Source organism: Paenibacillus harenae DSM 16969 (assembly GCF_000422465.1).
Lineage (GTDB): Bacteria > Bacillota > Bacilli > Paenibacillales > Paenibacillaceae > Pristimantibacillus > Pristimantibacillus harenae.
In genome coordinates, this window is sequence record NZ_KE383846.1 from 173,014 (window position 1) to 230,684 (window position 57,671).

Sequence of the window (57,671 nt, forward strand, 5' to 3'; positions counted from 1 at the left end):
TTCTCTTTCAATAGCACGGCTTTATTGCGCGGCAGTCGCGCAAATCAACCAAATATAGCATCCAGCATCGGCTTTGTATGGCCGCCCGGATACAATAGATACAGCAGCACGTACACCGTTACTCCCGTAACGGCGGTACAAAACCAAACGAGGGAGGTGACTCTTCCCCATTTGCGGTGCTTGGCGAATTTTTTGCGGTAGCCCAGCGTAAGCGTCGTTATGCCGAATACGGCCCCAACCGTCGCTAACGTAATATGGAACAGAAGAAAGGAAAGATAAAACGGCTTGAGGCTATCCGGCCCGCCCCATTCCGTATTGCCCGAGACCAGCGTTCTCGAGGAATAGATGATAAAGAACAGGATCGCGGTAATTGCCGCCCAGAACATCGTTCTCTGATGGGCCTCCAATCTTCTTTTGACCGCAAGCCTCCAACCGAATGCCACCAGTACCGCGCTAATGACGATCAAGGCCGTACTGATCGTCGGCATAATCGTATAAGTATCCAATGCTACCCCACCTAATCATAAAAATAGGAATACTAGACCGTTCCCGTATTCGGGTTTGTATTCGGCAATTCGTCTTCCGTATGTTCTTTCTTGAACCACTGCTTGAAAATATAGGCCAGAATGATGCCGTACATGAGCTCCTGCACGAGCTTCATGATGATCCCGCCAAGCTGCTGATCCTCTACGACGTCCATCAAATTAAAAAATTGCGGACCGTTGAAGCTTTGAAGCAGGCGGCTTGGATCGCCGGATATGCAGTACCCCATCGCGGTTACCCATACGTTCGGGTCGCTATAAGTCCCGTACATCGATTTACTTGCAAAGATGATCAACGCGCATGCTGGAGTCAGAAGAATACCGTTCGCGAATACATAGGCCATCCTCTTCAGGTCGGTCAGCTTATTCCACTCCGGAACCGGGCATGCGATTTGCCACCACATCATGAATGAAGTAATGAGAAGTACAAAATAATAAAGACGATGCACGGTGAAGTGCGTCATCACGTAGTCATGAACAAGCGGTACATGATAAATAGAGAACAGCATATTAAACAATACGATCGTAATAATAGGATGCATCAGCAACCTGAATTTCTTCCAGTAGGCTGCCGAGAACATTTTACGCCAGACGAATCCGGGTACGCCAAGCAGAACCATCGGCGGTACGATCAAATACGAGATCGACATATTCACCATATGGAAAGTAAACATGAGATGACCTAATAGATTCAGAGGCCCTCCATGCGCCATATACAACAAAACGGCAGCTGAAACGAACAGCACCTTCTGCAGCGCTGTAGCTGCCGGTGCCGCGGGAGCGTGCTTCTCCCGCCATGGACCAATTAAATAGAAATAGAGAATGACGATCGCAGCCATTCCGAATAAGAACATCGGGGTCCACAATTCTTCGAAGCGAAAATATTGTAAGCCAAGCATCGTGGAAGCTCCTTTCAATAAAGCCTGCCTTTATTTTGCAAAAGAGGAGGGACCCAAGCCTTCGGGACCCTCCTCCAGTACGACAACAACGGTATTACCACCAAGCCCAATATTCAGCCATAATCACGCAAGTCGAAGCAATGAATACGCCGGTCAAAATTCCAATAATCGCAAAAGTATGACCGCGATCCTTCATATGCATCCAGAACGCCATTTGCACGAACACCTGGAGAATCGCTAATCCGATCAAAATAATGTAAATAAAGTCTTTGTTTATTTCTCCGCTGATTACGGTCGCAAAGGCGATGAACGTAAGCAGGATGGAGAAGATAAAGGCGATAATATGCTTCTTCGGTCCTTCGACCTTATGACGCTTGGCGTTTTCCTCTGTGGCTGTATGATTGCTTGCCATCGATTAAACCACCTTTCCCATCAAATAAACGACGGTGAAAATGAATACCCATACGACATCGATAAAGTGCCAATACATACCGGCAACATATACCTTTGGCGCCGTAACGACGGTGAGGCCTTTTTTCATCAGCTGAGCAATGATGAGCGAGATCCACAGAATACCGAAGGCAACGTGCGCGCCGTGGAAGCCGACGAGCGTATAGAATGAGGTGCTGAATGCGCTCGTTGTAAAGCCGTGGCCTTCATGCACATAGTGGTAGAACTCGTAAATCTCGAGGCCAAGGAAGCCTAAGCCTAGTACAACAGTAACAATCAGCCAGCCGATCAAGGCTTTCACGCGATGCGTGTGCAGTGCATATACCGCAAACACGCTGGTCAAGCTCGATGTTAACAAAAGTGCTGTAGCAAGCGCAACCAGCGGCAGCGAGAACAGCTCGTGCGCCGGCGGTCCGTCAAGCACTTGATGGCGAAGAGCCAGGAACGCGGAGAACAACGTTCCGAACAATACGGTCTCGCCGCCAAGGAATAACCAGAAGCCTAATACTTTATTGCGTCCCTCGAGGGTCGCCTTTTCGGGCTCATGAGGCAATTGCCCATCTGCATGCGAATGCGCACTCATGCTTTCCCCCCCTTATCTCTGAGGATTTCCTCTTCTTCGATGTGGAAACCGTGGTCATCGTACACAGAACGCAGGAACATGCACAAGAACAGGATGAGCAAGCCTGCAATACCTATTGCGTAACCTAATTTGAATCCGTCGAATAGATTGCCCCAATCCTGGGCGTACATAAATCCGATACCAGCAATGAACAAGCCAAGTCCCATAAAGAACGGCAGGATCGAAGGCGACGGCATATGAATCGGACCGATTGGTTCAGCAGGCGTCATACCGCTGTGACCTTCCATTTTTTCTTTCCAATAAGCGTCATAACCGCGTACAAGCGGAGTTTGAGCAAAGTTATATTCCGGCGGCGGCGATGGAATCGTCCATTCCAGCGTACGTCCGTCTTCCCAAGGATCTCCAGATGCGTTCTTCGGCTTGAATGAAGTTGTAACGATATTCAATAAGAAGAAAATCGTACCGAAGCCCATAAGAACCGCGCCGATTGTACTGATCATATTCATTTCATTAAAGCCCAGACCGTCCAGGTACGTCCAAATCCGGCGCGGCATGCCAAGCAAGCCAAGGAAATGCTGAATGAAGAATGTTAAATGGAAGCCGATAAAGAATGTCCAGAACGTAAGTTTGCCAAGCGTTTCGTTAAGCACACGGCCGAACATTTTTGGCCACCAGTAATGTAGGCCTGCGAAAATACCAAGAATCAAGCCGCCGACGATGACGTAGTGAAAGTGAGCGACGACGAAATAGGAATCGTGATATTGGAAGTCGGCAGGAGCCGCCGCCAGCATAACGCCCGTTACGCCGCCCATTACGAAAGTCGGGATGAAGCCGACCGCGAACAGGTTGGCCGTCGTGAATTTGATCGAGCCGCCCCACATCGTGAACAGCCAGTTAAAGATCTTAATACCTGTCGGTACCGCAATCAGCATCGTTGCGATCGAGAACAGCGCGTTCGCAACCGGTCCAAGACCTGTCGTGAACATGTGATGCGCCCAAACCATGAAGCCCAGGAAGCCGATCAGGATTGTAGCGAATACCATGGAGCTGTAACCGAACAGACGCTTGCGCGAGAACGTGCTTATTACCTCGGAAATAACACCGAAGGCCGGCAGGATAAGGATATAAACCTCAGGATGCCCGAAAATCCAGAAAATATGCTCCCACAGCACCGCGTTGCCGCCGCCTGAAGGATCAAAGAAGTTGCCATCGAATAGTCTGTCGAACATAAGTGCCGCAAGGCCAACCGCAAGCGCAGGGAATGCGAACAGGATAAGCGCCGAAGTAATGAACGCCGTCCATGTGAACAAAGGCATGCGCATGAAGGTCATGCCGGGAGCACGCATGTTAATAATCGTAACGAGGAAGTTGATCCCCCCGATAAGTGTACCGATACCGGCAATTTGCAAGCCTAATACGTAGTAATCCACACCGTGGTCGCCGCTGTATGTAGTGCCTGCAAGAGGTGCATAAGCCGTCCAGCCCGCATCCGGAGCTCCGCCTGCGAACCAGCTGACGTTGAGCAGAATGCCGCCGAACAGGAATGTCCAGAAGCCCAGTGAGTTAACGAAAGGGAAAGCAACGTCGCGCGCGCCGATCTGCAGCGGGACAACCGCGTTCATAAGCGCGAACAGCATCGGCATCGCCGCAAGGAAGATCATCGTCGTGCCGTGCATCGTAAGCAATTCATTAAAGGTGTCGGCACTGACGAAGTCATTCATCGGCTTCCATAGCTGAATCCGAATCAATAGTGCTTCAAGTCCGCCGACCAGAAAGAAAAATCCGCCCGCGATCAAATATAATATTCCAATTTTCTTATGGTCAACCGTAGTCAGCCAGTCCTTTATACCGCTGTAACGTTTGACCTTATGCGTATGCGCATGAGCCAAAGTAGGTACCTCCTTCAATCACCGATAAATTATTGTTCGTAGTTGAGTTTCAGTTCAGATAAGTATTTCGCAATGCCGTCAAGCTCTTGTTCAGTCAGATCGATTTTCCCCATTTGGTTGCCCGGCTTCACATCATCCGGATTCTCGATCCAACGGTACAAGTTATCGTAAACAGAACCCTCGTTGTCGTATTTCGGATCATCGGTGTTGACAAGAATACCTCCGACAGATTCACGGCTGCCGATACCCGTCAGGTTAGGATAAGCAGGTCCGCCCATGTCGCCAACCGCGTGGCAGGAAAGACATTTGCTCTCGAATGCCGCAGCCACCGCCGGATCGCTCGGGAGCGCAACTGGCTCTTGGATCGCCGCTACCCAACGATCGAATGAAGACTCGTCCACTGATTTTACTTTAAAATCCATCAAACCGTGCGAAGGGCCGCAAAGTTCCGCGCATTTTCCCAGGTAAACGCCTTCTTTCGGCGCCGAGAAATACATCGCATTCACGTTCGCTCCAGGATTCGTATCGATTTTACCGGCAAGCGAAGGAATCCAGAACGAATGAAGCACGTCTGCCGATTTCGCCTTGACGGAAATCGTCTTGCCTGTTGGAATGATAAGCTCCTGCGCTGTCTTGATACCGTAATCCGGATATTCAAATTCCCACCAGTACTGGTGCGAAGTAACGATAACCTGTACGGCTTCCGGATCCTTGCTGTAATCTTTCGACAGGTTGAAGACCGATTGTACGGTAGGAACGCCTAGAATAATCAGCATGATGATCGGAATGACCGTCCAGATGATTTCCAGCTTATGATTTCCTTCTACCTGCTTCGGAATCGTTTTGTCTCCAGACCTTCTGCGGAAACGAATGATTACATAAATAGTAATTGCAAACACGACCACAATTACGATCAGCATAATTGAAATCGCCAGCTTCATCAGTCCGAATTGCTCTTCCGCTACAGGCCCCTGGGGATTCAGCGTCGACAAATCTTCCCGTCCGCATGCCGCTAGCACTAATACCATCATGGCCATTAGCGGTGCAAGCCGTTTTAAAAATTGCCACCGTTTCATTAATAATCAACCCCACTTTTGACGTTTTCGCAGCTGCCTGATTTCACGTGGCAAGCGGCGTGCTGCGTGTTTCACAGATGTTATTACAACTCCTGTAACATAAATCACTTTATTAAATATAAAGTTGAAGCCCCTATTTGTCAATGTTCCACAGAGAGTTCACAAATTGTTCTCAAAGCTGTCAAAATCGCACCGTTACAACGTTTTTCAGCTTGTTCAAGACCGGACTCGAACGGCCTTCGACAAGCTTCCCTCTCCCCTACATTGTTAACCAAAACCATGGTCAATTATGTATCCTGCGGGAAACGTATATTTCAAACCGCTCGGCAAAAACTAAAGCCATTATCGTATGAATGGGGGTCCGTTCTTTATGATTAAACGAATGGCCGCGCTGCTGTTGTCAGCCGTTGTTGTAACGGCGGCAGCCGGCTGCAACTATGAGGAGCTTGCTCAGAAAAGCGATACCGATTACGGAAGCCGGCGGGCAAATGATCCGAAGACGCTTAGCAGCAGGTCATACGGTCCATTGTCCAATAATCCGAATCAGCACGATAACTCCTTCTTTGAATACAGCTCCGCCATCTCCCGCAAGGTGTCCGATATGAACGGCATTTCCGCCGCGATCGTCATGTTGACGGATAAGAACGCCTACGTCGGGCTCATGCTGGATTGGTCAGCCGTTGGCACACGCGGTACGGGCGGGCGGACGGAGCAAGACAATACGGGTACGAACGAAGGGGTCTACAATCATGATAACGGCACTCCGTATTCCGGCAACAGCCGCGTGCTTGTGCATCCGTACAACTCTTATTTCTCCGTCAATGATATGAACAATATCTCCGCCGAACTGAAGCAGAGCGTCGCGCTTAAGGTGAGGAAGATGGCGCCGAACGTTCAGGAGGTACACATATCCGCCAATATGGAGCTCATGAATTACTTTAACGAATTCGCCAAAGAAGCGTGGGGCGGCCGTTCGCTTATGCCATGGATCGATCAATTCAATACGGTGGTCAAATACCATTTTGCAGGCGGGAAGATCATGCCTGCGCCGATTACGCAGCCCGGCATTTACAGTCCATCCGAAGAGCAAATGGATCAATAAAAAATCCCTACTATTATATATAGCTAAAATGCAATCAATCGGAAATGCTTCTCGGTGTCCTTTTGAGACGCAACCGTGTCGCGGTGAAATATAAGCCGGATTATAAATGCTAAACTTATGTTTTCTTAAATTTCTAAAAGGTGAAGCAGCATTTCCGGCTGCCTCGCCTTTTTTGCGCGGAATCTTCAAATATATGAAATTTAAAGCAGTGAGTATATTTTCATTTTATTATCTTTCCTATATATACTATACTAACGGTAAGTGATGATATGAAGGAGGCAGTCCAATTGAATGCGCACAATTACATCCCGAAGAAACCTGCGGTTATTGATTGCAATATCGAAAAAACGTTAGACGTTATCGGCGGGAAATGGGCTTTCCTTGTATTGAGGGAGCTGTTCTGCGGCACAAAAAGATTCGGAGAGATCCAACGCCTTATCCCCGCAGTCAGTCCGCGGGCGTTAACAAGCACGCTTCGTCATCTTGAAGAGAAGGGCGTGCTTGAACGCAAAGTTTTCCCTACCGTGCCCGTTACGGTTGAATATACGCTTACGCCTAAGGGCGAGGACCTGCATCGTATCTTGAAAGAAATGAAGCTTTGGTCTGCCAGATGGACGTAGCCGTCATTTGAGCGATTGATCGGGCAGCGGTTTGATCCCGTTTTGAAAGCGGTCCAACGCCTCCTGATAGACTTGCCGGTCCTGTTCATTCCGCGCTAAGCTCCCCAACCGGTGCAGCTCCGCTTCAAAATGCTCGGTCAATAGGGCCACGCGGTCGCGCGGCCTTAATTGACTGCCGACATTCCGGCCTTGCTCATGAACGTTTTCCGCATAAAGCCTGCCATGACTGTCGATTTGCGCGAGCAGAACATCCTTTTTATTCATTTTCTTCCGCTTCAGCTCGCTTTCGAGCCAGCGCTTGTCGTACCCCGACTCACTCAGCGTTTCCTCTAAAAACTCACCGTCCATCATGACGGTTTTAGCCTCATGCTCATTCTCAAGCTCCCAACCGAGCGTTTCAGGCGTAAGCGGCTGATACTGCTTCTTTTTTAGCACATTAATTTCGCCGCTCGGCTCCATCACGGCGAATTCAACGTCAGCCACCCGGAAAACATCCTTTTTGCGAAGCAGCTCGAGCAGCTCGTCCAGCGTAATTCGTTCCTTATACAGCTGTTTCTTTAACAACCGCCCGTTCTGAATCAGAACAGTCCCCTTGCCGTCAACGAAATCGCGAATCTTTTTGCTTTTCATGGTAAGAAACTCCATACCGACAGACACGCTAACCCAAACGGCTAAAGAAATAATCCCCAAATACCATAAGTTATCGACATCAAGTGATACATAAGCCGCGATATTGCCAATCGAAATACCCGTAATATACTCGAATAAGGATAGCTGCGATATTTGTCGTTTGCCCAGCACCTTCGTAAACGCAAAGAGAATAAACAGCGACGCCACGGTGCGTATAACGATTTCAAGCCATGCTGGCATTTCCACTCCCCCTTTCCATTCCTATAGTGTCCAGATTGTGTAAAGTCATGCGTTTTTCATTTCTTTGTTGCAATTCTCGCGGGGATAGTGTATTATACAAAAGATATGATATATTTAACCTCAGAAAATCCCCCAGTAAGATTCAATGATTTCCTCGGATTTTGAGTTTTTTGCCGTTAATTCCCAATCATGTTTCGGTCTGTATTTTCTGATTCACACTGGCGCGGTCATCGGAGCCGTAAGGACGAGAGAGAGGTAGGGCTTTCGTTGTTTTAGGATGCAAGTTTCAGGCAACTTTTTACACATGTTATTAGCTGCTAACAAGGGGATTCCGTGCGGCCTTTCATTCGACAGGTCCGGTTAAATATACGATACCAATAAGGGCTGTCCCGTAAGCGCGTTATCGCGCTTGCAGGACAGCCCTGTCCAATTTTATTTATAGAACCGGTGACAATCCCGCATTTAATTGCCGGTATACCTCAAGCGGAAGCTTCGGTACTCGATTGAAGTCGAGCAGCCCGTTCTTCTCCTGCTCCACATCGGTAAGCTGCGTATAACAATAGCCCTGAAGTCCGCCTGCCGATAATATCGGACGCATGACGGCGATTAATCTGTTCAGGAAATCCTGGTCGTCGCTTGCAGAGGAATAACCCCAGCCAAGCCCGCTGTCGCGAATATAAGAGATGCCGCCGAATTCCGACATTTGAACCGGCTCCCCTTCATAGGCGAAGCCCGGCAATATAATTTTCCTGCCCTGCGGATCGCTCTTCACGGCCCGCTCCGGCGTCGTATACCTTCCGGCCAGTATTTCTTCGCGATACTCATAATCATGAACCGTGTAGATGTCGGATTTTACGTGTTCCCAGCCGTCATTCGAAATAACCGGCCGCGTAGCGTCCAGAGATTTCGTCAAATAGTAAAGCGTCGAGGCATGATGCTGCTGTCTTTTATCGATCAGAATATTCGGCGCCCCCCAGCTCTCATTCAGAGGAACCCACACCACGATGCACGGGTGGTTATAGTCGCGTTGAAGCGCCTCCTGCCACTCCTTCGTGACACGGCTTACATATTGCTCCGAGAACTGATAGGCGTTGGCCATTTCTCCCCATACGAGCAGCCCCAGCTTATCGCACCAGTACAGGTATCGCGGATCCTCGATTTTCTGATGTTTTCTCGCCCCGTTAAAGCCCATTTGTTTCGTAAGCTCGACGTCGCTCCGCAGCATCTCATCGCTGGGCGCAGTCAGGACGCCGCCAGGGAAATAACCCTGGTCCAAAATAAGCTTCATATAATAAGGGCGGTTATTCAGGCGTATTATGCCGTCTTCGATCGATATCTTTCTCATGCCGAAATAGCTGGTCACTTGATCAAGCACGGTCTCGCCGCTGCGGAGCGTGAACTCCACATCGTACAGGTTCGGCTTCTCCGGGGACCACCAACGGCCGAGTCCGTGATCATTGAAGTCGTGCAGTTTAATCGACACTTCTTCTTCCGCAGCGGTCACCCGGATACCATGCTCCGCAATCAGCTCGCCTTCGAACGTTATGCGAATATTTAAGCGAAGCTCCTCATATTGTGCTATTCCATGGAAAAACCCGCGTATATCGATTCTATTCGTATCAATGTCCGGCGTCATCCTTACGCGGCTCATATGCGCCGGGCTAACCGCTTCGATCCATACCGGCTGCCAAATACCAGTCGTCCTTGTATAAAAGACCTGCTCGGATCGCTCCTTCCAATACTGCTTTCCCCTAGGAAGCGTGACGTCCTTGCTGTAGTCTTGGGCGCGTACGACAATACGATTGGATTGGCCGGATTCGTTCAAGGCAGCCGTAATATCCGCCTGGAACGGCGTATGCCCGCCTTCATGACTCGCCGCAAGCCGGCCGTTCACCCATACTTTTGCCTCGTAATCAACGGCGCCGAAGTGTAAAATGATTCTTTTGCCGGTAAATCCGGCAGGAATGACGACGTCCTTCCGATACCATACGATATCGTGAAATTCTTTCTCGTGTATGCCGCTCAGCTCGCTCTGATAGCAGAACGGCACTTGAATGGCACGGTCAAATGTCTTGCCCTCGTACCATCTTCCGTCTTCTCCTTCGTCTTTGTCATCGTATGCAAATTGCCACTCGCCGTTTAGACTTAGCCATGATTGGCGTTCGAATTGCGGTCTAGGATATTCGCTTCTTAATGGATAAGCCATGTTCCCACTCCAGTCCTGTTTCTTCTGCTATTTGTATAGTTTAGTTAACGGCTTGACGGTCATTTGATGAAAGCTCATCATTGACCGTTCGGACTGAATGCCGACCTTGCCGTACAGAAACGGATTTGGATCGGTATAGTCGATTAACGCCGTTTGTTCATCATCCGCGAACACCCTAATGCGGCCGCCTTGTACGACAACCTTGATCGGATAATCGCGTCCCGCCTCCAGGTCCAGCGACTCGCTTGCAAGCAAGATAGAATCATAGTTCATCCGGCTCAGCGTCAACTGCGAGGCGGATAGTCCGACATAATACCCCATCGCCGCGTCTCTCACTTGATCGGGATGATAGGATTCATTCGTCTCGCGTATGAATAGGCCTCCCGTATCGTCTTCGTCATCGAGCCGTACGTTGACCGAGAACTGATAGTCGCTCCAGCGGTCATCGCCCGCGAACAGCCTGTCGTCATCAAAACCGCTGCCCGTGTAGCCGTCATCCCTTTGACTGAACATACCGAATTTCGCTTGAACCGCTTCCTCGTCTAAGAGGACCGATTCTCCCTCCGGCTTCAAAGCTTCGAACAGCTCAAAGGAAAGCAGCTCGGCTGCTCCATCCTTCAGCATCACCCTCAGCTCCTGAAAGCCGGCCGGAATGTCCAATGTTCCGACGCGAAGCTTTGCCCATTCCTGTTCGGCAAAGGCCGGATCGTCTGCTCGTATTGTCGTTTTCACGGCTTTGCCGCCGCCAATCGACCACTCCAGCACGACGTCCTCCTCCGGCTTCCGCAGCGTTAATCCGATCCCGTAAGCGGCATCCGTCCTGGCATTCACTTTATACTTCAACCAATCGCCGCTTGTGCGAAGAGCAACCGAATAGCTGCCGGCCTCCGTCCTGCCGATCGGCACGCCGTCTTCCGCACGATAGTCGCTGCCGCCTTCCGCAGGCTGCCTTATATGAAATCCGCGCTCGGCATCCTTCAAATAATGAACCGCTTCAACCGCGCCCGGCAATGGCTTATAAGCTTCAAAATCGCTGCTGCCGTCCGCATCGTTCGCGAAGGCCGTATACTCGAACACCGAACGCGCGCCGGTTGCCACGTAACCGATCCGTCCGCTTCTTGATGCGCCGGACACCTGCTCTTCCAGCTTCTTCATCCCGTCGAAAAAGACGAGAACGGATGATCCTCGCTGCTCGATGCGTATCGTATGCAGCTTCGAATAATCAAACTCGGCTGGAAGAACCGCTTCCGCCGCAGCCGTTTCCCCGCCTTCTGTTACAGCAATGAGCTCAAGCTTTCCCGAAGCCGGCAGCAGCCGGACTGCCGAATAATTCGATTCGTCAAGGTAGGCGAATACGGCGCTGACCGTGCTGTCCGCCGAAATCGAATCTTCGTAACGCAGATTATATTCCGCGATGAACGTCTCCGCTGTCGGCTCTGTGCTCAGGACCCTATCTTCGGATTGCTCCCACAGCTTCGAGTCGATAGGATCAGACAACCAGCCGTATACGGCCGGCATGACCGGCGCAGGCTGCCCATGCTCATGAGTCGGTCCTAATACAACAAGCTTCTCGCCATTGAAAGCAAGACGGTCAATATTGAGTTCCCGGACCGGCGGGCCTTCCGCGGAATGGCCGACCAAATTGTGATACGTGATATAGTAGGAATCCATATCCGGACCGAGCACCGTAGAGCTGTGGCCCAGACCCTTGAACTCTTCCTTTACGTTGATAATGACCGGATTATTAGCCGGAATCGCATAATCGCCGAACGGACCGTCCTTTGAAACCGCATAGTTGACGCGGTAGCCGCTGCTGAATACATGATTGCCCGTATACGTCATATAATAGAGGCCGTTTCGTTTCCAAATCATCGACCCTTCCGTCCAGTGACCGAGAAACGCATTCGTCGTTACCCCGATATCCATCGTAAATGGGTCGGGCATTTCATGCACGACAATCCCCTGAGTGCCGGCGTTCGTGAAGTACCATTTGCCGTCATCGTCAATAAATACGGAGCCGTCTATCGTATTGCCGAGATTCTCTGTTTTCACCGTGAACGGACCGGTCGGGCTGTCGCTCTGCAGCACATAATGCCCCTGTCCGGCAGGCGATGTATATAAATAGAAGCTTCCGTTCCAATAGAATACTTCCGGGGCATAAGCCCCCGTCGTAATCGGATCCTCCGTCACCAGCCCTTCATAGCTCCAATCAACCAGATTGTCCGAGCTCCACGCTTTAATGCCGGGGCGCCAATCCTTCGTACTGCAATATAAATAATATCTGCCGTTATGCCGCATGATGAAAGGATCGCCAATCCCGTAATCCTCCCATTCCTGCTCCAGCTTGAACGAATTCGTATACACCTTCGCATCCTCCTTCAGCAAGATAACCTCCTTCCCGGCAGGCTCCGTTTCACATGCGCTGACCGACAGCATAATCGATGCTGCCAGAAGAGCGGTAAATGCCCCATTCAGCCGCAGATACCCAAGTTTGCGCGCCCCCATCGCTTACCCCTTCAGTCCGCTGATCGCAAGCGACTCTATGAAATAACGCTGACAGAAGAAAAAGACGAGAATAACCGGAACCATCGAAATAATGGAAGCTGCCATAATAACCGGATAGTTCGACGAGCCCATATATTGCGACTGCATCGATGCGATCAGCACCTGGATCGTTTGTTTCTCCGGCGTATGCAAGTAAATAAGCGGCCCCATAAAATCATTCCATATGCCCATGAAGCTCAGCGCGGCTTGAGCGGCGATCGCCGGCTTCGCTACCGGCAGCGCAATCGTCCAGAAGGTGCGGAAGAAGCCGCTGCCGTCGAGCTTAGCCGCTTCGACCAGCTCCGTCGGCAGGCCGCCCGCAAGGTACTGCCGCAGGAAGAAGACGACAACGATATTGCCGAACAGTCCGGGCACGATAAGCGGCAGCAGGGAATCGACCCAATTAATGGCCGAGAACCCGATAAATTGCGGAATCATAACGACGGAATAAGGAATCATCATCGTCCCGAGCAGGCATAGGAAGATCGTATCCTTAAACGGAAAGTCGATTTTGGCGAATGCATAGGCTGCCATGGTCGATGTGAATAAGCCGATCGCAAGCACGAAGACGACGATGATCGTGCTGTTCATGAAACCGCTGAGCAGCGGCGAATCGTTCCAAGCCGTCACGTAATTTTTGAATGTGGCCGGGTCCGGTATCCATTTTGGCGGAATTTCGAATACGGTCCGTTGATTTTTCAAGGAAGTGGATATCGTCCATACGAACGGCGCCAGCATGATGATCGAGCCGATGCCCAGAATCAGCGACACCCACAGATTAGTTATTCGTTTCTGTTGCATTTGAAATCAAGCTCCCCTCGCTAACGGTAACGGCTAAGACTTAATCGTTATAAACCCAGCGCTTCGACAAGCGGAACTGGATCAGCGTAACGACGAAAATGATAAGGCCGAGAACCCACGCGATTGCGCTGGCATAGCCCATGCTAAAGTACTTGAACGCATTTTCGAAAATATAGAACACGACGGTTGCCGCGCTGTATTCCGGACCGCCGTCCCCTGCCAGCACGTAGATTTGGCTGAACGATTGGAATGCGCCGATCACGCCCATGACGATAACGAAGAAATGAATGTTCGTCAGCAGCGGAATCGTAATTAGCCACAGCTTCTGGAAAGCGTTCGCCCCGTCCACCTCGGCCGCCTCGTAATAAGTCGTCGAGATCGATTGAAGCCCCGCAAGATAAAGCACCATCGTGCCTCCGACGCCGCCCCAGATGCCCATCAGGATCATCGACGGTTTAATCCAGTCCGGGTTCCCCAGCCAATTCGGCCCTTGTATGCCGAACCAATTCCACAGCGATTGATTAAGCAGGCCGAAGTCCTGATTCAATATCCACTGCCACAGCAGCGACACCGCAATAATCGGAGAGATGACCGGCAAGTAATAGATCGTTCTTAGAAAAGAAATCCCTTTGAGCGGCCGGTTCATCATAATGGCCAGCAGAAGCGCAACGATCATGCCGACCGGAATGCCGAGCATCATGAACACCGTATTATAAAGCGATTTGTATACCTTCTCGTCCTGGAACACCTCGATATAATTGTCTAGTCCTACAAACTCCGGAGGAGAGACCAAATCCCAGGAAGTGAAGCTTAGCCAGACGGAGTAGATCAGCGGCGCAACGCCGAAGATGAGAAATCCGAGAGCGGGAGCCGCTACAAACAGATAGGCCCATGCGTATTCCTTGCGGATATAACTAGGTTTGCGTTTTTTCATGCGTACACATCCTCGCGCTAACGATTCGATAGATTAAATAGGTATTTGTTGCATTAGCAGAGAAGCAATTGAAGCTTCGGCTGTATTCCCTCGCCCCTTCCGCAGCCGTCATCTAACCTTCGTATGCTTGGCCGGTATTTTGCACATCGCGATTGACGCCTCCTCTAGTTAAGTGTAAATGAAACCATTACTGTAAGCGCTTTACCTAATAGAAATATTATAAATTATATTGTTATATGTTTATATATTAAATACAGTATAAAAAAACACCATCATGCTCGACTAAGCATCATGGTGTTTTAAATTTTCGCTTATTGTTCCAACGCTCATTTCTTCGTGAACTGAACCGGAATGACGATACGCTGCGGTTCATATTCTCCTTCCAGTTGCGCATGCAGCAGCTCGACGGTCACCTTGCATATTTCATCCTCATTTTGCTGTAAATACGAAACATCCTGGAAATCAGGCCTGTCGAAGCAGACAAGCTCCATCTCATCCGGCACCGATTTTTTCAGCTTCTTCGCCGCGTAATACGTATAATTCGTCAGCTCAACATTGACGATGAAGGCGGCCGTGACGCCCGGACGCTCGCTCATAAAGGCTTCGATAATAGACTGGGCGCTGCCGCCCGATATATCCTCGATTTTCAGAAAGCACCAGAGGTCCTTATTGATTGGAAGCTTTCTGGCCAAATACGCTTTCTCGAAGCCGATGAGCCGCTCCTCCGTAGCCGTGTTCGTAATTTCCGGCGTAATAAGCGCAATCCGCTCATGGCCGCGGTCGAGCAAGTGGGCGATCGCCTCCTCCGTTCCGTTCACATTATCCGAGCTGACGCTGTACGTGCGGATTTCCTTCAGGAAACGGTCGATCAGCACATGCGGGAACTTATCGAGCGACAGCCGCAAAATACTTTCGTTATACCGCTCCTTCTCCGTCGGGAAAATAATGAGGCCCCTTACGCCGGAGGCCACCATCGATTCGATCGCCGCGCTTTCCTCCGTCTGCGATTCCCTCGTAATCCGAACCTGCAGGCTGTAGCCGCTTGCCGTTACGTATTTCTCCACCGAATCGAGTATTTTTTGGTCGACCTTCGTTTTCATGCAGGGCAGGATCAGACCGATCACGCCTCTTCCTCCGAGCGGCACCCCGGCCTCGTGACCGCTCTCGTTCAACTGCCGGACGAACGTCCCTTTCCCTTGGATGCGCACGAGCACTCCCTCATCCGCCAGGCCGATTAACGCATTTTTGCTCGTAATCTGGCTGACCCGGTAGTGCTCAGCCAATTCTTTCTCCGATGGGACGCGGTCTCCCGGGCGAAGCTTGCCAGCTTTGATTTGTCCCAAAATATCGACTTGAATTTGTTTGTACAAGGGATGATTTTTCATGCTGCCTCCCTATTCATATATTAATATATATAAATATACTAAATTAATTCCATTCTGTCAGCAACAATTGTTGGGGCACGTTGGTCGCAGTACGCATCTATGAACCGGAGCGCTTATCGATGGTTTGAAGGGCCAAGAAACTATTTGAAGTTTACCGACTAACTAAGGGTTACTAGGCGTGCGCATATGGATAGGGATGGATGGAGGTGGATGGATGGAGAGGTGGATGGGTGGATGGGGGTGTATCTCTAATTAATGAGGTTGTATCTCTAATTAATGAGCCAAAGCTCATTATTTAGTAGGATCCGGGCTGTTTTTTTCGATTTAGTGAGGCAAACCTCATTCCCCATGAAGGCAGCCTCATGGCGAGTGAGGATTGCCCCACTGTTTCATCCGGGCCCTAAGAGAGACGGCAAACAGAGTGAGGTTTGCCTCACAAATCAGTGAGGTTGCCTCACTGTTTCATGCGTGCTCAAAGATTGGCATAAATAGAGTGAGGTTGGCTCACTAATACGGCCTTTTAGGGGAGCCAGCTCCTATTCGCAATTCTTAACCAAAAAAAACGCGCCGAAAGGCGGATAACCTTCCGGCGCAGCTTTCACTTTACGTTTTACACGCTTTACGCTTTATGTTTTGCGCTTTACGCTTTACGCTTTACCCTTTACCCTTTACGTTTTGCGCTTTACGTTTTCGCTTTACGCTTTACTCTTTACGTTTTGCGCTTTACGTTTTGCGCTTTACGTTTTGCGTTTTACTGCGCTTCACGTTTTACGCGGTTACGCTGCAAGCATTATTTGTTGCCTTTGTCGTAAAGCTCTTGCAGCTTCGGCTGCATTTCCTTCGCCCAATCCGCAGCCGTCATCTTGCCGTCGTATACTTTGCCGGCCTCCTGCCACATCGTGTCGATCCACTTCGTATCTTTCGAGCCGAAGTCAATCGTCGGATGTCCGTAGCCCTCAATGATGTCCAGAAACACCTGACGGTTGGCCGGCGCTTTGTCGTACTCGACGAATTCGCCCTTAGCCATGTCGATCAGATTCGGCACCGCCTGGCCCAGCTCGTAGTTCTGCTTCTGCCCTTCCTGGTCCAGCGCCAAATAAGCCGCTAAATTAAACGCTTCCTGCGCATGCTTCGACTTGCTCGATATCGCGTAGCCCATCGATCCGACCCACGTTCCCGCCTTGCCGGTCGCAGGGTTCACCGGCCATGCCGCAATGTCCCACTCGAACGGCAAATCCCAGAAGCCCGGCTGATCCCACGGCCCCATCGGGAACATGCCCACCTTGCCGGCTACGAACCTGGAATATGCGTTCATCGCTTTCTCGTCCTCCGGCGACGGCGTTACGTTATGCTTCAGGCGCAAATCCGCCACCCATTGCATCGCGCTCGCGAATTCCGGCGTATCGATCGTGATCGTGCCGGTCTTGTAATCGATGAAGTCGCCTCCGCTCGCCCATACCGCGCCTTCTACAGAGAAGTTCGCTCCGCCGTACACGTCGATTTTGCCGTCGCTGTTCTCGTCCTTCGTCAGCTTCTTCGCCGCTTCCAGCCAATCATCCCATGTCCAGCCGCCAACCTCGGCCGGCGGCAGCTCCACGCCCGCTTCCTCGAACATCGTTTTGTTGTACGCCATCGCCCACGGACCTACATCCTTCGGCAGGCCGTACAGATCGCCGGCTCCGACCATCGTTCCGTCGAAACGGTAGCGATCCAGCGCCTGCTTCCATACGTTATCTTCCTGGAACAGCTCCGTCGTCTCCAGGAACGGCTGCAGGCTTTGAATCGTGCCCGCCTCCGCGAATTTAAAAAACTGCGGACCCGACACGTAGAACACGTCCGGCGTTTTGCCCGATGCGACGAGCGTCGACAGCTTCTGGTTGTACTCCGCCGGCGGCACGCTCGTATATTCCACCTTTACGTTCGGATACTTCGATTCGTATGACTTAATCAGCTTCGTGAAGATATCCTTCTCCTGCGGACTGCCGTGGCCCATGAACGAGATCTTCACCTGTTCCTGTGGATCGTTCGCCGCTTTGTCCGGATTATTCGCCGCATTTCCGTTTGTTTCGGCATTCGTTCCGCCGCCGCCCGAGGAGCATGCGGACAACAGCATGCTGACGCACAGGATAAGCGCGAACGCTAATCGTAGTGGCATTTTTTTCATCATTCGTTTAGACGCCTCCCTTTTTTTGATTAACTCCGGATTACTTTAAATCCGATTCATGCAAGCGCTTCCTTTGTTGCTTCCTCATTCTATGATATATTGTTATACATTAAAATACTATATTTAGTATAAAATTATCATCGGCCAACAATCACCCTTAATCCCTTTGAACATTACTCGATGCCGTAAGCCGCTATATTTCTTAATTTATGAGCAATTCATCCCATTTTCCGCATCTGATATCCGCCGTAAGACTTCTATACTAATCTTAGTATATTTTTAAATACTAACATCTTCTAATCATTCGACGCCCAACGAGTCATAACAGTACCTCGTATAAAGCTTAATAACGAGCCGAACATCTTATAATCTCCATGACGATTCGATTTACAAGAAAGGAAGAACAAAATCACAGCATACGGAATGGCTTAAAAAGGGGCTCTGCCACGTTACGCGTGAATTTTTGCCGATGAGATTCGTTAGATTCAGAAACGAACAACTTTATCGGACATAAGTACTCTGCGATACGTTAGCGTTGACCACAACTGAAATATGTCGTAGTACTCGTCCCTTAACCTTGGGAACAAAAAAAAGGGCCTGCTCTCGCAGACCCTTACGGTTTACCGGTTATCGCCTATGCCGCGCTTCAAAACAACGTCTTACGGCTAAACCCGGTTAATAACTTCACGATTCGCTCCTTAATCTGCAGCGTTATCTACTCGGCTTCCATCAAGATCTGTCCTGGCCGCCTTGACCCTGAAGGTAGCACCCGTATCCGTCATCTCATACAGTTTGCACCTGGATTCGGGCATCCGGAAAGGGGAATGCAGGATGAGCATCCAATTTCCTTCGAACGTCTGAAACAGCATGCCATGACCGCTGTCGTCGAACACGAGCGGCTCCAGCTGCTCCCACGGCCCTTCCAGTCTTCCGGATACCGAACGGGCGATCGTCTGCACGTAGCTGCCTTCTTCGTAGGTCGACCATAGCATGACCAGCCGGTTTCCGCTCGTCCGGTATAATTGGCAGCCGTCCGTCACATACGTGGACCTTGCGCTGTCTGGCGAATGTTCCCCGTTGTCCCATGGAGCCTCGGATCCGCTGAACAAATGAACCGGCTCCGAGGCCCGGTCGCTGAGATCTTCCTTCAAACGGACGGCTTCCATTGTACCGTCGGCCGTCTGGATCCATTCATGGCAATACACCATCCAAGGCGTTCCCTCATCGTCGATATGCAAAGTACCGTCGAGCGTCATCAGATGCTCGGGCGGAATCGGCGCATCCTGCTTCACCAATTCGAACGGCCCGTCAAGAGAGTCCGAAACGGCAATGGCAGTTCCGCGCCAATGAAGCCGGTAGCCGCTGCCATGCGCCTCTCCTTCGAGCGGTCTATCGTTATTATGGAGCGTTACGAATAAGTAGTATCGCCCGCCATAGGCATGCACTTCCGGTGCCCAAGCGCCATGCTGCGGATTCGCCCAAACGCCTTCCGGAATGCGGAAGACGACATACGGTCCGTCCCAATCCTCCAGATTCCGGCTTCTGTATGCGAGCACGCCGTAATAGTCCATCCCGTGAAGCTTCGGACTTCCGCCGGTATACAAATAATAAGTGCCGGTGGCTTTGTCGGCAACGACGTACGGATCGTGGGCCGGTATGTCGGCCAGCTTGTATCCGGCGCCCGGATTGGCAATATCGGAGGCGGCATTATAAACGTTCATGGAATCAATCCCTTCGCATTATGAATCAATCGGCTTGAATCGTTACGGCGGCAGCTTCAAACCCTTCCGCTCTCACGGTAACCCGGATCTCCCCTTCCGCGCGGCCCGCTTGAACAAGGGCCAGCGCCAATCCATGAAACGTGCGGCGGGAGCCGGATTTATAACAAGTATGATCCGCGGGGTCCCCGTTGTCGGTCCCGATCAGAGCGCCTGCTCCTTCGACTTCGAAGCTTAACGGGATATCGGCCGTCGGCACCGTTCGCCCTGCCGCATCGACGATGCGGACCGTAAGGTGGCAGACATCCCGGCCGTCCCCCGCGAGCCGCTCCCGGTCGGCCCCGATTTCAATTGCGGCAGGCTCGCCCGTCGTTTCCACGACCGTCTCCACAGCCGCCTGGCCGTCACGCGTATAGCCGATCAGCTTCATTACGCCGGGCTCATAGGGAACATCCCAGACAAGATGCAAATCCGAAGTGGTCACATGAATATATTTCTCCGCGAAGTGAGCCCATTCCTTGCTCATGCCCTGGCGGGGAAATTCATAAGCCTTGATCCCGAACGATTTGCCGTTCACGAACAGCTCGGCCATCGCGCAGTTCGTATAACAAAGCACCGGAATGACGTCGCCTTCCTTCCCCCGCCAATTCCAATGCGGGAACAAATGCGCCATCGGCTTCGCCGTCCATTGGCTTTGGTAGAAGTAATAGCCGTCCTTCGGAAATCCGCAGGTGTCGATGACGCCGAAGCTGGCGTTTTTGTGCGGCCACCTCGTTTCCCCGATATAATCGATGCCCGTCCACATGAAATCCCCCGCCACATACCGGTGCATGCGCGTAAACTTCCACAGCTGCTCGGCCGCAATCATCCGTGTCGGGTACGGCCCCTGCCACCTGTTCGCCTGCTGCCGCTCCAGCGAATAATCCCCCCTGATGCCGCCGATGCCCGGATTCTCGCTGCCGAGCATGATCCGGTCCGGGAACCGGTGGCGGTCGTCCGCGTAATACGTTTCCGTCCGCTCCCGCCAACGGGCTACGTAGTTGTAACCGACCACGTCCAGCTCATCAAGGAACGATTGGTAAGCGGGAATCGGTTCCGCTTCAATATTATCGCAGGCAACCGTAACCGGCCTCGTCGGATCCTCCTTACGGCAGATCTCCGCCAACCGGCGCGCAGCCTGCCACCCGTCCTTCTGACGCTGCTCCGGAATTTCATTGCCGATGCTCCAAATAACGATAGAGGGATGGTTGCGGTCGCGCCGCAGCATCATCGTCAGATCATGCTCGGACCATTGATCGAAATATTCAAAGTAGCCGTGCACATCCCTCTGCCCGTTTTTGAACTTCGTCAGCTTCCACTCATCGAAAGCTTCGTCCATGACCAGGAAGCCCATCCGGTCGCATAAGTCCAGCAGCTCCGGCGCCGGCGGATTATGGCTCATCCGGATGCCGTTGACCCCCATTTCCTTCAGCAGCTCCAGACGCCTCTCCCATACCCGCTCGGGCACCGCCGCCCCGACCGCTCCGCCGTCATGATGCAGGCAAACGCCGTTTATTTTCACCCTTTCGCCGTTTAACAGGAAGCCTTCGTCTTTGTCGAAAACGGCTGTGCGAATGCCAAATGGCGTAACGGTTTCGTCGATGACGATGCCGCCCGATAATAAGCTGGTTCGCAGCGAATACAGCTGCGGCTGCTCCACCGACCAGAGAAACGGCGCCTCAACGCGAATCCGGTCCGTATGCGTCTGGCCGCCGTTTGCGGGGATGAGCACCTCAATCTCGGCGAACCCGGCCGTTGAGCCGTCCGGCGCAAGCACCTCCGACTTCAGCGTCAATCCGGCCGCTTCCGCTCCTCCGTCATTTTGCAGCTCCGTCCTTATTTCGAGCCGAGCATGATCCGGTTCGATATGCGGCGTCGTCACGTATACGCCCCATCGCGCGACATGCAGCGGGCTGCATGACTCAAGCCAGGTATGCCGGTAGATGCCCGATCCCGTGAACCAGCGCGAATTCGGCTGCCGGCTGTTGTCCACGCGCACGGCGATGCAATTGCTCCCCCCGAAGTTCGCATAGGGAGTCAGATCGAATTCAAAGCCGCCGTAGCCGAACGGGCTGCAGCCGAGCCGATGTCCGTTGACCCACGCCTCGCCGTTCATGTAAACGCCGTCGAATTGTACGGTCACTTTACGCCCCGACCATTGCGCTGGAATGTCAAAGGCTTTGCGGTACCAGCCGATGCCCGCTTCCACGTAGCCGCCGTCGCCGCCGGTCGCATGGCTCTCGTTAAAGACGCTCTCGACGCTCCAATCATGCGGGAGGTTCAACTCGCGCCAGCCACGGTCATCGAAGGACGGCTGCTCCGCCCCTTCGCATTCCCCTTTGTGAAACCGCCAATCCCAATCGAATGTTTCCCGTATCCGCACGCTCATCCCTTTGTTCCTCCCTATGCAAAAGTTAGATCAAAGGGCCTTCTCACAGTTAGAGAAGACCCCTTGCTTATAGTTGATTATTGTTTAGCCAAAAAAGCTTCAAGCTGGCTTTTCAACTCCGCTTCCACTTTGGCAAGGCCTGCCTTATCGGCTTGGGAACGCCATTCCTTGATCGTTCCTTCTACGTCGGCTACCATGCCGAGAGAAATCATCGCGCGGTATTTCGTCCTGAGCGTTGCCAGCGCGGCCATCTCATTCTTGACGTTGGATTCGTCGAACACGAACGTCTCCGTCTTCGGATGGACAACCTTTGTCTTCCAGATCGCGTCTAACTCCGCCTCGGCCGGAAAAGCTCCTTCCTTTGTTCTTTTAAACGCGGAATTGTTAAAGCCCCATTGCCCGTTGGCCCCGCCGCCGAAACGATCGTACTCCGGCCCTTCCTTCCAAAGCATGTCGTCAATCGGCTCCCAATGCTTGCCTTTGATGCCGAACTGAAGAATCTCGTAAGCCTCGCGGGTATTTTTGATGTAATCCAGCACCATAAAGGCACGTTCCTGGTTTTTGGAATTAGCCGGCACCGCCATGCCGTCCGCCGTGTATAAGCCCAGGCGCTTAATGCTGTTTGGAATGACGTCATACACCTCCGGCTTCCAATCCGGATGATCCGCCGTGACTTTGGCTGCCGAAGCCGATACCGTGCCCGCGTTCCAGATTAGCGTTGCTGAAGTGCCGTTCTCGAATGCGTCCCGCGGCTGCGTCTTGTTGGAGATTGCGTTTTTGGTCCAAAAGCCTTTATCCGCCCACTCCTTCATTTCCTTAGCGAACGCGATATAGGACGTCGAGTCGTATTTGTACTCGATTTTGTCGATCGTCAAGCTGTCGTGATCTTCCCATCGGTATTGATAATCCGGTCCGACATTGATCATATTGATTTCCTGCTCCTGCATGAGAATACGGAAGCTCTCGTTATCCTGGGAGGCGGCGTACGGGATAATGCCCGCGCCTTTCTCGTTCGCCGCGACCGCATCCAGATAAGCGCGCAAGTCATCCACCGAAGCAAGCGGCTCCAGGCCGTATTTCTCGCGCAGGTCCCCGCGGATCAGAACCGCCTGCTCCCCGTTGAAGGCTGCCGAGTTTTTCGGCACGAAATAAAGCTTCCCGTTGATTTTGCCCTGCTCGAAGGAAACCGGATCCTGCGACGCCTTGGTCAGAGGCATATACTTCGTCAAGAGATCGTCCGTCACTTCGACGAAAGCCCCTTTGGTCGCTTCCTGCGCGTACTTCGCCCAGTCCGACGTATAGATCAGATCAATAGGCTCGCCCGAGGACAAAATGAGTGAATACTTCTGCTCCCAATCGCTCCACGGCAAATATTCAATAGCTATCGTTGCGTTCAGCTCCTGCTTCAGCAGCTTGTTCAATTCCGCGAGCATCGCGTCCAGATCGGTCGGCGTATCGCCGAGCAGCACCATTTTCAGCTCGGTCTCCTTCAGCTCCGGGGCGCTGTCCTCTTTTTCTTGATTCGTGCCCGTGTCAGTTCCCGTGTTAGCTCCCGTATTCCCGTTATTCGTTTCATTGGCATTACCGCCGCTGCAAGCGGCAAGCATGACGGCAATCATCACGAATGCCAGCGTGAACAGACCTAACCTTCTCATCCCTCTCATGCAGAACCCTCCCTGGTTATAATGGCAAGCGTTATATATGGCAACCGGATAGCTCAAAACGTCTAGCGCCACGCACGAACCGTTAGCGGCTTGGCGTTTCGCGATGAAACCGGGGTCACCCTTTGACGGAGCCGATCGTTAAGCCTTTGACGAAATACCGCTGCACGAACGGGTAGAGGAAAATGATCGGTCCCGTAACGATGACCGTTAACGCCATTTTCATCGATTCCACCGGCAGTGTCGGCACCACGATACCGGCCTTGTCCATCACGCTGCGCAGCGCCTGCACGCTTCCGACCAGCTTGTAGAGGAAGTACTGGAGCGTGTACAGCCGCTCATCCGTAATGAACAACAAGCTTGCGAACCAGTCGTTCCAGTACATCAGGGCGGTGAACAGCCCGATCGTGGCGACCACCGGCTTGGATACCGGCAAAATAATCGATAGGAAAATCCGGAAGTCGCCTGCGCCGTCTATTTTGGCCGATTCGGTAATTTCAAAAGGAATACCCCTCATAAAGCCCTTCACGATCAAAATGTTCCATACCGAAATGAGCGAGGGGATAAACAGCGACCATAACGTGTTTTTGAGGCCCAAATACTGCACGCACAAAATATACCAGGGCACCAGACCGCCGTTAAACAGCGTCGTAAAGAACAAATAAAACGAAATTTTATTCCTCCACTTAAAATCCTTGCGCTGCAGCACGTAGCCGGTCATCGTGCAAATGAACACCGAGATGGCCGTGCCGAGCACCGTCACGAGAATCGTTACGCCGTAAGCGTTCACGATCGCCGTCGGATTTTGCAGCGAGAGCCTGTACCCTTCGAAGGATATATCCTGCGGGAACAGCGTGTATCCGTTGCGGATAATGAACGACTCGCTCGTCACGGAAGAGGAAATAACGAGAATGAACGGGATCAAACACAACAGGCTGAACAAAATGACCGCCGCGTAACCGAAAATATTAAACCATATCCGATCCAATGTCAGTTTCATGCCAATTCCCTCCTCGCCTCGGATGCCGTCTTAAAATAAGGCATAATCGTCCTGCACCTTCTTCACCAGCCAATTGGCAACCATGATCAGCGCAAAACACATGACCGACTGGTAGAAGCCTACGGCGGCCGCCATGCCGATCTCCGACGTCTGCGTCAGCGCGCGGTATACGAACGTATCGATAATATCGGTTTGGTCCCTCAGCATGCCGTTATCGCCGATCAATTGGTAGAACAGGCCGAAGTCGCCTCTGAAAATACCGCCGATCGCAAGCAGCGTAAGGATGACGACGGTCGGGATAATGCTCGGCAGCGTAATATGGCGGATTCTCTGGAAAATGTTCGCTCCGTCGATCTCTGCCGCTTCATACATTTCGGTATCAATCGATACGATGGCCGCCAAATAGATGACCATGCCGTAGCCGACGCCCTTCCATGCATTGAATAATACGAGAATCAACGGCCAATAGGACGGCGTATTGTAGATATCCAGCGGATCGGCTCCGAACGCCCCAAGCACGCTGTTCAGAGCGCCATGCTCGAAGTTGAACAGATTGTACGCGATCGATCCTACGATCACCCAGGATATAAAGTACGGCAGGAACATGAGCGACTGCGTTACTTTTTTGAAGTATTTCCCCGCCAGTTCGCTGAGGAAGATCGCCAATCCGATCTGCATGACCGTATTGACCGCAATAAACATCGCGTTATAGAGCAGCGTATTTTTGGTCACGATCCAGGCCTGACCGGATATGAACAAAAACTTGAAATTTTCGAACCCGACCCAAGGGCTTCCGAATATGCCTTCGGCGTAACGGAACTGCTTGAACGCCAGTATAATGCCCCCCATCGGAAGGTAAGCAAAAACAAAAACATGCAGCACGGCCGGAAGAACCATCAGAATCAACACTTTATTTTTAGTAAGCTCCCGCCAAAACCCGTTTCTCCGCTTATTAAGCGCTTCCAATTGTGCCATCCCGTATCCTCCCTTCGCAGGTATATATTTTCTGTAGATCAAGATTACCAAACCCGCCTGGACCGGGATACCGTAATGTTTTTTGATGTAGGGTAATATTTTATGGTGATTCGCTGGCCGCAAAAGAAAAGGAGCTGCTTCGGCCAAAACACGCTGATCTCATGAGATCAGATCTGCAAATTAGATCTAATCTATCCAAATGAGCAAAATAACCATAATTAGATCTAAAATTTAGATCTGTTGTCCCCCTAACCACTCATTCAGTCATTATCAAGCCGATCTCATGAGATCAGATCTACAAATTAGATCTAATCTGCCAAATGAGCAAAATAACCATAATTAGATCTAAAATTTAGATCTGTCGTTCAAACAACCTCTAACTTCGGCTAATAACACGCCGATCTACAAAACGAGCTCAAATGGCGCCGCTCCCGCCTTTACGCCGGAAATGCGATCAATACCCGCGTCCCTTCTCCCTCCGTGCTGCTGAATTCCAGACGGAACGAATCGCCGTAAACCAACCGCAGGCGTTCCCGGATATTGCGTATCGCGTAATGGCTGCCCCGTTCGCTGATCGGGCTTCCGCTGATAATGTTCCGCAGCCGGTCCTGCGGCATGCCTGCTCCGTTATCCTCGATGACAAGCATCGCCTCCCGCTGCTCGAGCCAGCCGCGAATCGTAATGACGCCGCCTTTTTCCGGCTTTTCGAGCAGACCGTGCAAAATCGCGTTCTCTACGAGCGGCTGCAGCGTTATTTTGGGAATCGTATGGCGAAGCAGCTCGGGATCGACCTCGATCCGCAGCTCTATCCCGTTGCGAAAACGTATATTTTGGATTTGGACATAAGAGGAGATGTGCCGAAGCTCATAATCAAGCGTCGAAATATCCCTCCCTTTGTTCAGGCTGAATTTATAGAAATTAGCCAGCGCCAGCGTGACGGAACGAATTTCCTGCACCTTGTTTTTCTGGCTGAGCCAGTTAATTAAATCGAGCGTGTTGTATAGAAAATGCGGATTGATCTGCGACTGCAGCGCTTTAAGCTCCGCACTCTTCAGATCCTGCCCCGTCTGGTACTGCTCCTGCACAAGCGATGCGATGCGTCTCAGCATGAAGTTGTAATTTTCGATCAGCTCGCCGATTTCGTCTTTATCCTTGTTAGGAATGATTGAATTTAAATCGCCGTCCTGCACCCGTTTCATTCGCATCACCAAGCGGGATACCCGCCTCGTAATCGAAACGGAAATATAATAGGCGCAAGCGTAAGCTACGGTGACAAGCAGCATCGCTTGGATGAAAAACTGCAGGCGAAGACGGTTCACCTCGCTCACGATCGAGCTCTCCGGTATAACCGTCGTCATACGCCAATCCGTGCCCGGAACCTCCTTCGCCATATAAAAAATCGGCTTGCCCGCAAGCGTCGCCCGAAGCAGGCCGTCATTCTCCGTTTCGGCCGTCAGACTGCCGGGCCATGCCTCGAATGCGGCCCCGGAGCCCGGCAAACGGGTAGAGCCCGCCACAAGCTCTCCTCTCCCGGTAAGCAGGAAGCTGTAGCTTTCCTTGACGGAGTTGGCGCTCGACAATATGCGCTCCAGATTGGACTGATGAACATCGACGAGCAGCAAGCCGATCATGTCAGGGTAATTAATATTGTTGACGATTTTCCGCGCGATCGTGACGAATGGCTTGTCCGTTCCACTCTGAAAATAACTGGAAGGCAGACCGACGGCCTTATCCTTGCTCGCCATCAAACGCTGATACCATTCCGTTGTCAGAGCCTGCTTCATGTTAAACAGGTTTCTTCCTTCTTCCGAATAGACGAGACCGTCCTGAACAAACAGCCTGACGTTCGAAATGTCCTCTTTGTCTTTGAACGAGCTCAGGTACCGGACCATATCGGACATGTCGGTCACCTGTTCCAGCAGCGGGTAATCGGATTTCGATTTGGACAAAACCTCATTCACGCGCTTGTCCGTCGCAATCAGATCGGAAGCGCTTATGATTTTGTAGAGCTTATAGGACAGATAGGAATGCGTCTGGTTAAAGCTTTGGACGGCCGAGTAGGTTGCTTTCTCATGCATCAGCTCGGATATTTTGCTGAACGAATACAGCGATACCGTCATTAACGGGATAATGATGAGCAGGGAATAGGAGAGCAGCAGCTTCCTTTTGAGCGACAGATTTTGCAGCAGCCGGATAATGGCGCGGTTAATCATATTGCTTCATTTCCCTGTATTCATTGGGCGTCAGGCCCGTCTGCTTCTTGAACAGCTTCGTGAAATAGTTGCTGTCGCCATAGCCTACTCTAGCCGCCACGTCCTTTACTTTGATCCGGTTGTCCTTCATCAGCTGTTTGGCCTTGTCCACGCGAATTTGGGCAATGTATTGATTAATGGTGGCATTCGTCTCTTCTTTGAAAATCACGCAAATATAAGACGGAGTCAAATACATGTGATCGGCGATCCGCTGCAAGGACAGCCCTTCATCGTCGAAGTTTTTCTCAATGTAAGCGACAATTTCGGCTACGGCTGGGTTTTTCTTCGCTTTAGCCGCTTGTGTATGCGCTTCCCATTCCTCCTGCGCGCTTATCCGTAATTTCCGCGGCCCGCCTCCTTCCGGCTCCTCCGCCGACAAGTTGGCGAGCGCGGAGCGGAAGGATTCCCTGACATGGCCGATTCCGCTTACCTTTATTCCAATGGAGATTTGAATAGAACCCGATCGGTTCAGCGTTTCGTGAAGTCTCGCAGACGTATCTGCCAGCATGGGCATGCTTTTTCCATCCAGGCAGCAATGGACAACGACGTATTCATCGTCCTTCACGGCGGCAATCGCCAAGTAGCCTTCGCGGTTCAATTGGCGGGCAGCCGCATGCATAACGGACCGAAACAGCAGGGCAGCACCGCCGTCTTCCTGCCCGCCGGGGAAGCCCGGCTTAAGAACCACTGTCGCGAAGTCCGCCTCAACCGGCAAATCGGCGTAAACGAGGCGGGCGCATTCCGCCAAGCTTTCGGAAGGAGCCGTCCGGCTGACCAGCTGGAGAGCGAGGTCATGCTTTAATACAGGCAGGCTCGTATGCAGCTGCTGCTTCATTTCGTCGAGCTTCCGCTCTTCATTGGATAGCCGGACCGTCTTCTCGATTGCGGCTTGCAGCTCGTTCAAATCGATCGGCTTCTCCACGTAAGCGGTTGCAGAAAGCTGAATGGCAGCCTTCATATATTCTTTATCCGTATAGCCGCTCATAAAAATAATATGGCATCTCGGGTATTTCTCGCGGACTTGACTCGCCAGCTCCGTACCGTTCATTCTTGGCATGCGAACGTCGGTCAGAAGAATGTCAGGCTTCATTTTGCCCGCAGCCTCCAGCGCATTTACGCCGTCATCAGCCTGATCCACTTGCTCGATGCCTATGCTCTTCCAGGGAATCCCCTCTATGATGCCTTCTCTCGTATACCATTCATCGTCGACAAGCAGCAGCCTCATTTCCCATCCCACCCCTTGCTCACTCATTCGTAAAAATATTATATGATGAATGTTCCTACTAATCTATATGAGTTGAGCGATTGATTTACATCAGCTGTTACCGCAGCGAGAGCAAATCATGCTTACGATCGCCGTTCCAGCCAAATGGTCTGAATAGGAAAACCAGCGAATCAGAATTATATCCTCTACTTCCAAGACGTCTGTTCTTCTATGATGAATGTAAGAAAGCATTTCAAATTTGATAGGCGGTGTATACATGATACGCGATAACCTATGCCAACTGACGAACGTTCGAGCCGCGTGCAAGGATGCGTCGATTCGCATGACCGGCTTCGCCGGGTGGCAGGCTGAAATTGAATTTGGCTTCGATGACGTCACGCCGGACGTGACTCTTCATTTCGGCCCTCTTGATTTGCAGGCCTACCAGGGTCTTACGATAGGGGTGGAAAACCTCGGCGCGAAGCCGCTCAAGCTTTACGCTATGCTGAATAACAATTTCTGGAATCATGGCTTTACGGCCGTGGCGCCGGGCGAAACCGGCCCGCTGACCGTCCTGTTTATCCGCCCCCGGCAATCGCGGGAAATGGACGGTTATTTCAAAGGGATGAACGGCTTGCCGGACGGCTCCATGGTGCTGTGGAATCCGATAGACCCGTCGGAGATTCATTCGCTTCGATTGTACGTCATGAAACCGCGGGAGAGTCAGGCCATTCGCATACACGGTATATCACCTTATCAATTGCTGCAGCCCCTTTCCAAAGAGCGGCTTGATAACGGCTACTTCCCGTTTATCGATGAATACGGACAGTTTATTCATAAGGACTGGCCCGGGAAATCGGAATCGGATGCCGATCTGATTCGCCGGCGGGAGCAAGAAGCTTTATCCTTGAAGACTCATCCCGGGGCTGAGGAGTGGAGCCGGTACGGAGGGTGGCTTGCCGGCCCGCGCCTGGATGCAACGGGGCATTTTCGGGTGGAGAAGGTAGACGGAAAATGGTGGTTTATCGATCCTGAGGGACATTTATTCTGGTCGCATGGCGTCTGCTGCGTCCGGTTCGATCAGAAGACGGCCATCGAAGGACGCGAGCATTATTTCCGGAGGATCCCCGAGATGCAGGATTTCCGCATGGAAAACCTGAGGCGGAAATACGGCGAGGATTGGAAGAACCGCTCGCGCTCGCTTGCCCATGCAAGGCTGCGGAGCTGGGGCCTCAACACGCTGGCGAATCATTCCCAGGAGGACATTTACGACATGCGGCAAACGCCTTACACCATATGGCTGGAAACAAGGTCATGGCTGAAGCGCAAATTCCCGGACGTCGGCAATCCGATTTGGCGGCAGCAGCTGCGTGACCGGCTTCATGAGCTTGGAGCGAAAGTAAACGACGACCCCTGGTGCCTGGGCGTATTTGTCGACAATGAAATTCACGGCTCGACGGATCCCGTGCTGTGGGAAACCTACTTTCAGCTCGTAAGCGCCGCCGTTAAAGAGGCGATGCCCTCGAAGCTGTACTTGGGCTGCAGGCTGGATCACCACCGCTATCCCCATGAAGGCGCGGAGGCCGATGCGATCGTGCGGCTGTCGGCCAAATACTGCGACGTGGTCAGCTTCAACTTTTATAAATATTCGTTGAAGGACTTTGTATGGCTGGACGGCGCGGAAGATAAGCCCGCGCTGATCGGTGAGTTCCATATCGGCGCCCCCGACCGCGGGCTTCCCCACACCGGCCTCAAGGGCGCCGTCGATCAGGAGCATCGCGCGGAAGCTTACAAGGAATACGTGTTAAGCAGTCTCGTCAATCCCCATCTCATCGGAACGCACTGGTTCCAGTACTCCGATCAGCTATATACCGGCCGTTTTGACGGTGAAAACTATCAGATCGGTTTCGTAGACATTTGCGACCGGCCCTACCCGGAGCTGGTTGACGCCTGCCGCTCCGTCGGATACGGCATGTATGCTTATCGGTATGGAGCAGGGGATTAAGCCGGATTACAAGGAAAAAAACGGGCAAAACCAGATTCGGTTTCTGGTTTTTGCTCGTTTTTTAATGTGTTGCGGCACGGGAACAAAATGGTTTGCCCCCTGCCTGGTGCGCTTCATCCTAGAGCGTGGAATCTTGATTTAATATACTGTATTTAGTATAAATTTATTGATCATCTACGGGCGGCTTGCTTATGCTGGTAATCCTTATTGACCAATCGCAGTAACTTTCTTGATATATGGGCACACGGTCACATTTTTCACCTCTATAAACGAAAATAAGTTTTCTATACTAACTTTAGTATATATTTAAATACTAACATCCGATATAATCCGTTTCGAAGCGCTTACATTATGATGGGAGGAGCTGATTTCGCGAACTGCCGCATATCGCCGATTCGACTAGTTTTCTATTTTATTTTTAAGGAGATGGTCAACCATGTACGTTCGGAATAAGGTGAAAATAACCGCATGCCCGCTCGTTCTCCTCATCATCTGCAGCTTCCTCCTGCCAGGCTTCAAGTTGTTCGCGGCGGCCGGCATGTCCTGGCCTTCCAATACGGCAACCGTCTTCGCCCCGTCAAACGGCGGCGTATGGTATCCGCGCCTGCTCAAATTAAGCAATAACGATATTCTCGCTTCGTTCGATACGAATGCCGGCGGCGGCAATACGCGGGTCATGGTGTCCCGCAGCAAGGACGGCGGTCACAGTTGGTCGCCTGCGGTCACAGCAGCCTCCGATGCAAGCGGCAATGTCGGCAACGGACAAATGCTCCAGCTCCCAAGCGGAGAGATTTGGTTGTCTTACCGGCTGGTCGTTCAATCCGGAAGCACCTACGCGACCTATCTCCGAACGAAGAAAAGCACTGACAACGGCTTCACCTGGTCCGATCTGGCGGGCGGGCAGATCGGCGCAACGACCGCCAATTCGTTCAAGGGCTTATGGGAGCCGCATCTCCAAATGCTCGGAAATACCGTCGCTGTCTATTACGCGGACGACAGCCCCGCCGCCGCAGGCACGACCGGCCAGCAGAAGCTGATCATGAAGACGTGGACAGGCAGCGGCTGGTCGCCGGAAATCATCGTAAGCGACGGCGTCGCCGCAGGTTCGCGGGACGGCATGCCGGTCGTCACGCAAATGGCGAACGGCAAATTCATGCTCGTATTCGAAGCGACCGACGTTGCCGGACATCCTTTTGTCATCAAATACAAAATTTCCGACGACGGCTACAATTGGAACGTCCCGCGGCAAACGCTGTATATCCCCTCCAAGACCGGCAAGAAGGCCGGGGCGCCTTTTGTCGTTAAGCTCGGCGACGGACGGCTGCTCGCCTCCTTCCAAACCGACAATGACAGCATCAACACGGGGGACGCCTACTCCTCCATGTACACGATGATCAGCGCGGACAACGGCGTTACGTGGCAGTTCCGCTCCAATATTTTTCCGGTCAGCAATACGACTAATTCCAACTGGAATGCGCTGCTCCCGGTCGACGATACCCACGTTCTCGCGGCAACAAGCGCCAATTACCCGAGCAGCGGCGTGTTCGTGCGTTTCGGCCATGCCGTTACGCCGTCCAATACGAACCTGGTCACGAACTCCGGCTTTGAGACGGCGAACGTCAGCGGCTGGACCACTTACGGCGACGACTTCCCGGCGCGCATTCTGGTCCACGGCACGAATGACGGGGTAGGCCTGCCTGCGGCGGAGGGCAATCATTTTATCGGTCTGGCCGGTACGAGCGGACCCGCCACCGCTTATGTCGGTCAATCGCTAAGCGGGCTGGACAGCGGCACTTACACGATGCGCGCCTATATGCGAAGCAGCGGCGGGCAAAATGCCTGCGTCATGGAAGTGAAGGATTACGGCGGCGCGATGCGGCAAACGGCATGCCCGGTTACCGGAGCCTGGACGCAGGTCACGATCCCGAATATCGCCGTAACGAACGGACAGGCGACGATCGGATTCTACGCGTCGAACAGCAGCGCGAGTCAGTGGGCGGATATCGACCGGGTCGAGTTTATACGAAGCGATCAATACAACGGCGTCGTATCCGGCGGCACGTACAAGCTCATAAATACGAACAGCGGCAAAGCGCTTGAGGTCGACGCATGGGGAACCGCGAACGGCTCGAACGTGCAAATTTGGACGGAAGGCGCGAGCCAAGCCAATCAGCTGTGGCAGGTAACGCATACGGGAGGCGGCGCATATAAGCTGATTAACGCACACAGCGGCAAGTCGCTGGAAGTAAGCGGGCTCGCCACGGCGAACGGCTCGAACGTGCAAATAGGGGACTATGCCAGCCAGCATTGGCGAATCGTCGATACCGGCAGCGGCTATATGAAGCTTATCGATACGAACAGCGGCAAAGCGCTCGACGTTGCGGGTTCGGGAACAAGCGACGGCACGAACGTGCATATATGGGACGACCTCGGCAACGGCGCCCAGCGTTGGAAGCTCGTGCGGGTCAGCTGATGATCCCGGATAACGCGTTTTTAGCCTAAGCATCACATTCGCACAGACTATCGCGCTTTGAGCATAAGTGTCACATTCGCATAGACTATCGTGCTTTGAGCATAAGTGTCACGTCCGCACAGACTAACATGCTTTGAGCATAAGCATCATGTCCGACCGACTAACGCGCTTTGAGCAAAAGTGTCACGTTCGCCCGGACTAACTGGAAAAGCTCCTTCTATTTCAGCGGGAGGTAACGATATTGAATATCTAACGGGATTTTCTCCCGCTAATTCAGCCTTATTGCTTCAAAAGGGCCTGTATCCGATAAATTAGCGGGAGGATTTCCTGTAATTAGCTAGTTTAACCCCCTGAGAGTCAATTTAGCGGGAGGAATTCCGGTAAGTTAGCGTGTTATCCCCTTGAGAGTCAATTAGCGAGAGGTTTTCCAGTAAATTAACTTGTTTAGCCTCCTGAGACTCAATTAGCGGAAGAATTCCGCTTAGTCTCGCGCAAACAAACTGCCCCATCCATGCAGCGAACGGCATGAACCAGCTATCAGGCTCGTCATTGAACCCCCATGCCCCAGCAGAAACGCCTGTCGGCGTCCTTGTCATAGGACGCCAAACGTTTCGCGAAGAAATCTAAGCGCATATAAGTGTAAAACCTATAAATACTTAGAATTCAAAACAAAAAGCGGTTCCGCTGCAGCACCCTGCAGAAGAACCGCTTTCTTGTTATACGCCCAGCTTCAGCTCGCGAATCTCGGCGGTAACGCCTTCCGGAACGCGGATGCTCACCTTCACCTGCTCCGGATAAGCGACATCGAGCTTCAAGGCCTCTCCGTTCTGATCCAGCTTCCACGAGACGTCGATCCGCCCGCCGCCCGGATGAGGAACGCAGCCCTTCGCCCACTTCAAATCGCATAGCTCCGGCGCAATTTCCACCTCCGTCCAGCCTGGCGTCAAAGCCCGTACGCCAAGCAGCTCCCGACCGAGGAAATAAGCCGGCGCGGAGGACCAGGCATGGCAATGACTGCGGGTCAGCAGATCCTCGTGCGCCCGGTTTTCGGAGAAATTCGGGTACATCTCCCAGCATGTCGTCGCGCCGTTGTCGATCATGACGCTGTAGTTGCGGCGGATATCGTCAACGATCTTCTGAATGCTCCCCGTCTCCGCCAGCGCTTCGTAGAAGAAGAAGGACATAAACGGACTGCCGATTTGCACGAAATGCGCCGGCGGCTGCTCCATGTATTGTACCATCCGCTCGTGGCGCTCCCCTTCCGCGACGCCGGTCAGGCTGGCCACCACCTGCGTCTGCATGCTGAGCACCTCGGAGCGCCTGCCGCCCGGATGAATGCAGTCGATATAAGCCTGCTTCCCTTCATCCCACAAATACGCATTGATTGCGTGCGCGAGCTTCTCAGCCTCTGCATCAAACCGCTCGGCGCCGGCCGTATCCCCTGCGAGTCTACCGAGCTCGGCAGCGGTGCGGAGCGTCTTGACGAGGAACATATTCTGATGCGCCACGATGCCGTCGTTCGGCTGGTCGATCGGCGACCAATCCAGCAAATTCCACCCTCGAATGTTAAATAAACCGTCCTCATCAATTTTCTCTAAGTAGTGGTCAAGTGTAAACTTAATATGTCCGTACATTTCTTCCGCAAAAGCGCGGTCGCCGGACTGCGCATAATACTCGTGACAGGCGATTGCCCAGAAGAACGTCCAGTTCGGAATAACGCTGTTCCAACCGCTCGGCACTTGATTCACATACAGCGGCGACTGCTCCTTCGAGCCTGGCACAAGCCGCAGACAGCGCTTAACGATATCGTTCACGCCATAGAGATAGTTGCTGATCAGCGCCTCGTTGCGGCTGTCGCCAACCCAGAATGCCTGCTCGTACGCCGGGCAATCGACGAACGTATCCTCCATGCACAGCTTCGTCGTATGCTGGCTGATTTGCCAAATATCGTTAAGCAGCGGATCTGAGCATTGAAAGCGGCCGACTTCGGCGACCGGATAATTGCTCTGCAGGCAGGAGATGCCGTAGAGCTTCACCGGCCGCGCCGCATCGCGGACCGTCACCATTTGATAACGGAAGCCTCGCCGGACCTGGGACACGAACAGCTGCCGGCCCTCCCTACAAATATAACGGATCGTATTGTCAAGCCCGTACATATCCTGACGGAAGTAAGGGTTCATATATTCATAGCCGTAAAAATCAATCACGGTCCCCTCGGCCGCATCCACCTCGAACGTCAAATAACCGGAGTATTCCTTGCCGAAATCGACGATCAGCTCCGTGTCGAAGCCCTCGTAGTTCGGGATAACGGCGGCATCCGCATTCGGTATAACCATAATCTGCAGAGCTGCCGGCACCGCAAGCGCATCCTGCTCCTTCTTGTACACGCTGAGCCCGAATACATCCGCCTCGCTAACGAATTTATCCGGAACCGGTCTGATCCATTCGGCGTACCGTTTAAGATCGGATGCGTTCGCCGCCTCCTTCATCACCTCCAGATAGACCGGATGGTTCCGGCTGATCGGATATACCCTCTGATGATCGATATGGACGGCCGTCTCGAACGGGCCCAGCGAGCAGAATACGGATTGCCCCTCTTCCTGAGCGCCCAGAGGCGAGCGGAACGAGAACGGCGTCTCGCAATAAAGGCCGAGATGAATGATGCCCGGGTGCGAATTGCCGGATACGTCAAGCAGCAGGAAATGCTTGCCTGCAGCCAGCTCAAGCTCCGCATACCGCTCCGGGCCGGTACCGTTGAAAGACGTTATCTTCTCTCCGTTCAGCATGACCGCCGCCAGACCTTCGCAGAAAGGGGAACCGAGCACGACGCGTGAAGGCTGCTCAAGCACGAGCACGGTTGCGGCATACCCCGTATACTCCAATTGGTTTGCGTGATTCTCGCTTCCTTCGATCAAATGATTGCGGATATCGATGGCGGCCGACCAATGAAACGTTTTTACCCGGCTCAGCGCTTCTACACGAAGCGGATACGCCTGCTCCTCCGTCAGCAGCGGAATGTCGCGCGGCACCAGCGTCGTCCACGGGCCTTCCCCGACCGAGCCGATCACAACCGCATAAGCCCAGCCCTCATCCGGATAGCTTTGTTCCTTCCAGCCGTCATCCCAAAGCGATGCTTCGATATATTCGGAGAACGCATGCTGGCAGGACATCCGTGTCGCTCTCGAATGCTGGCTGAGGTAACGGGATGTTTTCCAGGATGTATCCGTAGCCGTGGTTTGCAGCAGCTTACCGTTATCTGCCGATATGTCCAGCTGTGCGAGCAAGCCGCCGCGGCCCCGCAAATAATAAAAAGTGGAGATGCCGAAATGCATGACAACAACGGCAATCGTATTTTGTTCACCGGGCTGAAGCAGATGTCCGACCTCATAAGTGTCATAGGATTGCTCGGCCGGCCAAGAGCGGACCGGACCTCGTCCCAGTCGCGTTCCGTTCACATAGAGCACGTATCTTGAATCGGCGGTTATGCGGAGTGAGGCTTCGCTCCAGCCTTCCTGCGGAACCGCGAAGGATTTGCGGAAGCAGTGCCACTCATTGCGCGGGCTCTCTTCTCCGCTTGTCCAAATCCATTTTCCCTGCCAATCGCCATGCATACATATATCCACTCCTCCCTATTAGTCCCCTTGATTGTACACAAGCGTCAAGAGAACGGGATGGGTTGATCGCGACAATAATATAGGTGTAAAATGACAACAAATCAGCCGTGAAAGGGATTTGCCCGATGAAGAAAAATGTGGAAGTCACGAAAGGCGAGCTGTACTTGAACAAAGAGCTTCCGATCTTTATCAACCGGGTCAGCGAAAGGTTCGAGCTGCGAGAGCATGCGCATGAATTCGTGGAAATTTGCTATGTGTGGGAAGGCGGCGGCTTTCATTATATCGGGGACAAGGTCATGCGCGTGACGAAAGGGGATTTATTTTTTATTCCGATCGGCGTTTCCCATGTCTTTCGTCCGTCATCCTCGGCGGCTAACCAGCGCCTGATCGTCGGCAACTGTATCTTTGAACGTTCCGTTCTGGAGGCCATTACGGAGTCGATGGCGGAGGCGGTCGGCTTGTACCGCTTCAAGCATATCGGTTCGGAGCGGACGGTAAGCTGGCTGAAATTCCGGGAACATACCCAAGAATTCGGCGGCTTGTTCGACCGGATGCTGCAGGAATACCAGCAGGCCAGAATCGGTTCTCAATCGATGCTGCTTGCCATGCTGCTGGAGCTGCTCATCCTGCTGGAACGCAGGCTGGATACCGGCGGCGTTCCCGTCTCCGCGGCTGCGCCGGACGATCGGATGGACACGATTCTCCATTACATTCGGACGCGGCTTCATGAGCAAGTCAAGCTAAGAGACGTATCCGCGCAGATCAAGCTGGGTGAACGCCAGCTGCAGCGCCTTATCCAAGCGGCAACAGGCTTGACGTTCACAGGTTTGCTGCACAAGGAGCGGATTGACCGAAGCTGCTCGCTGCTTAAGCACACGGTCAAAACAGCGGCGGAAATTGCCCTGCTCTCCGGCTTTCACGACATGAAGCATTTCCACCGCTTGTTCAAACGGCTGACCGGCATGACGCCGATCGCGTTCCGTAAGGAGACGGCGGCGGCCGAAACGCCAAATCCGGATTATTCCTCGTAAATCATCCTTCTCGTCATCCCGCCGTCTACCGTCACATGCGTGCCGGTTACGAAATCATTGCCCGGATCGGTCAAATAAAGGCAGGCCTTCACGATATCCCTCGGCCTGCCTACCCGCCGCTCCGGATGCTGGCTGTGGTCCTCGGGCCGCAGCTTGGCGTAATCCCCCGTCTCGATCCAACCCGGACAAATCGCGTTAACCGTAATCCGGTCGGGACCCAGCGATATCGCAAACGCATGCGTCAGCGACAGGATCCCTCCCTTCGACGCGGCATAAGCCTCCGAGTTCGGCTCCGACATCGCCGCCTGGGTCGAGGAGATGTTCACGATCGCTCCTCCGCCGTTTGCCCGCATAAGCTTTGCCGCTTCACGCGAGCAGACGAACGTGCCTCTCAGGTTCGTGTTCACAACGCTGTCCCACTCTTCGATCGAAAGGTCGAGAGGGGACTTCCATATGCCAAAGCCCGCATTATTGATCACAATATCCAGCCTTCCCAGCATCATGTCCACGTCATGGAGCAACTGTACGATTTCATCGGGCTTGCCCATGTCCGTAACAAAGGATAAGGAATCATAACCGGCTTCCTCAAGCAGCTTCCCGGTCTGCTCCAGGCCGTCCGCGTTTTTATCAGCCAGTACGGGTAACGCTCCTTGTTCCGCATATGCCAGCGCCAGCGCTCTCCCGATGCCCGCCCCCGCGCCTGTTATCAATACGATTTTACCGTTATGGTCTGCTATTGAACGAATCCCTCCAAGTTCTGTTCCTCCGCTATAGAAGTTGAACGATTGATTTACATCAGCTGTTACCGCTGCGAGAGCAAATCATGCTTACGATCGCCGTTCCAGCCAAATGGTCTGAATAGGCAAACCTTGTAAGGTAACCATCTGGACTGCAAAAAGCGAACACTTCGTTTCCTTCGGAACGATTGGCTCTCTCCGCTCCACGCTTTCGTTTCTTTCGTTCAACGCAGCCTCCCCTGCCTATTGGAATTGTGACGTCCTCGTGTCAAATTATCAGAAAATTCGATTATCAGTAAAAATGATCGCATTTGGACCTTGTTTTTTGACGGTGAAGAGCATATTATAAAAGCAAGAAGTAGTTGTGAATCATTTCACAATGTTTGCTAGTATGTGAAAACATTCACGTTGTATGGCAGGCCAGCTGCTTAAGCTAATACGGCTTCAACCCTGCCAAATCATATACAGGAGGCGTTTCAAATGACCATGAACATTATTGTCGTAGGCTGTACACATGCAGGAACCGCTGCTATTACGCAAATGGCGAAGCTGTACCCGGATGCCCGGATTACGGTGTATGAGCGGAATGATAACATTTCGTTCCTATCGTGCGGCATTGCTCTTCACGTCGGAGGCGTAGTTAAAGATGCCGGGCAGCTGTTCTATGCCACTCCGGATCAATTGGCCGGCCTCGGCGTGAAGACGAATATGAAGCATGACGTTCTGGTGGTCGATACCGATGCGAAAACGCTGCTCGTACGCAATTTGGCGACAGGCGAGAAATTTACCGATTCGTACGACAAGCTGATCATGACGACCGGCTCGTGGCCGATCATCCCGCAGATGGAAGGAATCGGGCTCGACAACATCGTCCTTTGCAAAAACTACAATCACTCGCAGGCTATCATCGAGAAAGCCAAAAAAGCCGACCGCATCGCCGTTATCGGAGCAGGCTATATCGGCATCGAGCTGGTTGAAGCCTTTGAGCAGCTCGGCAAGCAGGTAACGTTAATCGATAACATGGAGCGCATTTTATATAAGTATTTAGACCGCGAATTTACGGATTTGACCGAGCAAGCCTTGATCGACAAGGGCATTGCCATCGCAACGGGTCAGACGGTCACCTCGTTCGGCGGCAAGGACGGCCGCGTCACGACCGTGATGACGACAGCGGGCGAATATGAAGCGGATCTCGTCGTCCTGTGCATCGGCTTCCGCCCCAACACCGGGCTGCTGAGCGGACAGGTCGATATGCTTCCTAACGGCGCTATACTCGTCGATGAATATATGCGAACAAGCAAGGAGGATGTATTCGCCGCCGGCGACAGCTGCGCCGTCCGCTACAACCCGACGGGACAGCATGCATATATCCCTCTCGCGACCAATGCCGTTCGGATGGGCACGCTCGCAGCCAAGAACCTGCTTCGGCCAACCGTCAAATACTTGGGTACGCAGGGAACGTCGGGCATTAAAATTTACGATTATAATATTGCTTCGACCGGCATGACCGAAACGGCTGCTCTTGCTGCAGGGATGAATGTGAAAAATGTCACAATCATAGATAATTACCGCCCTGAATTTATGCCGACCTACGAGCAGGTTACGTTAAAAGTGGTATACGAGACTGACAGCCGCCGGATCATAGGAGCTCAGGTGCTCTCGAAGGCCGACCTGACGCAATCGATCAACACCCTTTCGGTTTGCATCCAGAACCGCATGACGATGGAAGAGCTCAGCTACGTCGACTTCTTCTTCCAGCCGCATTACAACAAGCCGTGGAATTTGCTTAACCAAGCCGGCCTGCAGGCGATTTAACCCCTGCGACGACCCGGCCTCTCTGCTTCGTTCAATAATGATTTGTCAATCTATCCGTTAACATATAAAATAAATGGATGATCAGCAGAGCGGAGTGAAATAATGAAGATCGATCTTTCCGAATCCTATTTACCCGTTTACGAAGCGCTGGCAAGCGATGTCAGGCTCAGAATCATCCATCTGCTTGCCCAGCGGGATATGAATATAAAAGACCTTGCAACGGCGTTAGAGCTAAGCAGTCCCATCATGACCATGCATGTGAAGAAGCTGGAGAAAGCCGGGTTGATCAGCTCCGAGATGGTGTCAGGCAGCGGAGGCACGAAGAAGATGTGCCGTCTCGTTACCGACCGCCTTGAAATCGACTTTCCTTCCCGCAATCGTCCGGCTCTCCGCACCTATCACGAGTCGGTCGTTCCCGTCGGCCATTATACCGACTTCGAGGTTGAGCCGACCTGCGGTTTAGCGACGACGGCGAAGGTGATCGGCATGTTCGACGAGCCCCGTTTCTTTCTCGACGCAGAGCGGATTAACGCCAAGATCCTATGGTTCAGCAGAGGTTTTATCGAATACAAAATCGCAAGCTTCCTGCTCAAAAGCGAAAAGCCGACCGCGCTCGAAATTTCATTCGAGATTTCGTCTGAAGCGCCTTTCACCAATGAAAATTGGCCGTCCGATATTACTTTTTATTTAAATGACATCAAGATCGGATTATGGACCAGCCCCGGCGACTTTGGCGGCAAACGCGGCAAGTTCACACCCGACTGGTGGTGGGACGAAATTAACCAATACGGACTGCTGAAGGTGATCAAAATCACGCCCGTCGGCACGTTCATCGACGGCCGGAAAATTTCCGGCGTTACGCTCGATCAGGTCGGAATCCTGAACAAGCAGTTGAAATTCCGGATAGCCGTAGAACCCGAGGCCGAGCATGTAGGCGGCGTTACGTTATTCGGTGCCGGCTTCGGCAATTATAATCAGGATATTGTCTTCAAGCTCTATTATGAGCGGAACGAGTAAGAGCAGACGATCTACGCCTGCTCCTTTTTATTAGATGTTGCAACACTTCAAACGCTTGCCGGCTTCAATCAAACGACGTCGTAGCCCTGATCTTCAATCGCCGCTTTGACCGCGTCAAGCGAAACCTTTGTTTCATCGTAATCGACAGTAACCTTCTTGCTTGCCAGATCAACCTTGCCGCTTGCGCCTGCGTTCTTCACCGCTTTCTCCACCGAGCTTACGCAATGGCCGCATGTCATTCCTTCTACCTTCAATACGGTGTTTGCCATTAGATTATCCCCTCTCGCCTTATTTCATTAATTTGTTAACCGTCGTAAGCAGCTCATCGATAACTTCGCTCTCGCCGGCCTGAATTCGTTCGATTACGCAGCTCTTCATATGACCTTCCAGAAGGAGCTTGCCGACGCCGTTCAAAGCGGATTGCACGGCGGCAATCTGGTTCAATACATCATCGCAGTACGTATCCCTCTCAATCATTGCCTTTACGCCTCTGATTTGCCCTTCAATCCGATTGAGCCGCTTCGTCAGGTTATCCTTCATCTGGTCGGTGTGATGGCTGCTGCGGGGCGCGCTTTCCCCGCAGCCATCCGAATGGGCTTGCGAATTCGGATGCCCGCAATCCTTATTGCTTTGATTCATGCTATATACCTCCATGGGGTATTTGCTTCTGGAATTACCCTAACATACCCCATGGGGGTATGTAAAGCCCTCTTTTTTAAATTTGCTAGAGGTTCATTCGCAAGCGCTTTTAATGAGGAAAGCAATATGCTACTATCCAAGTAGTCAAGTGAAAATTTAACCAATACATAATAGGTGGTATGTCACATATGGATTATTATGCGCATGTCAAATGGTTCACAGACGTTGTAGCGGAGAAAGAATCGATTGCCGCCGTGCTATCGCCTTTTTTCATGACGCTGGCCATATTCGCCGCCGTTCTTCTAGCCGTTCTGACACAGCTGCTCCCGTCGCTCTCGAAGTCGAAGCTGTCCGCGCGGATCGATACCGGGCTGGAGAAGCTTAGAAAGTATTCCCCTCCCATTCTGAAGTACGGCACCGCTGCGGCGCTTCTCATTCAAGCCCTGACGGGAACGCTGTTCGCGCCCGAATTCGAATTAACGGGCGGATGGCAAACGATTCTGATGTGGACTGCGATGATTCTGCTGCTGATCCCTCATCATTACGCTACCAAAGCAGGTGCGCTTGCCATGCTCGTCTTGTTTGTTCATGCAGGCATGCTGGCCGGACTGTTCCATATGCTCGACTACGGCTTTTATCTCGCCATCATCGGCGTACTGCTCCTCGAGAGGACGAAGGAATCGAAATGGGGCTTCCCGCTTCTCTACTTAGGCACCGGTCTTTCGCTTTGCTGGGTCGCGGTTGAGAAATGGATTTATCCGAGCATGGCCGAGGACATTATCGCGAATCATAACGTCCCTACCTTTGGCTTCCCGCCGGAGCTGTTCATCGTCATGACCGGCTTTATCGAATTCGTCGTCGGTTATTTGCTTGTCGTCGGTATCTTGAACCGCCTGCTGTCCGTCGTCCTGACGCTCATTTTCATCTCCACGACGATGCTGTTCGGCTGGACGGAGCTGGTCGGGCATTTCATGATCCACATCGTGCTGATCCTGTTCATCATCGAAGGCGTCAGCTTTTATAAGCCGCCCGTCACCATGCACCGTACGGCCATAGACCAGATGGTTTTCGTATCGCTCAACTTTATTTTCGTATTATCGACGTTCCTGCTTATTTATTACCGGTTCGCTTAATCAATCCCGCGCAGCCCGGTCCGGTATGCATCTAAACCTGGAGAGGATGAATCGAGATGGAAACGGTCATTAATTTCGCTCACCGCGGCGCAAGCGGCTATTGTCCCGAGAATACGATCGCGGCTTTCAAGAAAGCGCTGGAGCTCGGCGCCACCGGCATCGAGACGGATGTTCAACTTACGCGGGACGGTCAGATCGTCGTCATACACGATGAGTCGCTGGCGCGAACGGCCGGTATAGGCAAGCTCGTCAAGGATATCGAGTACGCAGAGCTGAAGTCGCTTGACGCCGGCAGCTGGTTCTCGCCTGAATACCATGCGGAACGGGTTCCCAGCCTTACTCAACTTCTGGAGCTCCTCGAGAATACGGATACCGTCCTGAATATCGAGCTCAAAAACGGGTTCGTGCAGTATCCCGGACTCGAGCGGAAGGTAATCGAGCTCGTACGTTCGTACCGCATGACGGAACGCGTCATCCTGTCGAGCTTTAATCATTATTCGCTCGCGCTCTGCAAGGAGCTGGCGCCGGAGATCCGCACCGGCATTTTATATATGGAAGGGCTGTACCGCCCTTGGGACTATGCGCTGACGCTGCAAGCGGACGCGCTTCACGCATTCAAATACGCGGTTACGCCGGAATGGACCGCCGAGGCGGCCGCCCGGGGCATCGCCTATCATCCGTTCACCGTCAATGAAACAGAAGAGATGGAGCGGCTTATCGACGCCGGCGCAGCCGGCATCATTACCGATTACCCGGACCGGCTGGCCGAGGTTATCGCAAGGAGAAGGGCGGTAGCCGAATGAAGAAAACATGGCTGCTCGGCTTCGGCTTCTTCAGCATCAGCATTACATGGGCGCTGTATAACGCATTCGTTCCGTTCTTTCTTGAGAAGTTTCTGACGAGCACCGCGCTGATCGGTTTTATGATGACGATCGACAATTATTTCGCCCTGTTTCTGCAGCCTTGGATCGGCAGCCGAAGCGACCGCACGAACACCCGCTTCGGCAAAAGAATGCCTTACCTGCTCATCGGCATGCCGCTCGCCGCCGTGTTCGGATCTTTAATTCCATGGCATACCGGTCTGCTTACGCTCGTTCTGTTCATGGTTCTCATGAATTTATCCATGAGCTTATACCGCTCTCCTACCGTTGCTCTTATGCCGGATATTACGCGGGACAACAAGCGGACGCAGGCGAACGGCATCATTAATTTCATGGGCGGGATCGGCTCCATTATCGCTTTTGCGGGGGGAGCTTACCTGTACGAACGGCATTCCTCCCTCCCTTTCCTGTCCTCTTCCGTTCTCACTTTAATCTGCTTAGGAATCCTTCTCTATACGATAAAAGAAAAAAGGGACGCCATTGCGTACGTGCCGGCCGAGCGGCAGACAGCCGCCTCGTTCCGCGGCGAATGGAATCGTCCGACCGTCTTCCTGCTTGGCGCGATTTTCTTCTGGTTCCTATCATACCAAGGTGTTGAGGCTTTCTTTACGCTGTACGGCAAAAATCATTTGCAGCTGACGGAGGGCCAAGCCTCGTTCTCGCTCGCTTTCTTCTCCCTGGCATTCGTGCTTGGCGCCATACCGAGCGGCCTGCTCGGCAACCGGTACGGCAAGAAGCTGATTATCGCCATCGGCGTCGCGGGGCTGATCGCAACCTTCGCCGTCATTTCCTTTGTTGACGCGCTGCTGCCGCTCCGCATCCTGCTTATTGTCGGCGGGTTGTTCTGGGCAATGATCAATATCAATTCCTATCCGTTCATCGTCGCGCTCGGCAAGGAGCAGAGCATCGGAACGCGAACGGGCATATATTATTTAATCTCCTCCCTCGCCGCGATTACTTCGCCGCCGCTTATGGGCGGATTAATCGATCTGTTCGGCTATTCGGTTCTGTTCTATTTCGCAGCCGGCGGCATGGTCATCGCGCTATTGTTCCTTCTTGGCGTGCGTGACAGCGGCATATCGGGAGCCGTACCGGCGCAAGACGCTTCCCGTCCCGTCTAGTCGGAGCCGGCGGGCCAAACCGTTTTGGGAGGGATATCATGCATGATATGGGCCAGGTTTCATTCCGGGCGGGAGAGATCGGCAGAAACCTTTAACGGCTAACCTGATCGGAAAGGTCTGACCAAGTCCGACTAAGAGTGCAATGAAAAAAATACCTGCTCCATTATCGATGATGTAGTTGTCCTTGAAATTACACTACCTGCATCAGCAAAAATACGATTGAATTTGCGTGCCAGGTGTACGGTAACAATACATGTACTTTACGTAACGATAATTAACGGTTGCCACAGCGCTTATTCGTAAAAAAAAGCGTCCTTCGAGATTCTAACGGTTGCCACAGCGGCTATTGACGCTAAAACCTACAGGATCCAACGATAATCGTGATATAACAGCGCTCACAACCGTTAGAAACTGTAACGGCATTTTATGACCTAAATAACCTCTGTCACATCCGTTAGAATTTGTTAGGGGAATCGACGGGGATTCAACTCGCACAAACTCATCCACAGACGACCAAAATCATACAAAATCACCTGATAGTAACTTAACGGCTATAGGCAGTTCTGTTTCTGTTGACTTCTTGTCTTAAGGTATTGAACGATATAATGAATATCGGTGATTGAGTTAACGTCCTTATTCAATGAGCCAAATCTCACCATTTTAGGATGATACGGTTTCCTTATCGCATTTTAGCGAGGCAAATCTCACTAGTTTAGGATGATACGGGTTCCTTATCGTATTTAGTGAGGCAAACCTCATTGTTTCTTTCGAGCTACATGCAAGAATAAAAAAGAGTGAGGCTCATCTCGCTCATTCATGAGGATGCCTCATCATTACCCGTTATCGCCTGCTTTAACAAGGGTCCTGCTCTAATCCCTAATTACGATTATCCATAATTCATAGAGTTGCATCATTCCTTAACAACAAAAAAAATCCGGTTCCGCGTCCTCCGACAACGGTCCGGATTTTTCTATATCTTCTAATGGATACTGCCCTTGCTGAACCCTCCGCCCATCACGTCGGACACATGCTCAATCGCGATAAACGCCTTCGCGTCAATGGACTGCACGATCGACTTCAGCTTCGCCAGCTCCAGACGTGACACAACGCAGTAGATGACCTGCGTCTCTTCCTTCGAGTAGCCGCCGCGCGCTTGCATGAGCGTCGTGGAGCGGCCGAGACGATCGATGATAGCCTCCGATATTTCCTCGTACTCGCTCGAAATAATCGTAACCGACTTCGACTCGTCGAGACCCTCGACAACGATATCGATGACTTTAATCGCGATGTAATACGCAAATATCGAGTACATTGCCGAATCCCATTCATACACGAATCCCGCAACGATAAAAATAACGATGTTGAAAATCATAATAACTTGCCCGACCGGCATGCGCGTCTTCTTCGAGATGAGGATCGATACAATCTCTACCCCGTCCAGCGAGCCGCCGAACCGAATGGTCAGGCCGACGCCCGCGCCCAAGATAAGTCCCCCGAATAGCACGGCAAGCAGCTTCTCGTCCGTGAACGCATCCACATGGTGCAGAAGGGTAGTCGTCACGGACATCACAATAATGCCGTACAGCGTCGAGATCGCGAAGGTTTTGCCGATTTGCTTATAACCGAGAATAAGAAAAGGGACGTTCACGACGAATAAATAAAGTCCAAGCGGGAGCGGCGTCAAGTGAGCCAGCATAATGGATATGCCTGCGATTCCTCCGTCAATTACGCTGTTCGGAACAAGAAATAGCTCCAAAGCGACACCCATCATTATCGAACCGATCGTAATGAAAACAAATCTCTTTAAAATTTCTGCAAACGATAATTTTTTATGCGCTTTTGCCAACAAACCGACCTCCGTCTTCAACCAAAATATCCTTTAATTTTAGCATAAAAAGGCGTTTTCTTCAAAAGACTACCTCTCTACAAACGGAAACAGCAGCTTCTGCTTATCGCTCGCATACATATTCTCCTTCGTAATGACCTCCGAACCCGTATCGATTGCCGGCTGCACTTTTTTTCCTTTGCTTAGCTCGATCGCGGTTTTGACCGCCAAATAACCCATATTGAACGGCTTCTGGACGATCGTCGCCTGCAGGACGCCATCCTCGAGGTAAGCGATCTCCTTCATGGAATTATCGAAGCCGATCAGCTTCACCCGCGAGACGGCTTGCCGCTCGATGATCGCCCTCGCCGCCCCTACGACCGTCGGTTCGTTCAGCGCGGCAATGCCTCTCAGCTCCGGCTCCGACCGCAGAAGCTCCAGCGTAAGCCTATAGGCCTGATCCTCCGAGGCGTTGCTGTAAATCGGGGCGAGCGCTTCAAGACCGGGATAGCCTGCCAAGCTGTCGCGCACGCCGCGCTCCCGGTCCATGGCCGTTGCGGAGCCTTGCACGAAATTAATAATCGCCACCGGCCCTTCCCGGTTTGGATCAATGGCATCCGCGAGAAGCTTGCCGGCCTTCCGTCCTCCCTCGTAATTATCCGTTGCGATGAAGCTGCCGGAAATCCCGTCCTTCATGCCCGAATCCACCGTTACGAGCGTAATGCCCGCTTCTACGATTCGTTTCGCCACAGCGGCGATGCGGTTGTAGTCGGTCGCAGCCAAAATAATCGCATCCGGCTTATCGGCAATGGCCTGCTCCAACAGCGCGATTTGCCCTTCGATATCCCACTCCGTCTCCGTTCCCGCCACCGTTACCTGAGCGCCGAACTCTGCAGCCGCCGTATCTACCCCTTGACGCATCACTTCCCAGAACTCGAAGCTGCTGTCGATCGTTTTCGGCACGAACAAAATATGCTTCGCTTGCGGCTTCAGCCTCGTCATTCCCGCATCAAAGGCGAAAGCGGCCAGGACGGCAAGCAGAGCGGCGCCAATAAAAACCCATGTCCATTTCCGCATCATAGCTGCACTCCACTTCCTTCCCCTAACTCCGGCATCCGGAGCGTAACCGTCGTCCCCTCATCCAGCTCGCTGTCGAAGGACAAGCCGTACCGCTCTCCGAAGTTCAGCTGAATGCGGTGGTTGACGTTCTGCAGCCCGAGTCCGCTCGTCGCGGATGCGGCGGCGGCTGCCGATAGAGCTGCCGGGGCCGGACCGGCTCTTCCCTTCGCTATGTTCGCATTCAGCTTCGCTGCGTCCGTGCCTACGCCGTCATCAATGACTTGAAGCTCGATGCCGCCGCCGGTTCTATACCCTTTGATTTGAATATGCCCGGCGTCGGCCTTATTTTTGATCCCGTGGTAAATCGCGTTTTCCACGAGCGGCTGAAGCACGATCTTCAGCATTCGGCAGTCCATAATGGCCGGATCAACCTCGAAGCTGTAGGTGAATTTATTGCGGTAACGGATGCTTTGAATCGTCAGGTAATGCTCGATATGCGCAAGCTCGGAGCGGATCGGGATCAGCTCTTCCCCCTTGCTGATCGTGGAACGAAGCAGCTTGGACAGCGCCGACGTCATCCTGACGCAATCGTCCAGCTTATTCATTTCCGCCATCCAGATGATGGAATCGAGCGTGTTGTATAGAAAATGCGGGTGAATTTGCGCCTGGAGCGCCTTCAGCTCGCTGATCCGCTTATCCTCCTGCTCCTGGACGATTTGACCCATGAGCTCCTTGATTTTGCCCGTCATCAAATTAAAGGTTCGCGCCAGCTTGCCGATCTCATTCGTGCTCTCGATCTCGACCCGCGTGTCGAAATCGCCCTTCTCCACTTTCTTCATATGGCCTTCCAGCCTCTTAATCGGCTTCGTCAGCGTCAAGGACAGCAGAATCGATATCGCCAGCGCGATCACGAGACAGACCGAGCCCCACAGCACCGCGGAAAATTGAATTTGCCGTTTGTCGCCGACAAGCTCCTCCGGGTAATTGACGCCGACGACCTTCCAGCCGTACGGCGAGCTGCGGATCGTATAAATTTTTGTCTTGCCGTCGCTTTCCGCCTCGAAGGAACGGTCGCCGGAGGACTGCAGGATGCGATCGAATTCCTCCGATTTCAACCCGGAATACACAAGCTGCTGCTGCGGATGAAAAATCAAATCGCCGGTCGGATCCAGCAGGAACACATAACCGCGATTTCCCATATGAATTTGCTTGCATAGGTCGTTGATGACGTTGTAGTTCAAATCGACGAGCAGCACGCCGGTATTGCCGTCCGCCGCGGCTTCCGCCTGCCGGCTGATCGATACGACCCAGCGGTATTCGTTCTTGTACACATGCTGAATGCGCGAGGAGGAAATAACCGTCTGCCCGCCGGCTTCTCTCGCCGACTTGTACCAATCCTGATTAAGCAGCTCATAATAGTCCTTCAGTACCGCGTCGCTGCGGCCCGAGACGAGCGCGCCGTTCGTGCCGATGAACACGATGGAGGCGATATCGCCCCGCGATTCCGCGATGGACCGGAAGAAGCCGCTTGCTTGCTTCGTCAGAGCAAGCCCTTCCGGATCGTAAGGATCGGGCAGCCGCATCAGCTTCTGCAAGCCCTCATCCCGTATCGCCAGCTCCGATATGCTCTCCATATTGCCGATATACGTCTGAATATTCGTATTCACCTGCCCGATCAGCTGCTCCGTATAGGCGTAGGAATTATCCTTCACGGCATCCGAGGAGAGCAGATACGTATTTGCGCTTAGAATAACGGTCGTACAAATAATAAGGCTGGAGAAGGCAATCGCGATATTCGTATGGATGCTTTTAAATTGAAAGAAAGGCCGTCTCCTCATTACGCCCCATTCTCCTTCGTCCCTGCCCTGTACTCCTTCGGCGTCATCCCCGTATTCCTCTTAAAAATAACGCTAAAATATTGCGGGTCCGCATATCCGACGCGTTCCGCGATATCATATGCCTTTAGCCCGGTTGCGGCAAGCAGTTCCTTCGCCTTGTTCAGGCGAAGGCGGGTCAGGTATTCGACAAAGGTATCGCCCGTGTGCTGCTTGAATAAGGCGCTGAAGTAGCTCGGGCTGAGGTATACGTGCCGGCACACCTGCTGCAGCGACAGCTCCGGGCTGCCGTAATGATCGTTGATGTACAGCAACGCATCCTCCAGCTGCGAATGGTTCCTGTTCGTTCGCTGTTCCGACAGGAACGAGATGACGCTGCGGCACAGCTCCTCCAGCCAGCCTTTCATTTGATCAACCGATTTCAGCGGCGGAATGCGGGCGTAGGGATCTTCGCCCAGCAGCTTGGAATCGTCGAAGCCCGTCTGCGAGATGACGTTAATGAAAGCGGCCATGACGCGGTGCAGGCAGCCATAGCAGCTGCTCTCCGCCGCCCCCGACCTCTTCAGCTCTGAGAACCAGTCGTCCAAAACAGCGGCGGCCTGATCGGCTTTCGCCGTTTTTACCGCTGCCAGCAGCCTCTTCTCAAACTCATAATAAGCCGATGAGCTGATTCGCTTGCCGTATTCGACGTCATGAATCGAGATCATATTGCCTTTGCCCAGCAGAAAACGGTACTCAAGCGCGGAGCAAGCTTCCTGGTAAGAAACCCTCAGCTCCGACTTCAATTGACAAATGCGGCCGATGCCGGCCGTTGTTTCTCGTTTCAGATACTTTTGCACGGCCTGCGCTATATGCGAGGCGAGCCGCTGGGCTTGCGCTTCGATGCTCTCCGCTGGGCCTCCAAGCAAAGCAGCCACTTTATCGTCGCGGGTTTGAAAGACGATGCCGGCTTGCTCCTCTTCTATAATTTCCTGCGCAATGTTGAACAAGGCGAAGCGAAGCAGCTCGGCAGCCCCGGACGCTTCCGTCCCGGACGGCCCGCCCGCTTCCTCCAATTCGAACAGCACGGTCAAATAAGCCGGGCCTTCCAGCGTTAAGTGGAAGTACTGCAGCTTCCGGACGATGTCGCTTTCCGCCATCGGCACGGTTACCAGCTTATCCAGGAAGCGCTCGCGCAGCAGCGGGAAGCTTTCATTAAGCCGCCGCCGAAGCAGCGACATATCTTCCATTCGCGCCTGCTCCTCATCCAGCTCGCGTTTCATTTTCATCAGAAATTGCGTAAACTCGCGTAAATTGATCGGCTTCAGCAAATATTCGGTAACCTTAAGCTTGATTGCCCGCTTCGCATAATCAAAATCCTCGTACCCGGTTAAAATGACGATTTTAAGCTCCCGATACGCTGCGCTAATAAGCGCAGCAAGCTCCAGACCGTCCATATACGGCATATTGATGTCGGTAATAACGACGTCGGGGCGATGCCTTTCGACTGCTTCAAGGGCGTCCCTCCCGTTACTGTAGTCGCCGACCAGCTCGAAACCGCAGCTCTCCCAGTCCGTGAGCTGCTTTACGCCTTCTCTTACTTCATCCTCGTCGTCGACGATTATGATTTTGTACATGTGGCCGCCCCTCCTCTCCCATCATTTCGATAGCGCTTACAAAATTCCCTTCATCGATTCGGTGGATATTCCTGGACAACAGCAAAGCAGTAGGCCTGATTTGCATCGCTGGCCTACTGCTTTGTTATATAAGTTGAACAAAATGATTGCCATAAGCCGATATCGCTGCGAGAGTAAATCATTCTTACGATCGCTGTTCTTCGTTCCTCCAGAACGACTTGCTCTCTCCGCTCCGCGCTATCGTTTCTTTCGTTCAACTTAAATCGTTTTTCAATTTATTCGTACAGAAGCGGCTTGATCGCATCGGAATCCATATTCGTCTTGTCATACCAGTGGAAACCGGTATCGATCACCGGTTCGACCTGCTCGCCGTTAATCGCCTGCACGGCCGCCTTCACCGACCAGTAGCCGATGCCGATCGGATCCTGCGTAATCGCTCCGGCCATCGTGCCGTTCTTGATGGCGTCCATCTGCAGCTTGCCGGAATCGTAGCCGATCACCGTAATTTTGCCTTGCTTGCCAAGCTCCGTCACGGCATTAACGACACCGATCGCCGAGCCTTCGTTAGCGCCGAAGAAGCCCTTCAGATCAGGGTGCGCCTGCATAATCGCCTTCGCAAGGTCGGTCGATTTGAGCTGATCGCCCGCGCCGTATTGAATATCGACGATTTGAATATCCGGATATTTCTCTTTGACCCGGTTCACGAAACCGTCGCGGCGGTCGATGCCGGTGCGGCTTGTCTGGTCATGCACGATGAGCGCAACCTCGCCCGCATGGCCGATCAGCTCGGCCATTTTGTCCGCCGCAAGCGCCGCTGCCGCAATGTTGTCCGTCGCCGCCGTCGTGACCGGAATATCGCTGTCCACGCCGGAGTCGAAGCCGACGACCGGTATATGGCTTGATTTGGCCTTCTCCAGCAGCGGGATCGACGCCTTGCTGTCCAGCGCCGCGAACGCGATCGCGTTCGGCTTCTTATCGAGCGCCGCCTGCAGCATCTCGATTTGTTTGTCCACCTGCGATTCGGTCTCCGGTCCTTCGAACGTTATTTCCACATCAAGCTCAGCCGCCGCCTTCTCCGCGCCTTGCTTGACCGCCTGCCAGAACTGATGCTGGAACCCTTTGGAGATGACCGGAATGTACAGCTTCTTATCGCCTTCCGCCTCCTTCGAATCGTTCGCGCCTGCCGAAGCCGGTTCATTCGCGCCTTTGTTCCCGCCGTTATTGGTATTATTCGTGCCGCATGCGCTAAGCGCCATGGTTGACACTAGAAGAAAAACTGCCATGAGCATCCACTTATTTCTTTTCAAAATTCGATCTCCCCTTACCTGTATTGGATTGTATGCAATCTCTTCCGGCCCGTTCGGCCGTCCGAGAGCAATACCGCTGCTCACTTCTTGCGCCGCCGCAAAATATCCGCGTAAACCGCCCCGATAACGACGATGCCGACAATGACGACCTGCCATTCCTGCGGTACGGACAAGATGCGCAAGCCGTTCGTCAGCACGCTCATAATGAGCGCCCCGATGACCGTTCCCAGGATCGAGCCCTGTCCGCCGCTCAACGAGGTACCGCCGATGACGACCGCCGCTATCGCTTCCAGCTCATAGCCGGAGCCGAGCGCGGGCTGCGCCGAATTGAGGCGCGACGCCATCATAATGCCGGCGATTCCGGCAAATGCGCCGGTAATGACATAAATGATGATTTTCCAGAAGGTGACGTTTACGCCGGACAGCCTGGTCGCTTCCTCGTTGCTGCCAAGCGCGAAGTTATAGCGCCCGATAATCGTCTTCGACAGCACGATGCTGGCAATGACCGCGAGGCCGAAGAAAATGAATACCGCGTAAGGAACTTTGAGCACCGTGCCCATCGCTAGTTTCGCAAAAGCCGGGGTATCGTTGAAATAAATCGGCTTCGTGCCGGATACGACAAGCGATAGTCCCTTCGTAACCATCATCATGCCGAGCGTCGCGATAAAAGGCGGAATATTCATCTTCGCAACCAGCCAGCCGCTAATGAATCCGCACAGCGCGCCGGTCAGAATGCCGCCCGCAATGCCGAGCGGAATCGGCAAGCCCCAGAAGGTAATGACGACGCCCGTCATCACCGACGCGAAAGTCATGACCGTGCCGACCGACAGGTCGATGCCTCCCGTAATAATGACGAAGGTCGAGCCAAGCGCCAGCACGCCGATAACGGCGGTCGACAGCATAATGCCGATCAAATTATCGAAGCGGAAAAAGTTAGGCGACGATAAGGAGAAGAACACGACCAACAGGATCAAGCTGGCAAAGGCCAGCAGCTTCTGCGCCGCCCCTGTTTTTATGGCAACGGGCTTTCGTACTTCGGCTAGTTTCATTTCGCTATCTCCCCTGCTCGCATGGTTGCATATTTCATGATGGATTCCTGGGTCGCTTCCTCGCTGCTGAGCTCGCCGGTAATGCGCCCCTCGCACATGACGACAATGCGATGGCTCATCCGCAATATTTCCGGAAGCTCCGAAGAGATCATGATGATCGATTTCCCTTGCCGCACCAGCTCATCCAGCAGCTTGTAAATTTCGGATTTCGCGCCGACATCAATACCCCGCGTAGGTTCATCGATCATAAGGATCTGGCAATCGCGCGTCAGCCACTTGCCGATGACGACCTTCTGCTGATTGCCGCCCGATAGAAATTTCACCCGCTGATCGATGCTCGGCGTCTTGATTTTGAGCGATTCCACATACGCCTCGGCGTTTCGCTCCATGCCCGCTTGCTTCATCCATCCGGCGGAGCTTCGGAAGCTCCGGTACGACGCGATCGATATATTCGTCTTCACGTCCATATCAACGAGCAGCCCGTACCGCTTCCGGTCCTCCGATAAGTAGCCGATGCCGTACCGTACGGCGTCCTTCGGGGCTTTGATGCTCGCCTTCCTCCCGTTTACGATAATCTCGCCCGAGTCGATCCGGTCCGCGCCGAATATCGCCCTCGCCACCTCCGTCCGTCCCGCCCCCATCAGACCGGCGAAGCCGACGATCTCGCCCTTGTTCAGATGGAAGGATACGTCCTTCACGGCGCTGCCGCGGTTTAAGCCTCTCACCTCCAGCACTTTGGCCTGCTTCGTCCCGGCGCTGATGCTCGGCTTGCTCACGCTGTAGATTTGCCGCCCGACCATCATGGCGATAATCTCGTCAACGGATACGGCGTCCGTGCGCACCGTATCGACATAGCAGCCGTCGCGCATGACCGTAATGCGGTCGGTGATCCGTTTCAGCTCCTCCATGCGGTGCGAAATGTAGACGATGCCGACCCCCTGCTCCTTCAGCTGTCCGATCATGCGAAACAGCTCGTCGATCTCGGCATTCGTCAGCGCCGCCGTAGGCTCATCCATTATGAGCACCCCCGACTTATAAGAAAGCGCTTTCGCAATTTCAACCATTTGCTGCTTCGCTACGGTCAGCTCGGACACGAGCGTGCGCGGGTCAAGGTTCAGGTTCATTTGCCGGAACAGGATCTTCGTCCGTTCGTTCAGCTCTTTATCATTCAGGAACAAAGGAAGGGCAGCCCTCGGCTCTCTTCCGATAAATATATTTTGCGCAACCGTCAAATCCGGCATCAGCTGCAGCTCCTGATGGATAATGCCGATGCCCATGCTCTGCGCCGCTTTCGTATTGGCAATCTCCACTTCCTTGCCTTTATAAACGATGCGGCCTTCATCCTTCGTATAGACGCCGGTTAAAATTTTCATCATCGTCGACTTGCCGGCCCCGTTCTCGCCGACCAGCGCGTGCACCTCTCCGGCTTGCAGCTCGAAGCGGCATTGATCCAGCGCCAGAACGCCGGGGAATTGCTTGCTGATGCCGTCCATTGACACGAGTATCTGACTCATCGCTTCCACCCCAAATCGGTTTGTGTGCCCATTGTATGACGAATCGGAATCGGAATATAGGGAGAAACCTCCTGAAAAAAGTAGAGAATTTTACGATGATGCGGGCTGTACAAACAAAAAAAAGCCCGGAGCATGAAGATCATGTTCCGGACCGTTATACGCGGACTATGAGGTGCGGTCAATCGCTTAAAGCCATTGGTTATATTGCTCGTGTACCGTTTCTTTTGCGATCTGTCTTTTTTGCAAAATGCCTGTAGGGACTATCGTGTTGTATTTCTTGATTTTTATATTGATGTCTGCAATTTCCCGGTTCCAGTCATTATCGTTGTTTGGAAGATTGGCTAGCACCATGCGGATTTGCTCTCTTATTTCTTGCTGCAGCTGCAGCCAGTCGGGCAGAACGTTCGCATTTTTGAGTATGCCGGTGAAGACATCGCCCGATTCGATATGGAGCGGCTTTCCTTTGCCCGGGAGATGGTCGAACGCTCCCTTTTTCTGCTGCTCCTTGTACATTTCATCAATCCAGTGGCTCTGCGATCCATTCGTATTCCAATATTGAGTCTGCTGAAGCGTTGATTCGGCAGACACACCGGCGTCTTCCTGCGGGGTATCCGTCTCTACTCTGACATCAGCTTGAGGTTGAGTGTTGTCCGATACAGTTTTCAAGTTATCATGGTCGTCGTTGCTTGCAGAAAAATGATTGTTCTTCTTTTTGAACCAAAGAAACATTCCTTTCCCCTCCACACCCGTGATGAAATTATCATACTTGAAAAAGCGGAAGCTGCCGCTGAAGTTGTGTGACTATTCTGTGAATTTGGTCCGCAGCTATTAAGCATGCCCATTTCTCAGCATAGAGGGTGGACTTACAGTACAGCGATATGATTTGTGTGGGCGATCATGAAGAAAAGACGTCTCTACATCGATCAAGAATATCATCTAACCTTTTGTCTTTTGACTCACGTGCGTTTCTGCCTTGTCTCTTCACAGCCATAATCGCTTCCTCATTCGACATTCCACGGTAGCTCACGAGCCAGGCCGCAAGAACGTGACCTGTTCGACCGATCCCGCCTGAGCAATGAACGACCGTTTTCTCTTGTTGCTGTTCTGCCTCAGCTAAATATGGCACAATCTGATCGATGAGTTTCACCTCTTCTGCTAGGTGGAAATCCTCAATAGGAACCCAAAGCACGTTGTTTTTACCAAACATCTGGCGGTAGGTCCCAAGCAAATCGTCATAAGCGGACAATTGGCGGGGAGGTAATAAACAAAGAACGCGAGTGATGCCTTGTGCATGCATAAAGGCAATCCACCTCTCCACCAACACAGAAGAAACTCGAGAGAATGGAAAACCAGGGCGACGCGCTCCAAAAACGAATTGCTCCTGTTCATATGCAGCGGTGAAGCTACGCTGTGGATCACTCATCCACCCAGCGAGTTTCGTGAAGATCGTATTCATTTGAAAGCTGTCTCCTGTTATAGTCAATGGGACTGCCTAGTAACGTAAAGCATCATATGGCAATCCCTTGTCGACTTGTTAATTTTTATTTTTATTCCTAGTTAGATATCCCATTATTGAACAAGATCAGCGGCGCTCTCCGAAGTGGGTACTTTTCCTTCCAAATAATACTGGAATACGGGGTTTAGCATCTCGGTCAGCTGTTCAAGAGGAATCGCAGAAAGTGCCTCGCTTCGCAGTA

Annotated in this window: 45 protein-coding genes (1 of these 45 running past the window's edge); 10 read left to right on the forward strand and 35 right to left on the reverse strand. The window is 52.5% G+C overall.

The features are described from left to right. Positions 1–44: 44 nt before the first annotated feature. From H581_RS0131290 to coxB, 6 genes are all read right to left on the reverse strand, one after another. Complete coding sequence (locus H581_RS0131290) at positions 45–506, reverse strand: DUF420 domain-containing protein (RefSeq protein WP_029192687.1); 462 nt, start codon at positions 504–506, stop codon at positions 45–47. A gap of 32 nt (positions 507–538) precedes the next feature. Further along, positions 539–1,441, reverse strand: coding sequence for a cytochrome c oxidase assembly factor CtaG (gene ctaG, locus H581_RS0131295; protein WP_029192688.1), 903 nt, complete (start codon positions 1,439–1,441; stop codon positions 539–541). 94 nt (positions 1,442–1,535) lie between these two features. Further along, positions 1,536–1,853 carry a cytochrome C oxidase subunit IV family protein gene (locus tag H581_RS0131300; RefSeq protein WP_029192689.1) on the reverse strand — a complete coding sequence of 106 codons (318 nt, stop codon included), beginning with the start codon at positions 1,851–1,853 and terminating at the stop codon, positions 1,536–1,538. Between the two features lie 3 nt (positions 1,854–1,856). Then, on the reverse strand, positions 1,857–2,474 hold the full coding sequence (locus tag H581_RS0131305) for a cytochrome c oxidase subunit 3 (RefSeq protein WP_029192690.1): 618 nt from the start codon (positions 2,472–2,474) through the stop codon (positions 1,857–1,859). Continuing rightward, positions 2,471–4,363, reverse strand: coding sequence for a cytochrome c oxidase subunit I (gene ctaD, locus H581_RS0131310; RefSeq protein ID WP_029192691.1), 1,893 nt, complete (start codon positions 4,361–4,363; stop codon positions 2,471–2,473). Before ctaD ends, H581_RS0131305 begins: the two co-directional genes overlap by 4 nt. Before the next feature lie 29 nt (positions 4,364–4,392). Further along, positions 4,393–5,439, reverse strand: coding sequence for a cytochrome c oxidase subunit II (gene coxB, locus H581_RS0131315; RefSeq protein WP_029192692.1), 1,047 nt, complete (start codon positions 5,437–5,439; stop codon positions 4,393–4,395). 370 nt (positions 5,440–5,809) lie between these two features. Between coxB and H581_RS36030 the strand changes: the two genes are divergently transcribed. After that, positions 5,810–6,541 carry a hypothetical protein gene (locus tag H581_RS36030; protein ID WP_051251504.1) on the forward strand — a complete coding sequence of 244 codons (732 nt, stop codon included), beginning with the start codon at positions 5,810–5,812 and terminating at the stop codon, positions 6,539–6,541. A gap of 269 nt (positions 6,542–6,810) precedes the next feature. Then, positions 6,811–7,161, forward strand: a complete 351-nt coding sequence (locus H581_RS0131325) for a winged helix-turn-helix transcriptional regulator (protein ID WP_036720706.1) — start codon at positions 6,811–6,813, stop codon at positions 7,159–7,161. Between the two features lie 3 nt (positions 7,162–7,164). On the opposite strand, the gene H581_RS0131330 is transcribed toward H581_RS0131325, so the two are convergent. The 14 genes from H581_RS0131330 to H581_RS0131395 all read right to left on the reverse strand — a co-directional run bounded on the left by H581_RS0131330 (position 7,165) and on the right by H581_RS0131395 (position 29,324). Next, entirely contained in the window at positions 7,165–8,031 is an 867-nt protein-coding gene (locus H581_RS0131330) for a DUF421 domain-containing protein (RefSeq protein WP_029192694.1), read from the reverse strand. Positions 8,032–8,467: 436 nt separating this feature from the next. Continuing rightward, positions 8,468–10,237 carry a glycoside hydrolase family 2 protein gene (locus H581_RS0131335; RefSeq protein WP_029192695.1) on the reverse strand — a complete coding sequence of 590 codons (1,770 nt, stop codon included), beginning with the start codon at positions 10,235–10,237 and terminating at the stop codon, positions 8,468–8,470. 27 nt (positions 10,238–10,264) lie between these two features. After that, entirely contained in the window at positions 10,265–12,742 is a 2,478-nt protein-coding gene (locus H581_RS0131340) for a family 43 glycosylhydrolase (protein ID WP_051251505.1), read from the reverse strand. A gap of 3 nt (positions 12,743–12,745) precedes the next feature. After that, entirely contained in the window at positions 12,746–13,582 is an 837-nt protein-coding gene (locus H581_RS0131345) for a carbohydrate ABC transporter permease (RefSeq protein WP_029192697.1), read from the reverse strand. A 40-nt stretch (positions 13,583–13,622) separates the two neighbouring features. Continuing rightward, positions 13,623–14,516 (reverse strand): carbohydrate ABC transporter permease, encoded by an 894-nt coding sequence (locus H581_RS0131350; RefSeq protein WP_029192698.1) that lies wholly within the window; start codon positions 14,514–14,516, stop codon positions 13,623–13,625. A 326-nt stretch (positions 14,517–14,842) separates the two neighbouring features. Then, complete coding sequence (locus H581_RS0131355; RefSeq protein WP_029192699.1) at positions 14,843–15,901, reverse strand: GntR family transcriptional regulator; 1,059 nt, start codon at positions 15,899–15,901, stop codon at positions 14,843–14,845. Positions 15,902–16,691: 790 nt separating this feature from the next. Continuing rightward, on the reverse strand, positions 16,692–18,068 hold the full coding sequence (locus H581_RS0131360; protein WP_084134891.1) for an ABC transporter substrate-binding protein: 1,377 nt from the start codon (positions 18,066–18,068) through the stop codon (positions 16,692–16,694). Positions 18,069–18,763: 695 nt separating this feature from the next. Next, complete coding sequence (locus tag H581_RS0131365) at positions 18,764–19,786, reverse strand: glycoside hydrolase family 43 protein (protein ID WP_029192701.1); 1,023 nt, start codon at positions 19,784–19,786, stop codon at positions 18,764–18,766. 25 nt (positions 19,787–19,811) lie between these two features. Continuing rightward, positions 19,812–22,211 carry a glycoside hydrolase family 2 TIM barrel-domain containing protein gene (locus tag H581_RS36035; RefSeq protein ID WP_051251506.1) on the reverse strand — a complete coding sequence of 800 codons (2,400 nt, stop codon included), beginning with the start codon at positions 22,209–22,211 and terminating at the stop codon, positions 19,812–19,814. Between the two features lie 77 nt (positions 22,212–22,288). Then, the gene (locus H581_RS0131375) at positions 22,289–23,875 is read right to left on the reverse strand and encodes an ABC transporter substrate-binding protein (protein ID WP_029192702.1); all 1,587 of its coding nucleotides are present in this window, start codon (positions 23,873–23,875) and stop codon (positions 22,289–22,291) included. Between the two features lie 115 nt (positions 23,876–23,990). Further along, positions 23,991–24,872 (reverse strand): carbohydrate ABC transporter permease, encoded by an 882-nt coding sequence (locus H581_RS0131380; RefSeq protein WP_029192703.1) that lies wholly within the window; start codon positions 24,870–24,872, stop codon positions 23,991–23,993. A 30-nt stretch (positions 24,873–24,902) separates the two neighbouring features. Further along, a complete protein-coding gene (locus H581_RS0131385) occupies positions 24,903–25,847 on the reverse strand; it encodes an ABC transporter permease (RefSeq protein ID WP_036720709.1) in 945 nt (314 codons plus the stop codon). A gap of 437 nt (positions 25,848–26,284) precedes the next feature. Then, the gene (locus H581_RS36040; protein ID WP_051251507.1) at positions 26,285–28,060 is read right to left on the reverse strand and encodes a sensor histidine kinase; all 1,776 of its coding nucleotides are present in this window, start codon (positions 28,058–28,060) and stop codon (positions 26,285–26,287) included. Next, positions 28,053–29,324 carry a response regulator gene (locus H581_RS0131395; RefSeq protein WP_029192705.1) on the reverse strand — a complete coding sequence of 424 codons (1,272 nt, stop codon included), beginning with the start codon at positions 29,322–29,324 and terminating at the stop codon, positions 28,053–28,055. The genes H581_RS36040 and H581_RS0131395 overlap by 8 nt, the downstream gene beginning before the upstream one ends. 256 nt (positions 29,325–29,580) lie before the next feature. Here H581_RS0131395 and H581_RS0131400 point away from each other — a divergent pair, with 256 nt between their 5' ends. Both H581_RS0131400 and H581_RS0131405 read left to right on the forward strand, forming a co-directional pair. After that, positions 29,581–31,308 (forward strand): hypothetical protein, encoded by a 1,728-nt coding sequence (locus H581_RS0131400; protein WP_029192706.1) that lies wholly within the window; start codon positions 29,581–29,583, stop codon positions 31,306–31,308. Positions 31,309–31,744: 436 nt separating this feature from the next. Then, positions 31,745–33,781, forward strand: coding sequence for an RICIN domain-containing protein (locus tag H581_RS0131405; RefSeq protein ID WP_036720711.1), 2,037 nt, complete (start codon positions 31,745–31,747; stop codon positions 33,779–33,781). Positions 33,782–34,497: 716 nt separating this feature from the next. Here the strand turns inward: H581_RS0131405 and H581_RS0131410 are convergent. Then, on the reverse strand, positions 34,498–37,392 hold the full coding sequence (locus tag H581_RS0131410) for a family 78 glycoside hydrolase catalytic domain (RefSeq protein WP_029192708.1): 2,895 nt from the start codon (positions 37,390–37,392) through the stop codon (positions 34,498–34,500). A gap of 128 nt (positions 37,393–37,520) precedes the next feature. Here H581_RS0131410 and H581_RS0131415 point away from each other — a divergent pair, with 128 nt between their 5' ends. Continuing rightward, the gene (locus tag H581_RS0131415; RefSeq protein WP_029192709.1) at positions 37,521–38,426 is read left to right on the forward strand and encodes an AraC family transcriptional regulator; all 906 of its coding nucleotides are present in this window, start codon (positions 37,521–37,523) and stop codon (positions 38,424–38,426) included. Here H581_RS0131415 and H581_RS0131420 read toward each other — a convergent pair. Together H581_RS0131420 and H581_RS38185 are read right to left on the reverse strand one after the other, a co-directional pair. Beyond that, positions 38,414–39,136 carry an SDR family NAD(P)-dependent oxidoreductase gene (locus tag H581_RS0131420; RefSeq protein WP_245600214.1) on the reverse strand — a complete coding sequence of 241 codons (723 nt, stop codon included), beginning with the start codon at positions 39,134–39,136 and terminating at the stop codon, positions 38,414–38,416. The genes H581_RS0131415 and H581_RS0131420 overlap by 13 nt on opposite strands. Positions 39,137–39,253: 117 nt before the next feature. Further along, positions 39,254–39,391: a hypothetical protein gene (locus H581_RS38185; RefSeq protein ID WP_156889742.1), complete on the reverse strand. Its 138-nt coding sequence runs from the start codon at positions 39,389–39,391 to the stop codon at positions 39,254–39,256. Between the two features lie 258 nt (positions 39,392–39,649). On the opposite strand from H581_RS38185, the gene H581_RS0131430 reads away from it, so the two are divergent. Beyond that, a complete protein-coding gene (locus H581_RS0131430) occupies positions 39,650–40,978 on the forward strand; it encodes an FAD-dependent oxidoreductase (RefSeq protein WP_029192711.1) in 1,329 nt (442 codons plus the stop codon). A 102-nt stretch (positions 40,979–41,080) separates the two neighbouring features. Further along, positions 41,081–41,995, forward strand: coding sequence for an ArsR/SmtB family transcription factor (locus H581_RS36045; RefSeq protein ID WP_036720717.1), 915 nt, complete (start codon positions 41,081–41,083; stop codon positions 41,993–41,995). Between the two features lie 68 nt (positions 41,996–42,063). On the opposite strand, the gene H581_RS0131440 is transcribed toward H581_RS36045, so the two are convergent. Beyond that, positions 42,064–42,264: a cation transporter gene (locus H581_RS0131440; RefSeq protein WP_029192712.1), complete on the reverse strand. Its 201-nt coding sequence runs from the start codon at positions 42,262–42,264 to the stop codon at positions 42,064–42,066. 19 nt (positions 42,265–42,283) lie between these two features. After that, positions 42,284–42,634, reverse strand: coding sequence for a metal-sensitive transcriptional regulator (locus H581_RS0131445; RefSeq protein ID WP_281169593.1), 351 nt, complete (start codon positions 42,632–42,634; stop codon positions 42,284–42,286). 188 nt (positions 42,635–42,822) lie between these two features. Here H581_RS0131445 and H581_RS0131450 point away from each other — a divergent pair, with 188 nt between their 5' ends. Genes H581_RS0131450 through H581_RS0131460 form a run of 3 tightly spaced genes read left to right on the forward strand, consistent with a single transcriptional unit; the run spans position 42,823 to position 45,769 of the window. Then, positions 42,823–43,767 (forward strand): DoxX family membrane protein, encoded by a 945-nt coding sequence (locus H581_RS0131450; protein ID WP_245600215.1) that lies wholly within the window; start codon positions 42,823–42,825, stop codon positions 43,765–43,767. 56 nt (positions 43,768–43,823) lie between these two features. Further along, positions 43,824–44,570, forward strand: a complete 747-nt coding sequence (locus H581_RS0131455) for a glycerophosphodiester phosphodiesterase (RefSeq protein WP_029192715.1) — start codon at positions 43,824–43,826, stop codon at positions 44,568–44,570. Beyond that, positions 44,567–45,769, forward strand: coding sequence for an SLC45 family MFS transporter (locus tag H581_RS0131460; protein WP_029192716.1), 1,203 nt, complete (start codon positions 44,567–44,569; stop codon positions 45,767–45,769). The genes H581_RS0131455 and H581_RS0131460 overlap by 4 nt, the downstream gene beginning before the upstream one ends. A 979-nt stretch (positions 45,770–46,748) precedes the next feature. On the opposite strand, the gene H581_RS0131465 is transcribed toward H581_RS0131460, so the two are convergent. The 10 genes from H581_RS0131465 to H581_RS0131510 form a co-directional block, all read right to left on the reverse strand. Beyond that, complete coding sequence (locus tag H581_RS0131465; RefSeq protein ID WP_029192717.1) at positions 46,749–47,615, reverse strand: YitT family protein; 867 nt, start codon at positions 47,613–47,615, stop codon at positions 46,749–46,751. A gap of 69 nt (positions 47,616–47,684) precedes the next feature. Next, positions 47,685–48,674, reverse strand: a complete 990-nt coding sequence (locus H581_RS0131470; RefSeq protein WP_156889743.1) for a substrate-binding domain-containing protein — start codon at positions 48,672–48,674, stop codon at positions 47,685–47,687. After that, positions 48,671–50,491, reverse strand: a complete 1,821-nt coding sequence (locus tag H581_RS0131475; RefSeq protein ID WP_029192719.1) for a cache domain-containing sensor histidine kinase — start codon at positions 50,489–50,491, stop codon at positions 48,671–48,673. Before H581_RS0131475 ends, H581_RS0131470 begins: the two co-directional genes overlap by 4 nt. Continuing rightward, on the reverse strand, positions 50,491–52,104 hold the full coding sequence (locus tag H581_RS0131480) for a response regulator transcription factor (protein WP_029192720.1): 1,614 nt from the start codon (positions 52,102–52,104) through the stop codon (positions 50,491–50,493). Before H581_RS0131480 ends, H581_RS0131475 begins: the two co-directional genes overlap by 1 nt. 275 nt (positions 52,105–52,379) lie before the next feature. Then, entirely contained in the window at positions 52,380–53,411 is a 1,032-nt protein-coding gene (locus H581_RS0131485) for an ABC transporter substrate-binding protein (protein ID WP_029192721.1), read from the reverse strand. Between the two features lie 80 nt (positions 53,412–53,491). After that, on the reverse strand, positions 53,492–54,460 hold the full coding sequence (locus H581_RS0131490; RefSeq protein WP_029192722.1) for an ABC transporter permease: 969 nt from the start codon (positions 54,458–54,460) through the stop codon (positions 53,492–53,494). Beyond that, positions 54,457–55,974 carry a sugar ABC transporter ATP-binding protein gene (locus tag H581_RS0131495; RefSeq protein WP_029192723.1) on the reverse strand — a complete coding sequence of 506 codons (1,518 nt, stop codon included), beginning with the start codon at positions 55,972–55,974 and terminating at the stop codon, positions 54,457–54,459. Before H581_RS0131495 ends, H581_RS0131490 begins: the two co-directional genes overlap by 4 nt. Positions 55,975–56,160: 186 nt before the next feature. After that, positions 56,161–56,703 carry a DnaJ family domain-containing protein gene (locus H581_RS36805; protein WP_051251509.1) on the reverse strand — a complete coding sequence of 181 codons (543 nt, stop codon included), beginning with the start codon at positions 56,701–56,703 and terminating at the stop codon, positions 56,161–56,163. A 166-nt stretch (positions 56,704–56,869) separates the two neighbouring features. Beyond that, on the reverse strand, positions 56,870–57,430 hold the full coding sequence (locus H581_RS36050; RefSeq protein WP_084134893.1) for a protein-tyrosine phosphatase family protein: 561 nt from the start codon (positions 57,428–57,430) through the stop codon (positions 56,870–56,872). A 113-nt stretch (positions 57,431–57,543) separates the two neighbouring features. Continuing rightward, on the reverse strand, positions 57,544–57,671 hold the end of the coding sequence (locus tag H581_RS0131510; RefSeq protein ID WP_029192725.1) for a TetR/AcrR family transcriptional regulator. It continues 493 nt past the right edge of the window; 128 of the gene's 621 nt are visible here — the last part of the coding sequence; its start codon lies off the right edge, out of view; the stop codon is at positions 57,544–57,546.

Coding starts and splice junctions, on each gene's coding strand:
- H581_RS0131470 (WP_156889743.1), bottom strand. CDS start 48,674: ATGATGCGGAAATGGACATGGGTTTTTATTGGCGCCGCTCTGCTTGCC.
- H581_RS36035 (WP_051251506.1), bottom strand. CDS start 22,211: ATGAGCGTGCGGATACGGGAAACATTCGATTGGGATTGGCGGTTTCAC.
- H581_RS0131350 (WP_029192698.1), bottom strand. CDS start 14,516: ATGAAAAAACGCAAACCTAGTTATATCCGCAAGGAATACGCATGGGCC.
- H581_RS0131410 (WP_029192708.1), bottom strand. CDS start 37,392: ATGCATGGCGATTGGCAGGGAAAATGGATTTGGACAAGCGGAGAAGAG.
- H581_RS0131380 (WP_029192703.1), bottom strand. CDS start 24,872: ATGAAACTGACATTGGATCGGATATGGTTTAATATTTTCGGTTACGCG.
- ctaG (WP_029192688.1), bottom strand. CDS start 1,441: ATGCTTGGCTTACAATATTTTCGCTTCGAAGAATTGTGGACCCCGATG.
- H581_RS0131385 (WP_036720709.1), bottom strand. CDS start 25,847: ATGGCACAATTGGAAGCGCTTAATAAGCGGAGAAACGGGTTTTGGCGG.
- H581_RS0131355 (WP_029192699.1), bottom strand. CDS start 15,901: ATGAAAAATCATCCCTTGTACAAACAAATTCAAGTCGATATTTTGGGA.
- H581_RS0131455 (WP_029192715.1), top strand. CDS start 43,824: ATGGAAACGGTCATTAATTTCGCTCACCGCGGCGCAAGCGGCTATTGT.
- H581_RS0131335 (WP_029192695.1), bottom strand. CDS start 10,237: ATGGCTTATCCATTAAGAAGCGAATATCCTAGACCGCAATTCGAACGC.
- H581_RS0131330 (WP_029192694.1), bottom strand. CDS start 8,031: ATGCCAGCATGGCTTGAAATCGTTATACGCACCGTGGCGTCGCTGTTT.
- H581_RS0131430 (WP_029192711.1), top strand. CDS start 39,650: ATGAACATTATTGTCGTAGGCTGTACACATGCAGGAACCGCTGCTATT.
- H581_RS0131360 (WP_084134891.1), bottom strand. CDS start 18,068: ATGATGAAAAAAATGCCACTACGATTAGCGTTCGCGCTTATCCTGTGC.
- H581_RS36030 (WP_051251504.1), top strand. CDS start 5,810: ATGATTAAACGAATGGCCGCGCTGCTGTTGTCAGCCGTTGTTGTAACG.
- H581_RS0131475 (WP_029192719.1), bottom strand. CDS start 50,491: ATGAGGAGACGGCCTTTCTTTCAATTTAAAAGCATCCATACGAATATC.
- H581_RS0131305 (WP_029192690.1), bottom strand. CDS start 2,474: ATGAGTGCGCATTCGCATGCAGATGGGCAATTGCCTCATGAGCCCGAA.
- H581_RS0131495 (WP_029192723.1), bottom strand. CDS start 55,974: ATGAGTCAGATACTCGTGTCAATGGACGGCATCAGCAAGCAATTCCCC.
- H581_RS0131415 (WP_029192709.1), top strand. CDS start 37,521: ATGAAGAAAAATGTGGAAGTCACGAAAGGCGAGCTGTACTTGAACAAA.
- H581_RS0131400 (WP_029192706.1), top strand. CDS start 29,581: ATGATACGCGATAACCTATGCCAACTGACGAACGTTCGAGCCGCGTGC.
- H581_RS0131375 (WP_029192702.1), bottom strand. CDS start 23,875: ATGAGAGGGATGAGAAGGTTAGGTCTGTTCACGCTGGCATTCGTGATG.
- H581_RS0131440 (WP_029192712.1), bottom strand. CDS start 42,264: ATGGCAAACACCGTATTGAAGGTAGAAGGAATGACATGCGGCCATTGC.
- H581_RS0131395 (WP_029192705.1), bottom strand. CDS start 29,324: ATGAGGCTGCTGCTTGTCGACGATGAATGGTATACGAGAGAAGGCATC.
- H581_RS0131490 (WP_029192722.1), bottom strand. CDS start 54,460: ATGAAACTAGCCGAAGTACGAAAGCCCGTTGCCATAAAAACAGGGGCG.
- H581_RS0131300 (WP_029192689.1), bottom strand. CDS start 1,853: ATGGCAAGCAATCATACAGCCACAGAGGAAAACGCCAAGCGTCATAAG.
- H581_RS36040 (WP_051251507.1), bottom strand. CDS start 28,060: ATGATTAACCGCGCCATTATCCGGCTGCTGCAAAATCTGTCGCTCAAA.
- H581_RS0131340 (WP_051251505.1), bottom strand. CDS start 12,742: ATGGGGGCGCGCAAACTTGGGTATCTGCGGCTGAATGGGGCATTTACC.
- coxB (WP_029192692.1), bottom strand. CDS start 5,439: ATGAAACGGTGGCAATTTTTAAAACGGCTTGCACCGCTAATGGCCATG.
- H581_RS0131345 (WP_029192697.1), bottom strand. CDS start 13,582: ATGCAACAGAAACGAATAACTAATCTGTGGGTGTCGCTGATTCTGGGC.
- H581_RS0131325 (WP_036720706.1), top strand. CDS start 6,811: ATGAAGGAGGCAGTCCAATTGAATGCGCACAATTACATCCCGAAGAAA.
- H581_RS0131445 (WP_281169593.1), bottom strand. CDS start 42,634: ATGAATCAAAGCAATAAGGATTGCGGGCATCCGAATTCGCAAGCCCAT.
- H581_RS0131365 (WP_029192701.1), bottom strand. CDS start 19,786: ATGAACGTTTATAATGCCGCCTCCGATATTGCCAATCCGGGCGCCGGA.
- H581_RS0131405 (WP_036720711.1), top strand. CDS start 31,745: ATGTACGTTCGGAATAAGGTGAAAATAACCGCATGCCCGCTCGTTCTC.
- H581_RS36045 (WP_036720717.1), top strand. CDS start 41,081: ATGAAGATCGATCTTTCCGAATCCTATTTACCCGTTTACGAAGCGCTG.
- H581_RS36805 (WP_051251509.1), bottom strand. CDS start 56,703: ATGTTTCTTTGGTTCAAAAAGAAGAACAATCATTTTTCTGCAAGCAAC.
- H581_RS0131460 (WP_029192716.1), top strand. CDS start 44,567: ATGAAGAAAACATGGCTGCTCGGCTTCGGCTTCTTCAGCATCAGCATT.
- H581_RS0131450 (WP_245600215.1), top strand. CDS start 42,823: ATGGATTATTATGCGCATGTCAAATGGTTCACAGACGTTGTAGCGGAG.
- H581_RS0131480 (WP_029192720.1), bottom strand. CDS start 52,104: ATGTACAAAATCATAATCGTCGACGACGAGGATGAAGTAAGAGAAGGC.
- H581_RS36050 (WP_084134893.1), bottom strand. CDS start 57,430: ATGAATACGATCTTCACGAAACTCGCTGGGTGGATGAGTGATCCACAG.